General features: G+C 66.4%; 53 protein-coding genes and 2 pseudogenes (2 of these 55 running past the window's edge). 20 read left to right on the top strand and 35 right to left on the bottom strand.

From position 1 onward, the window contains the following. The 22 genes from ABID97_RS24325 to ABID97_RS24220 form a co-directional block, all read right to left on the bottom strand. Nucleotides 1–125, bottom strand: partial view of a pilus assembly protein TadG-related protein gene (locus tag ABID97_RS24325; RefSeq protein WP_354401356.1) — the beginning only. 1951 nt of this gene lie to the left of the window's left edge; 125 of the gene's 2076 nt are visible here — the first part of the coding sequence; it begins with the start codon at nucleotides 123–125; its stop codon lies off the left edge, out of view. Nucleotides 126–142: 17 nt separating this feature from the next. Continuing rightward, on the bottom strand, nucleotides 143–637 hold the full coding sequence (locus ABID97_RS24320; RefSeq protein ID WP_354401355.1) for a TadE/TadG family type IV pilus assembly protein: 495 nt from the start codon (nucleotides 635–637) through the stop codon (nucleotides 143–145). Further along, nucleotides 634–1119, bottom strand: coding sequence for a TadE/TadG family type IV pilus assembly protein (locus ABID97_RS24315; RefSeq protein WP_354401354.1), 486 nt, complete (start codon nucleotides 1117–1119; stop codon nucleotides 634–636). Before ABID97_RS24315 ends, ABID97_RS24320 begins: the two co-directional genes overlap by 4 nt. 34 nt (nucleotides 1120–1153) lie before the next feature. Beyond that, nucleotides 1154–1528, bottom strand: a complete 375-nt coding sequence (locus ABID97_RS24310; RefSeq protein ID WP_354401353.1) for a DUF3613 domain-containing protein — start codon at nucleotides 1526–1528, stop codon at nucleotides 1154–1156. Then, complete coding sequence (locus tag ABID97_RS24305; protein ID WP_354401352.1) at nucleotides 1525–2412, bottom strand: tetratricopeptide repeat protein; 888 nt, start codon at nucleotides 2410–2412, stop codon at nucleotides 1525–1527. Before ABID97_RS24305 ends, ABID97_RS24310 begins: the two co-directional genes overlap by 4 nt. Before the next feature lie 41 nt (nucleotides 2413–2453). After that, on the bottom strand, nucleotides 2454–3419 hold the full coding sequence (locus tag ABID97_RS24300; RefSeq protein ID WP_354401351.1) for a type II secretion system F family protein: 966 nt from the start codon (nucleotides 3417–3419) through the stop codon (nucleotides 2454–2456). Beyond that, complete coding sequence (locus ABID97_RS24295) at nucleotides 3416–4408, bottom strand: type II secretion system F family protein (protein WP_354401350.1); 993 nt, start codon at nucleotides 4406–4408, stop codon at nucleotides 3416–3418. The genes ABID97_RS24300 and ABID97_RS24295 overlap by 4 nt, the downstream gene beginning before the upstream one ends. Further along, complete coding sequence (locus tag ABID97_RS24290; RefSeq protein WP_354401349.1) at nucleotides 4401–5717, bottom strand: TadA family conjugal transfer-associated ATPase; 1317 nt, start codon at nucleotides 5715–5717, stop codon at nucleotides 4401–4403. Before ABID97_RS24290 ends, ABID97_RS24295 begins: the two co-directional genes overlap by 8 nt. 9 nt (nucleotides 5718–5726) lie before the next feature. Continuing rightward, nucleotides 5727–7010, bottom strand: coding sequence for a CpaE/TadZ family protein (locus ABID97_RS24285; RefSeq protein WP_354401347.1), 1284 nt, complete (start codon nucleotides 7008–7010; stop codon nucleotides 5727–5729). 35 nt (nucleotides 7011–7045) lie between these two features. Beyond that, nucleotides 7046–8416, bottom strand: coding sequence for a type II and III secretion system protein family protein (locus tag ABID97_RS24280; RefSeq protein WP_354401346.1), 1371 nt, complete (start codon nucleotides 8414–8416; stop codon nucleotides 7046–7048). Between the two features lie 46 nt (nucleotides 8417–8462). After that, on the bottom strand, nucleotides 8463–9467 hold the full coding sequence (cpaB, locus tag ABID97_RS24275; RefSeq protein ID WP_354401344.1) for a Flp pilus assembly protein CpaB: 1005 nt from the start codon (nucleotides 9465–9467) through the stop codon (nucleotides 8463–8465). A 66-nt stretch (nucleotides 9468–9533) separates the two neighbouring features. Beyond that, nucleotides 9534–10049, bottom strand: a complete 516-nt coding sequence (locus tag ABID97_RS24270) for an A24 family peptidase (RefSeq protein WP_354401342.1) — start codon at nucleotides 10047–10049, stop codon at nucleotides 9534–9536. A gap of 1 nt (nucleotide 10050) precedes the next feature. Beyond that, the gene (locus ABID97_RS24265) at nucleotides 10051–10233 is read right to left on the bottom strand and encodes a Flp family type IVb pilin (RefSeq protein ID WP_354401341.1); all 183 of its coding nucleotides are present in this window, start codon (nucleotides 10231–10233) and stop codon (nucleotides 10051–10053) included. A gap of 429 nt (nucleotides 10234–10662) precedes the next feature. Further along, nucleotides 10663–12111, bottom strand: a complete 1449-nt coding sequence (locus ABID97_RS24260) for a L,D-transpeptidase family protein (RefSeq protein WP_503012794.1) — start codon at nucleotides 12109–12111, stop codon at nucleotides 10663–10665. Then, nucleotides 12078–13226, bottom strand: coding sequence for a L,D-transpeptidase Cds6 family protein (locus tag ABID97_RS24255; RefSeq protein WP_354401338.1), 1149 nt, complete (start codon nucleotides 13224–13226; stop codon nucleotides 12078–12080). Before ABID97_RS24255 ends, ABID97_RS24260 begins: the two co-directional genes overlap by 34 nt. 139 nt (nucleotides 13227–13365) lie before the next feature. Then, complete coding sequence (locus tag ABID97_RS24250) at nucleotides 13366–17853, bottom strand: rhamnan synthesis F family protein (protein WP_354401337.1); 4488 nt, start codon at nucleotides 17851–17853, stop codon at nucleotides 13366–13368. 110 nt (nucleotides 17854–17963) lie between these two features. Continuing rightward, nucleotides 17964–18665 carry a class I SAM-dependent methyltransferase gene (locus ABID97_RS24245; RefSeq protein ID WP_354401336.1) on the bottom strand — a complete coding sequence of 234 codons (702 nt, stop codon included), beginning with the start codon at nucleotides 18663–18665 and terminating at the stop codon, nucleotides 17964–17966. 13 nt (nucleotides 18666–18678) lie between these two features. After that, complete coding sequence (locus tag ABID97_RS24240) at nucleotides 18679–19695, bottom strand: hypothetical protein (protein ID WP_354401334.1); 1017 nt, start codon at nucleotides 19693–19695, stop codon at nucleotides 18679–18681. 1 nt (nucleotide 19696) lies between these two features. After that, entirely contained in the window at nucleotides 19697–20440 is a 744-nt protein-coding gene (locus ABID97_RS24235; RefSeq protein ID WP_354401333.1) for a WbqC family protein, read from the bottom strand. Then, a complete protein-coding gene (locus ABID97_RS24230) occupies nucleotides 20437–21627 on the bottom strand; it encodes a DegT/DnrJ/EryC1/StrS family aminotransferase (RefSeq protein WP_354401331.1) in 1191 nt (396 codons plus the stop codon). Before ABID97_RS24230 ends, ABID97_RS24235 begins: the two co-directional genes overlap by 4 nt. Further along, a complete protein-coding gene (locus ABID97_RS24225; RefSeq protein WP_354401329.1) occupies nucleotides 21617–22717 on the bottom strand; it encodes a methyltransferase in 1101 nt (366 codons plus the stop codon). Before ABID97_RS24225 ends, ABID97_RS24230 begins: the two co-directional genes overlap by 11 nt. Nucleotides 22718–22741: 24 nt before the next feature. Then, the gene (locus ABID97_RS24220; RefSeq protein ID WP_354401327.1) at nucleotides 22742–23668 is read right to left on the bottom strand and encodes an NAD-dependent epimerase/dehydratase family protein; all 927 of its coding nucleotides are present in this window, start codon (nucleotides 23666–23668) and stop codon (nucleotides 22742–22744) included. Nucleotides 23669–24402: 734 nt separating this feature from the next. Here ABID97_RS24220 and ABID97_RS24215 point away from each other — a divergent pair. Together ABID97_RS24215 and ABID97_RS24210 are read left to right on the top strand one after the other, a co-directional pair. Continuing rightward, a complete protein-coding gene (locus ABID97_RS24215; RefSeq protein WP_354401326.1) occupies nucleotides 24403–25152 on the top strand; it encodes a response regulator transcription factor in 750 nt (249 codons plus the stop codon). 86 nt (nucleotides 25153–25238) lie between these two features. Beyond that, nucleotides 25239–26250 (top strand): annotated as a pseudogene (locus ABID97_RS24210) (Bug family tripartite tricarboxylate transporter substrate binding protein). Nucleotides 26251–26266: 16 nt separating this feature from the next. Here the strand turns inward: ABID97_RS24210 and ABID97_RS24205 are convergent. Continuing rightward, nucleotides 26267–27052 carry an IclR family transcriptional regulator domain-containing protein gene (locus tag ABID97_RS24205; RefSeq protein WP_354401325.1) on the bottom strand — a complete coding sequence of 262 codons (786 nt, stop codon included), beginning with the start codon at nucleotides 27050–27052 and terminating at the stop codon, nucleotides 26267–26269. A gap of 146 nt (nucleotides 27053–27198) precedes the next feature. Here ABID97_RS24205 and ABID97_RS24200 point away from each other — a divergent pair, with 146 nt between their 5' ends. The 4 genes from ABID97_RS24200 (at nucleotide 27199) to ABID97_RS24185 (ending at nucleotide 30518) form a co-directional block, all read left to right on the top strand. Continuing rightward, the gene (locus tag ABID97_RS24200) at nucleotides 27199–27900 is read left to right on the top strand and encodes a 3-oxoacid CoA-transferase subunit A (protein WP_354401324.1); all 702 of its coding nucleotides are present in this window, start codon (nucleotides 27199–27201) and stop codon (nucleotides 27898–27900) included. A 2-nt stretch (nucleotides 27901–27902) separates the two neighbouring features. Further along, nucleotides 27903–28553: a 3-oxoacid CoA-transferase subunit B gene (locus ABID97_RS24195; protein ID WP_354401323.1), complete on the top strand. Its 651-nt coding sequence runs from the start codon at nucleotides 27903–27905 to the stop codon at nucleotides 28551–28553. 43 nt (nucleotides 28554–28596) lie between these two features. Beyond that, nucleotides 28597–29802: a 3-oxoadipyl-CoA thiolase gene (pcaF, locus tag ABID97_RS24190; RefSeq protein ID WP_354401322.1), complete on the top strand. Its 1206-nt coding sequence runs from the start codon at nucleotides 28597–28599 to the stop codon at nucleotides 29800–29802. A 131-nt stretch (nucleotides 29803–29933) separates the two neighbouring features. Further along, complete coding sequence (locus ABID97_RS24185; protein ID WP_354401321.1) at nucleotides 29934–30518, top strand: thioredoxin family protein; 585 nt, start codon at nucleotides 29934–29936, stop codon at nucleotides 30516–30518. A gap of 87 nt (nucleotides 30519–30605) precedes the next feature. On the opposite strand, the gene ABID97_RS24180 is transcribed toward ABID97_RS24185, so the two are convergent. Continuing rightward, the gene (locus ABID97_RS24180) at nucleotides 30606–31346 is read right to left on the bottom strand and encodes a response regulator (protein WP_354401320.1); all 741 of its coding nucleotides are present in this window, start codon (nucleotides 31344–31346) and stop codon (nucleotides 30606–30608) included. Nucleotides 31347–31544: 198 nt separating this feature from the next. On the opposite strand from ABID97_RS24180, the gene ABID97_RS24175 reads away from it, so the two are divergent. From ABID97_RS24175 to ABID97_RS24165, 3 genes are read left to right on the top strand one after another with little or no spacing between them, the layout of a single operon-like run. Then, nucleotides 31545–31964 (top strand): organic hydroperoxide resistance protein, encoded by a 420-nt coding sequence (locus ABID97_RS24175; RefSeq protein ID WP_354401319.1) that lies wholly within the window; start codon nucleotides 31545–31547, stop codon nucleotides 31962–31964. Nucleotides 31965–31994: 30 nt separating this feature from the next. Further along, nucleotides 31995–33371, top strand: a complete 1377-nt coding sequence (locus ABID97_RS24170; protein ID WP_354401318.1) for an ATP-binding protein — start codon at nucleotides 31995–31997, stop codon at nucleotides 33369–33371. 28 nt (nucleotides 33372–33399) lie between these two features. Continuing rightward, nucleotides 33400–35223, top strand: coding sequence for a cytochrome c biogenesis protein DipZ (locus tag ABID97_RS24165; RefSeq protein ID WP_354401317.1), 1824 nt, complete (start codon nucleotides 33400–33402; stop codon nucleotides 35221–35223). 40 nt (nucleotides 35224–35263) lie between these two features. Here the strand turns inward: ABID97_RS24165 and ABID97_RS24160 are convergent, their stop codons facing one another. From ABID97_RS24160 to rtcR, 4 genes are all read right to left on the bottom strand, one after another. Beyond that, complete coding sequence (locus tag ABID97_RS24160; RefSeq protein ID WP_354401316.1) at nucleotides 35264–35518, bottom strand: hypothetical protein; 255 nt, start codon at nucleotides 35516–35518, stop codon at nucleotides 35264–35266. 143 nt (nucleotides 35519–35661) lie between these two features. Next, nucleotides 35662–36609: a bifunctional Delta(1)-pyrroline-2-carboxylate/Delta(1)-piperideine-2-carboxylate reductase gene (lhpI, locus tag ABID97_RS24155; protein WP_354401315.1), complete on the bottom strand. Its 948-nt coding sequence runs from the start codon at nucleotides 36607–36609 to the stop codon at nucleotides 35662–35664. Continuing rightward, nucleotides 36606–37442, bottom strand: a complete 837-nt coding sequence (locus ABID97_RS24150) for an alpha/beta hydrolase (RefSeq protein WP_354401314.1) — start codon at nucleotides 37440–37442, stop codon at nucleotides 36606–36608. Before ABID97_RS24150 ends, lhpI begins: the two co-directional genes overlap by 4 nt. 61 nt (nucleotides 37443–37503) lie before the next feature. Then, on the bottom strand, nucleotides 37504–39117 hold the full coding sequence (gene rtcR / locus ABID97_RS24145; RefSeq protein ID WP_354401312.1) for an RNA repair transcriptional activator RtcR: 1614 nt from the start codon (nucleotides 39115–39117) through the stop codon (nucleotides 37504–37506). A gap of 219 nt (nucleotides 39118–39336) precedes the next feature. Between rtcR and ABID97_RS24140 the strand changes: the two genes are divergently transcribed. From ABID97_RS24140 to rtcA, 8 genes are all read left to right on the top strand, one after another. Continuing rightward, the gene (locus ABID97_RS24140) at nucleotides 39337–40890 is read left to right on the top strand and encodes a vWA domain-containing protein (protein WP_354401310.1); all 1554 of its coding nucleotides are present in this window, start codon (nucleotides 39337–39339) and stop codon (nucleotides 40888–40890) included. Between the two features lie 546 nt (nucleotides 40891–41436). Beyond that, nucleotides 41437–41982: a hypothetical protein gene (locus tag ABID97_RS24135; protein WP_354401309.1), complete on the top strand. Its 546-nt coding sequence runs from the start codon at nucleotides 41437–41439 to the stop codon at nucleotides 41980–41982. 133 nt (nucleotides 41983–42115) lie between these two features. After that, entirely contained in the window at nucleotides 42116–43336 is a 1221-nt protein-coding gene (locus ABID97_RS24130; RefSeq protein WP_354401307.1) for an RtcB family protein, read from the top strand. Between the two features lie 78 nt (nucleotides 43337–43414). After that, entirely contained in the window at nucleotides 43415–44068 is a 654-nt protein-coding gene (locus tag ABID97_RS24125; protein WP_354401305.1) for a zinc-ribbon domain containing protein, read from the top strand. Further along, on the top strand, nucleotides 44062–45030 hold the full coding sequence (locus ABID97_RS24120; protein WP_354401304.1) for a ribonuclease Z: 969 nt from the start codon (nucleotides 44062–44064) through the stop codon (nucleotides 45028–45030). The genes ABID97_RS24125 and ABID97_RS24120 overlap by 7 nt, the downstream gene beginning before the upstream one ends. Before the next feature lie 90 nt (nucleotides 45031–45120). Then, nucleotides 45121–45795, top strand: coding sequence for a hypothetical protein (locus ABID97_RS24115; protein WP_354401303.1), 675 nt, complete (start codon nucleotides 45121–45123; stop codon nucleotides 45793–45795). 58 nt (nucleotides 45796–45853) lie between these two features. Next, a complete protein-coding gene (locus ABID97_RS24110) occupies nucleotides 45854–46708 on the top strand; it encodes a nucleotidyltransferase domain-containing protein (RefSeq protein WP_354401301.1) in 855 nt (284 codons plus the stop codon). Then, complete coding sequence (gene rtcA, locus ABID97_RS24105; RefSeq protein WP_354401299.1) at nucleotides 46705–47745, top strand: RNA 3'-terminal phosphate cyclase; 1041 nt, start codon at nucleotides 46705–46707, stop codon at nucleotides 47743–47745. The genes ABID97_RS24110 and rtcA overlap by 4 nt, the downstream gene beginning before the upstream one ends. Here the strand turns inward: rtcA and ABID97_RS24100 are convergent. After that, on the bottom strand, nucleotides 47688–49394 hold the full coding sequence (locus ABID97_RS24100) for an adenylate/guanylate cyclase domain-containing protein (RefSeq protein ID WP_354401298.1): 1707 nt from the start codon (nucleotides 49392–49394) through the stop codon (nucleotides 47688–47690). The two genes, rtcA and ABID97_RS24100, sit on opposite strands and share 58 nt — an antisense overlap. Before the next feature lie 171 nt (nucleotides 49395–49565). On the opposite strand from ABID97_RS24100, the gene ABID97_RS24095 reads away from it, so the two are divergent. Further along, nucleotides 49566–50177 (top strand): Crp/Fnr family transcriptional regulator, encoded by a 612-nt coding sequence (locus ABID97_RS24095; protein ID WP_354401297.1) that lies wholly within the window; start codon nucleotides 49566–49568, stop codon nucleotides 50175–50177. A 6-nt stretch (nucleotides 50178–50183) separates the two neighbouring features. Here the strand turns inward: ABID97_RS24095 and ABID97_RS24090 are convergent, their stop codons facing one another. After that, on the bottom strand, nucleotides 50184–50660 hold the full coding sequence (locus ABID97_RS24090; RefSeq protein WP_354401295.1) for a DoxX family protein: 477 nt from the start codon (nucleotides 50658–50660) through the stop codon (nucleotides 50184–50186). Between the two features lie 222 nt (nucleotides 50661–50882). Here ABID97_RS24090 and ABID97_RS24085 point away from each other — a divergent pair, with 222 nt between their 5' ends. Continuing rightward, nucleotides 50883–51641: a sulfite exporter TauE/SafE family protein gene (locus ABID97_RS24085; protein ID WP_354401294.1), complete on the top strand. Its 759-nt coding sequence runs from the start codon at nucleotides 50883–50885 to the stop codon at nucleotides 51639–51641. A 12-nt stretch (nucleotides 51642–51653) separates the two neighbouring features. On the opposite strand, the gene ABID97_RS24080 is transcribed toward ABID97_RS24085, so the two are convergent. The 5 genes and pseudogenes from ABID97_RS24080 to ABID97_RS24060 form a co-directional block, all read right to left on the bottom strand. Continuing rightward, entirely contained in the window at nucleotides 51654–52013 is a 360-nt protein-coding gene (locus tag ABID97_RS24080) for a DUF1428 domain-containing protein (RefSeq protein WP_354401293.1), read from the bottom strand. A 64-nt stretch (nucleotides 52014–52077) separates the two neighbouring features. After that, on the bottom strand, nucleotides 52078–53565 hold the full coding sequence (locus tag ABID97_RS24075; protein WP_354401292.1) for a DHA2 family efflux MFS transporter permease subunit: 1488 nt from the start codon (nucleotides 53563–53565) through the stop codon (nucleotides 52078–52080). Between the two features lie 35 nt (nucleotides 53566–53600). Next, nucleotides 53601–54020, bottom strand: a complete 420-nt coding sequence (locus ABID97_RS24070) for a VOC family protein (RefSeq protein ID WP_354401291.1) — start codon at nucleotides 54018–54020, stop codon at nucleotides 53601–53603. An 18-nt stretch (nucleotides 54021–54038) separates the two neighbouring features. Then, on the bottom strand, nucleotides 54039–54566 hold the full coding sequence (locus tag ABID97_RS24065) for an SRPBCC family protein (RefSeq protein ID WP_354401850.1): 528 nt from the start codon (nucleotides 54564–54566) through the stop codon (nucleotides 54039–54041). 46 nt (nucleotides 54567–54612) lie between these two features. Further along, nucleotides 54613–55052, bottom strand: a pseudogene (locus ABID97_RS24060) (VOC family protein). A gap of 127 nt (nucleotides 55053–55179) precedes the next feature. On the opposite strand from ABID97_RS24060, the gene ABID97_RS24055 reads away from it, so the two are divergent. Next, nucleotides 55180–55742, top strand: partial view of a TetR/AcrR family transcriptional regulator gene (locus tag ABID97_RS24055; protein ID WP_354401290.1) — the 5' portion only. 100 nt of this gene lie beyond the right edge of the window; the window shows 563 of its 663 coding nt (coding positions 1–563); it begins with the start codon at nucleotides 55180–55182; the stop codon falls past the right edge of the window.

The following is a 55742-nucleotide window of genomic DNA, read 5'->3' as shown; positions in this document are numbered from 1 at the left end:
CGCTTGAGGAAGAAGAGGTAGCCCAGCTCGGTGCCGACGAGAACGATGACCAGCAGGCTCAGCGCGATGATCGCGTTGATGACCACCGACCCGACTTGCCGCCGTCCTGGAGTTCTTCGATTCAAGGAATGCATCGTTCGCGCTAGAAAGACGACCGGGTCGCCGTGGCCTTGCCGAGCAGGCGGTCGGGCATCCAGCTTGCGGTGAGAGGAAGCGGAGGCAGGAGCGGATTGGCGCGGTACGGGTAGCTCACTTTCACCGCGATCTCCGTGGATGAAAGATTCACTTCGGGCGGAAGGCCCGCCATCTTCGAGCGAATCCAGGTCTCCTTGGCCGACAGAGCACTGCCTTCGGAAACAGGGGTGATCAGCGAGAGTGCGAGCGACCGGTAGATGGCCGTGCGCGCATTCGCCTGCACGTCCGCCACCGGCGTGTCGCTGCGAAAAGTCTGGGCCGCCCGCGCGCCGTCTTCCGCTGCGCGGGAGATGGCCTGCTGCACGTAGAGAACGCCGCAGAACGTGATGAGGCCGTAGATGCCCAGGAACAGGACGCCGAAGATGAGCGCGAACTCGATGGCGGCGACGCCGCGCTGCCGGCGCGGCCTCGCGGATTCGAAGCGCGGGCGGGCGCGCCTCACAGCGACCTTCCGTCGAGCAGCATGCCGGCCTTGCCCGTCACCCGGTCCGGCAGCGCGAAGCTGGGGAATGCGGGAAACAGCGCCCCGATGCCGGTGACGGCCACGGTCACGACCACCTGGCAGCGGTTGCTCCATTCGGGCCCGCAAGCGGGGGCAGCCTGCGCGCAGTCGTCCTGCGCGGCCAGGCAGATCTTCGCATCGACAGCCAGCTTCGCTTTCAGGGCGCCGGGCAACCAGTCGCTGCGCAATACCGCAACGCTCGATGCTTCGCTTTTCCTCGCGTTCAGACTGGTCTGGTAGCGCAGCCCGGCGCGAGCCCCGTCTTCCGCGGCGTTCTGCAGGCTCAAGCGCATCGTCAACAGGAAGCCATAGCAGATCATGGCGTAGATCAGCCCAAAGCTGATCAGGAACACGAACGCAAACTCGATCGCATACACGCCGCGCTGTGCGCGCCGGTGTCTTGCGAGGCAGCTTGCTTGCATGGGCATTCTCTTGCGCGGCGGAATTCTTGGTGGCTCAGCGCGCGCCGGCTGCGCTGTTGGACTTCGTCACCGTCGAGCCCAGGCGCTCGGGAATCGGGTGATCGAAACTCTTGATGTAGCGCTCGTAGCTCCGGCTGGCCACGCTTCCAGCGATGGGCCGGGGCGTGGGAGACGCGATCTCTCCGCTGCGCTGCCAGGCGAACAGGCTTTGCGTGGCATCGCCCACCCGCAGCGTCGGTGGGTCGAACGCTTCGGGCTCTGCGACCTCGGCCTCTTGCGTCGGCGGTTCGGCCGTTGCGGCCTTCGCATCCGTTTGCGCGACGGCCACGGATGCCATGAGGAAAAGCGCGGCGGCCAAGGCAACGCGCAAAGGCAGCGTTGCGTTTCGTTCGGCAGGTCGATGGTTCATGGCGTGCCTCGTGAGGTCGAATTCGGTGAGAGCGGGGCATCGGCGCTCGATGCGGATGGATTCATCTGGATCGCGGTCCTCATGCCGCCCGCGCCGGTCCAGCGGGACGGCTTGAGCGCCAGGGGCGCAGCGATGGATTCATTGCGGGGTGCTGCCGCAGCCGTGCCGTAGGGGGCCGTGGAACCGCCCGACGCGCGCATCTGCTGCGCCGCTTCACGCACTGCCTGGCGTGTGGCCTCGGACATGCGGTTCGCATTCATCAGCGCGGTCGCCTGGTCCCGCTGATTCGTCACTTCCAGGTAGAGCGCGAGGTTGGCTTGCGCCTGCGTGCTGTCAGGGCGCAACTGGAGCGCCTGCATCAGCGGAAGCCGGGCTTCCTCGATCTGGCCGGCGCGCAATTGCGCATAGCCGAGATCGCTCAGGAGCAGCGCGTCCGTCGGTGTACGGCGCTGTGCCTGGGCGAGCAGTTGCACTGCTTCGGCGTAGTTGCCGCGCGTGCCTGCCAGGAGGCCGAGGCCGCGGTAGCCTGCGCTCTCCAATGGCGTGCCCATGAGGCGTTTGTAGGCCGCCTCGGCGGGCGCAGCCTGTCCGGTCTGGCGCAGCGCTTCGGCACGCACGCGCGTGGATTCTGGCGAGACGCCCCAGCGTTGCTCGAGCGCGTCGATGTGGGCGAGCGATGCAAACCAGAGGTCTTCCTTCTGCATCTGCTCGACCAGCCTCAGGTAGGTCGGCTGCGTGTCCACGTTGGCTCCCGCCTTCGTGTCCGCGGCGGCTTCGGCGGCCATGCGCTGCTGCGCGTCGGCGCTGGCGGCGTATTGGTCCTTGGGGCCCGCGCATCCCGCAGCAAGAAGGACTGCGGCGGCTGCCGCAGCAAACGCCTGCATGCGAAGGGCTGGGCGCAACGCTGCGCGAGGAGCGGATGGTTTCATTTGGCGGCAGCTCCCAGTGAGCGGAAGATCGCAAGAAAGGCCGGACCGGCCGTGACGATGACCAGCGCCGGAAGCAGCGTGGTCACCATGACGGCGGTCATCTTCACGGTGATCTTTCCGATGCGTTCCTTCATTTCGGAACGCCGATGCTCGCGCAGGCGGTCGCTGAAGACGCGCAGCGGCTCCTGCACGGCGCCCCCGTGCTTGTCGACCTGCACCAGCAGGGACACGAGGCCGCGGAGATTTTCGTTCTTGTGCAGGGTGGCGAGGCGCTGCAGCGAATGCTCTCGGCTGCGGCCGCGGCTGTACAGGTTGTTGGCCAGCACCAACTCGTAGCCGAGCACCCGCAGCACATGCGAGAAGTCGCTGGCCATGATCTGCAGGGCCTGGTCCAGGCTCAGGCCGACGCCTTGCAGGAGCCGCAGCAAGTCGATGAACAGCGGAAGCTCCTGGTTCGCCCGTTCGCGGCGCGCGGCGGCAAAGCGGCCGAGCACCCATTTCGGCGCCATGAAGCCGATGACCCATGCTGCGGCCAGCACGATGGTGACGGTGCGTTGCCGATGGCCCGCGCTCCACAGCACGTAGGCCAGGAACGGAAGCAGGAACGCAAGGGAGATACGGGTCACCAGAAAGACGAGCTGGGCCCTTTTCGAGGACAGTCCGCACTGGTCGATGAGATTGCGGTCTTCGTCGGCCACGAAGGCCCGGCCGATGCGCGAGTCGAGCCAGTGGAACGGCAATTCGATCTCGGGCTTCGCCGGGGCCCCCAGCTCTTCGATCGAGGCGGTGTTGCCTGTGGATACCTGCGGCGCCGCCGCTCCCTGCTGGATCGCACGGCCGATGACGTTGCCGCTGCGCGTGCGCCGCAGCTCGGCAGCGATCAGCGCACCGGCGCCGGCCATCAGGCCCAGGGCCAACAACGCGATGCTGGCAACCGCCAGGTGATCGGGGGTCACGCTCATGTCAGCTTCGCCAATCGGTAGAGGAGGGCCGCACCGAACAGCTGGAAGCCTCCGGCGGAGAGCACCATGATGCGGCCCGTGCCGTCGTTCCACATGCCGAGGAAATAGCCCGGATTGGTCAGGATGAAGAAGACGCCCACGCTCACGGGCAGCAAGCCGAGGATCCAGGCAGACAGCCGGGTTTCCGAAGACATGGCGAGCAGTTCATGCTCCGCCTGCTCGCGGTCGCGCATGAAATTGCCGACGCGCTCCAGCAGCAGATCGGAGCGTCCGCCGTAGCGCACCCCCAGGCCCAGGATGGAGGCCAGCAGGAACATCTCCTCGATGCGGACATTGCTGGCCGTCTGGTGCAGCGCACGGTCCAGGTCCATGCCCGCGCGCACCAGCGACGCCGAGCGTTCCAGCTGCGCTCGCAGTGGTGCCTCGGTGGTGGCAATCGCCAGCTGGAAGGCCGCCTGCGTGGAGTTGCCGATGGTGATCAGCCGCACCATCGCATCGATGTAGGCGGGCAGCTGGCTGATCATCTTGCGGCGAAACTTCTGCAGGCGCAGCCAGATCGCGAACACCGCGAGCAGCACCAGCAGGCCGAACGCACCCATCCCCGCGATCCAGCCCCCGAAGAGACCCGCGAGCGCGGCCAGCACGACGATGCCGCCGAGGCCCAGCGCCACCATGCGTGCATCGACCACGCCCACCAGCCAGCCAGGCAAGGCCTTCTCGAAGAGGCTGGCGGGTGCGGCCGGCGCGGCGCTCGATCCGGTGTCGAGCCACGGGTCCGTCGTCACGCCCGTCATGAGGGGGTCGCCACCGAGGTCCCTGAGGGGAATCGGCAGCGGCGCCGCAGCGGCGGTGCTGGCAAGAATCTGCTGGTCCAGGTGCCGGCCGGTCGCCTGCCTGGCCTGGCGGCTCCTGGCCCATTGCCACAGCAGCAGCCCCGCGGCTGCGAGCAGCAGCGCGATGCAGGCCACCGTCAGCAGGGCATCACGCACGGTTGTCTCCTTGCTGCGCGCGCGTGAGCGACTGGCGAAAGCGCGTGATCTTCGGCGAATGCGGTGCGATGCCGAGCGAGACCCAGCGGTCGCGTTCCTCGCCATCCGGCGACACCACGGGTTCGTAGCGGTAGAGCTCCTGCATCGCGACCACGTTGTCGTTGACGCCGGTGACTTCGCTCAGCGAGAGGATGCGGCGCTGGCCACCCGAGAGGCGCCCGATCTGCACGATGAAGTCGATGGCATTGGCGATCTGCCGGCGCAGGCTCACCTCGCTGCCCTGGTAGCCCGCGAAGCCCGCGAGCATCTCGAGCCGGTAGAGGCATTCGCGCGGCGAGCTGGCGTGGATGGTGCCCATCGAACCTTCGTGGCCGGTGTTCATGGCCTGCATCATCTCGATGACTTCGGCGCCGCGCACCTCCCCCACGATGATGCGGTCCGGCCGCATGCGCAGGCTGTTGCGCAGCAGGTCGCGGATCGACACCACGCCCGTGCCGTCGAATCCGCCGGGCCGGCTTTCCAGCCGCACGACGTGGCTGGTGCCGAGCGACAGTTCCGCCGTGTCCTCGATGGTGATGACACGCTCGCGTGCGGGAATGAAGGTGGCGAGCGCATTCAGGAGCGATGTCTTGCCCGAGCTGGTTCCGCCGCTCACGAGGATGTTGCAGCGCGCGCGCACTGCAATCTCCAGCAGTTGCGCCATGCCCGCATCGAAGGTGCCGAGCTTCACCAGGTCGGCCGGCGTGAGCGGTTCCTTGCGGAACTTGCGGATCGAGACCGAGAGCCCATCGATTGCCAGCGGCTCGATGATCACGTTGATGCGGCCGCCGTCCGGCAGGCGCGCATCGACCATCGGATTGGATTCGTCGAGCCGGCGGCCGAGCGGTGCGAGGATGCGCCGCACGATGCGCATCACGTGTTCGGCATCGGCAAAGCGCACCGTCTCGCGTTCCAGCATTCCGTGGCGGGACACGTAGACGTTCTGGTAGCCGTTGATCAGGATGTCCTCGACCGCCGGATCGTTGAGCAGGTCTTCCAGCGGTCCGAAGCCGGCGAGCTCCTTGGTCAGCGCGTCGGCGATGAGCTGCATCTCGCGGTCGTTGATCGGAACGCGGCGCAGGCGCACGAAGCTGTCGACTTCCAGTTCGACGAACTGCTGGATGGACGCGCGCGACCAGCGGCCGAACTCCGCACCGAGTTCCTCGATGCGGCTCAGCAGATGGTCGTGCGTCCAGCTCTTGATGTCCTGGAACTGCTGGGAATTGATGAACGCCTGGTCGTCGTCGGCGAATTCGAGATCGTTGGACATAAAGGCGGTTCAACTTTCGCTAGAGCTTTTCCAGAGGCCGGCGATTTGCGACATGCGCGCCGACCAGCGGGATTCCTTGGCGGGCGCCTGCGCCGCGCCGCATGCGTACTCCTGGTGCAGGCCGCGCGCGAGTGCGGCGACGGCCTGCGTGTAGGCATCGGTGCGGGCGGTGCGTACCAGCATCTCGCCGCGGCTCGCAGCCGCCAGCAGCTGGGTTCCCCGCGCGGGCACGACATGGTGCAGGGGCAGTTCGAGGCGGTCGGCGATGTCCTTGGCCGGCAGGCCGACATGGCTGTCGAACTTGTTGACCACGAGCGACAGGCGGTCGGTCTCGATGCCCCGCGTGCGCAGTTCCTTCAGCATGTTCGCCGTCGAGACGATGGCGCCGATGCTCTGGTCGCACACCACCCAGTTGCGCTGCGCCGCCTTCACGGTCTGGGCGACGAAGTCCATCGTGGAGAAGCCGCCGAGGTCCGCGATCTGGAAATCGAAGAAGTCGCCGAGCCGCTTGATCAGCGCGACCGAATCCGCATGGGAGATCTCGCGGACCTGCGCGAGGCTGGCGGGCAGCGGCAGCACGGCGACGCCGCTCGCGTGGTGGGCCAGTGCGGTGTGCAGCAGTGTCTGGTCGAGACGGCGCAGGTTGCGCACGCCATCGACAAAGCTGAAGGCGCTTTGGGTGTCGAGGTACAGAAGCCCGTCGCGCGCCGGCAGCCCGAGATCGAGCAGCGCGACGCCGCGGCGCGCGTTGCGGCCGTGCGGCGGCGCGGCCGTCTGCGACAGCTGGTCGTGGAGCATCAGCGACAGGCTGGCGGCAAGGGTGGTCACGCCGATGCCGGCGCGCGCGCCGAGCAGGGAGAGCGTGCATCCGCGGGCGCGGTTCTGCATGCCGCTGTGGCGTTCGAGCAGCTTGCGCAGCGTGTTGACCGCATCGGCCGCCGGCGCGCTCATGTCGATGAAATCGTCCACGCCCGCGCGCAAGGCGGCGAGCATGGAAGCGGGCTCGGCCGACACGCCCGTCGCCAGCACCGGCAGGGTCGGCCATTCGCGCTTGAGGCGCTGGTGGAGTTCGCCTGCCGCCGCGGCATGGCCGCCGGAAAAATCGAGAAACACCGCCGCGGGATCGAGCATGGCGATGCGCTCGTCGATCGATTCGGGCTCGCCGGGGAGGATCACCAGCGTGCCCGACGGGCTGAGCGCATCGGTCAGCCAGGTGATGTGGCGGCTGTCCGGCGATGCGAAGAGATAGGTCTCCGCACCGGTTTCAGGGAGGTTGTCGCGGGGAGCGTTCATGGCTTCGGTCACCTGCGTTTCGTGATCGGTAGGCGTCAACGCGAGAAGCCCGGCACCGTCGTGCCCGATGCCGGCCCCAGCAGATGCGACCGCCATACGGCGCCGTCGCGTTGCTCGGCACCGCCGGGAAGGTAGGGGCCCAGATCGGTGCCCCGCGCAATCGGCTTCACCAGGTGCGGCGTGACGAGAATCACCAATTCTTTCTCGCTCATCTGGTATTTGGTTTGCTTGAAGAAGGTGCCGAGCACCGGGATGTCGCCCAGCAATGGCACCTTGTCCGCGTTCGATGTGGTGGTGCGGCTCACGAGCCCGCCGATGATGAAACTCTCGCCATCGCCGAGCTCCACCGTCGTGTCCGCCCGCCGCGTGCTGATGGCGGGCACCGCGACGCCGCCGATGCTCAGCGAGTTGGTGTAGTCCAGGTCGCTGGCTTCGGGCGCCACCTTGAGCACGATGCGGTCATTCGACAGCACGGTGGGCGTGACGGTGAGGCCGATGCCGAAGGGCTTGTATTCGATGCTCGTGGTGCCCAGCCCCTGGGGTGCGGGCACCGGCAGTTCACCGCCTGCGAGAAAACTTGCGCTCTGGCCCGACAGCGCCACCAGCGTCGGTTCCGCCAGCACGCGGGCCATGCCGTTGCCTTCGAGGAAGCCGACGTTCAGGGCAATGCCGGCCTTGCCGAAATTGAACAGGAGGCTGAAGGCCTGGGCAAGGGGGTTGTTCTGTTCGGTCCCGGTCGTACCACGGTCGCCGAACGACGCGGTGCGCAGCGATGAGGGCGAGAAGACCCCGAAGCTGAAGCCGTTGGAATTGGCGCGCGTGCTGAAGATGTTGAGGCCGGCCTGCTTGAGCACGCTGCGGTTGAACTCGACGATCTTGACTTCGACCTGCACGGTGCTGCTTCGCACGTTGACGACGGAGCGGTCGACCAGCGCCGATTTTTCCCCGCCGGCCGACATGGCGTTGTCGCGTGCTTCCTGGTGAGCTTCCATGCTGCCCAGCGAACCGCCGAGCGTGGAGGCGCGGCGCCGGACTTCGAGTGCATAGACCGTGGCGTTCTGTTGGCCTCGTTCCCAGACCATGAGCGTGGTGCGGCCCGCGGCCTTGCCGGTGACGATCAGGCGAGCGGCCGGCGAGTTCGGCGACTGGCGCGTGAGTGCGACACCGGCCACCGTCTCGTCGGCGATGGCCATGCGCTCGATGCCCTTGCCGATCAGCAGTTCCTTTTGGGTGCCCGCGTCGATCCGCATTGCAAGCGGGGGCCGCGCAGGCGCTGCCTCTGCGCTGGCCGCCGCCGAGAGCAGGGGCCAGGCGCTCGCCGCAGCCGCCACCCACAGCAGCGCGATGGCGCGATGCACCGGGCGACGTGCCGGGCCGGTGGTCTTCGCGCGAAGGGCGAGCGTCATGGTGTTCGTTTCCTGGGTGGCGTAGATGGGCATGCCACTGGGCTTTTCAGTAATTGATGGTTTCGCTGCGATCGCCACGGATGACCTCGACCTGGAGTCCGGCGCGCGGAGCGTTGCCGGTGCGCGCGGCCGGCGCCTGCGCCTGCGCCGCCGCGATCGCCGCCCCGCGCGGTGCAATGGCGAGAGGCTTGCCGCCGGTCACGAAATCCGCCGTGGTGACGCCGGCCTGCGCACGGTCCAGTCCTTCGAGCGGCAGGCGCCGCGCCTCACCGGACTTGGGTGCTGGCGGCTGCAAGGCAGGGGGCAACTGGGCAAAGAGTTTGGGATCCGGCTCAGACATGTCGGTGGGATTGCGCAGCGCCAGCAGCAACTGGCCGCTGTTCTCGGCAAGGGTCAGCCGGTTGATCTCGTCCACCGGGACCGCGAGCACCGCGGTTTTGGCGGGTTCGGTGCGCTGGGGCTGCTGCGCGGCGCCGTTCTTGTCGATCTTCGAAGGCTGGCCGTCGACCGAGGCGCTGCCATAGGCAAGCACGCGCTTGCGGGACAGGAGCAGGCGGGCCTGGCTGCGATCGATCTCCTTGCCGTCGGACTTGAGCATGACGAAGACGTCGACAAAGTCGCCGGGCCGGACCTTGTGGCCCACGCCCATGGTCTCGTCGGCCTTGACGGCGACCGCACGTTCGCCTTCGTTGATGCGAAGCGCCAGGCCGGAAACGAGTTGGCCTTCGGCCAGCGGCGTGCCTTCGAAGAGGTCGATCACCGGCACGCGGCCCGCAAGCGGTGCCGTGTCCTGGAAGGCGCCCACGGGGTTGATGGTGAGGCGCTCGATCCGAAGGGCGTCGGGCGGGATCGGCAGGCCCGCGGGCAGCGGCTTGGCCGCCACGACGACCGGGTAGGTCTGTGCCTGGGACGCCCTGCCCGGCGCAGCCGCAGCAGGGGGCGCGACCGCCACGGGCGGCGGGGGCTGCCGGCTGAGCATCCATGCGTAGCCGCCGAGCGCGAGGGCCAGGAGCACGAGGACGGCGGCGACGATTTTGGTGAGATTGATCATGGGCGGCGGGACGGGGGAGGGAGCAATACGGCAGCTATCGATGAACAGCCGGTGGTGGCAGAGCGATCAGCCGCTCTGTCGACCCCAAACCATCCACACCGCGGCCGCCAGCGCGAGATAAGCCGCGTAGGGAATGAAGCGAACCCGTTGCGGCGGCGGATTGCCAGCCGCCCGGGACGAGGGTCCGAAAAGCACGAGCGAGAGCCGCGGGGCAACGGGCCAGCGCTGCAGGACCAGCCACAGCGCCGCATGCAGGCTCGCGAGCACGCTGGCCAGGAGCCAGACCGGGAGCAGGGCGGAACTGCCGATCCACAGTCCGAGCGCTCCGGCGAATTTCACGTCGCCGGCGCCCATGAGGCCCAGCGCGTAGAAGAGAAGGAGGAAGCCGAAGGCCAATGCTGCGCCGAGCAGGGCCGCCGCCCAGTCCTGTTCGACCGGTGCGGCCCCGAAGGAGAGTGCAGACAGAGCAGCCACGGCACCTGCAAGCACCAGCCAATTGGGAACGCGGCGCTGCTGGAAGTCATAGACGGCAATTGCGAGCAACCACATCAAAAAGATTGATGCCATTGCCTGCATTTGCATCTTAGGCGGCGCCTGCGATGGCGGTTTTCAGACTGGTCCAAATGGTCGCAAGACTTTCACCAATACCGCCGGTGCCAGTAATGGCCGTAATCATGACGACCGATATCAACCCCGCGATGATTCCATATTCAATTGCGGTAGCGCCTTCTTCGTCGCGCAGAAAACGAGTCATTGAGCGAAGCATGTTTTTGCCCTTCAAAAGTTGTTAACAAAGGTGACGAGAAGTGGATGTTATACGTCGTAACTTCCTGTATCAACCAGAGAAACCCCTCGGAGGAAGGTCGTATTGTGGCAAGCCAAATGGCCTATGCACACCCGCGGCCGATCCCTCGAAAAGCTCCCAAGAGTTCATCTTCGGAGGACGCTGCTAACAGTCCGGAAACGATTTTTCCCCTCTGGGGCGCGAGGTACCCATCCCATGAACGGGGGACCTTGTTACGGCGGGGAACCGGCGCTCGTCAGAGCGGCGCTACGGGTACAAACACGTGGCGTGTTACGTGCCGTGGAGGCATGTAGGTCGAAATGTAACAGCCTAGATACGAGCGCCTAGTGCGCAAAAAATCACGGAAATTTGCAAGTGACCCCCCTGACAGGAGGGCCGAAAGCCGGGCTGTCAGCCCAGGATTTCTTCGTGGAAGAGCTTCCACTCGCTGCCTTGGCGCAGCCAGTACTGGCGACGCGTGCGCCCGCTCCTCTCGCCCTCGAATACTTCGCCGAACGTGGCCACCATGGTGTCGTCGCCATCGCGCCAGTGCAGATAGGACATGTCCTTGAACTGGACACGCTTGCCCCGGGCGTATTCCAATTCATCGCGCAGCACCGCAAATCCTTCAATGGATTTTCTGGTGTTGTTGCGCTGGAAATCCGGCAAATAGAATTTCTTCAATTGCGCTTCATTGCCGCTGGCCCTGGCGTCCTTCCAGGCGGCAACGGCCTGGGTGAACGACTGGGCTTCCTTCTCGGCTTGCGGTTGCGAGATCCATTGCAGGCTGCGCGCCGTGACCACCGGGGTGCCGCCGATCTGCACCTTGCGCAAGAGCTGCTTGAGATCGGGGTTGGCCATGACCACGCAGCCATCGCTCGCGAGCGGGGCACGGGCAAACTGCTGCGGCGGCGTGCCGTGCAGCCAGATGCCGCCGCCGGTCTTGCCGCGCCGCACGTCGTACGGGTTGGGATAGTTGATGGGGAGCGCGCCGGCGCCGTAGAAGTCGCGCAGCGATTTCGGATCGAGGTTGCTGGTGATGTAGTACACGCCCAGCGGCGTGCGCGCGTCGCCCTCGGTGACCTTGCCGATGCCCGACTTGCCGACGGACACGTAGTAGTCGGCCACCAGCTGCAGCCCCTTGTCGGAGTTTTCGAGCAGGTAGAGCCTGGAGCGCGAGGCATCCACCGCAATGGCATAGCGGCTGCGCGTGGACAGCGCGAGAAACTGCGAAGGCACGCTGCCGGCCGGTGGCCTGTCGCGCAGTGCCTGCAGCCGCCGCTGCGACTCTTCCCGCAGGTCGGCCATGGCCGGATCGCTGCGCAGGCGCGCGATGCCCGAGGCGTCGGAGAAGCCGTGCGCCGGCGGCACCTGGGTTGCCAGCAGGTCGGCGTAGACCAGCTGTGCCAGCTGGAAGTTGGGGTAGTCGCGCACCAGGTCGCGGGCTTTGGCCAGTGCGGGCCGCGCGTGGCCCCGGCCGAACAGTTCGTAGACCGCGATCAGCCGGGCCTCGGCCCCGTTGGCTTGCTGGAGCGCGGCGGACGGTGCGGCCGCCTTGCGTGGCACGGACCTGGCGGCGCTCGCGACTTGGGTGGCCGCGGGCTTCTTCGCGCGGGGCTTCGCGTCCCTCGCGGTGGTTGGAAGGTGCGCCGCGCGGCTGCTGGCGGCCTTGGCCTTGGGTGGGGCGGCGGGCCTGGTCGACGCATGGGCCGCACCGGTAGCCGAGAGCAGCAGCGCCGATGCCGCGGCGAGCGCGGCAAGCATGTTCCCGCCTCGCCGAAGCGGCCGGTTCTCCAGAAGCCGGCCGCGCCGGACGATGTCTGCCACTACCCGCCGACGCTTTCCTTGCGAATCTGCCAATGGCTGCCGGCGCGCTGCAACTCCAGCGTCTTGCGGCTGGAAATGTTGAGGTTGTCGGCGCGATAGATCTGGCGGAACTTGGCGGTGGCGGTCTGTCCGTTGACGTGGATCGCGAGGTTCTCGATGTTCACGCTGATGCTCGACTTGCCGACGATGCGGGCGCGCCGCTCTTCTTCCCAGCTTTTGCGGCTCTGTCCGGCGCCGGGGTTGAACTCGGGGCCGTAGGCAGAGAGATAGCGGTCCATGTCCTGCGCCGCCCACGCGGCTGCCCATCCGCGCACGGCCGATTCAACCTCGGCGTTCGTGGCGGGCGCTGCCGCGACGGCGGGTGCAGACGCTGCCGGCGCCGCTTCAGGTGCCTTTGCGACAACAGCGGGCGGCGCTGCCGGTGGCACGGGCACGGGGGCGGCCACAGGCGCCTTTGCAACAGGTGCAGGTGCGGGTGCAGGTGCCTGTGCAGGCGGCGTCGAAGGCGCTGCCGCGGGCACGCTGGCCTTTGCGGCAGGCACCGGGCGCGTTGCCTCGGGCGCGGCGGCCACGGCCATCGCCGCAGACCTGGCGCCAGCCGCCGGTGCAGGCGTGAACAGGGTGCGGATCACCGCCAGCTTGGGTTGCACCGCCGTGTTGTTCTGGTCGAGCTGCAGCGCCTTGCTGTAGGCCTGGCTGGCCAGGCGCGCATACACGTCGCCCAGGTTCTCTTGCGCGGTGGCATAGCTCGGGTTGGTGCGGATCGCGCTTTCGAGCGCACTGCGTGCCTTGTCGAACTGGTTCTGGCTCGCGTAGATCACCGCGAGGTTGTTGTACGGCTCGGGCAGTTCGGGCGCGTCCTGGGTGAGCTGCGTGAACGCCGCGATCGCCTCGGCGCGCTTGCCGGTGTCGAGCTGGATCACACCCTTCAGGAAGCGCATCTGCGGATCTTTCGGCTTGTCCTTCAGGAAGGCATCGGCGCGCGACATCGCCTCGTCCAGCTTGCCCGCCTGCATGAGCCGGTCGACCTCGTCGTGCTCCATCGCCGCCAGCGCGGGCAGTGCGATGCCGCAAGCGGCGGCAAGGAGCAGCGCGCGCATGGCGGGCGAAAGACTGAAACGAGCGCGCGGCAGGGAGCTCTTGGGCATTGCGGACGAGGCCTCGTGTGGAAGGGGGTGCGGCATGGATTGTAAATGCGCACGTAACCATTGGACACGATCCAAAACTTTTGTCAGCCCACGCCGTGCCCCAGAGAGCACAGCGGGCTAATTGCCCGGCCGCCGCCCGCTATCGCGTGATTCCATCCACGTGCGTCAATACGACGCGGGTCGATCGGGCTTTGGCCACCGAGGGGAGCAGGCGCTCGATTGCGTGCAGCATGGAGCCGTCATAGGGCAGTGGCTCGGGCGGGTAGTCCTGCCAATCGAGGTTCAAGTTCACCAGCGGGCGAATCGCGTCGGCCCTGGCCCAGAACATCGATCCGACCGGAAACACCGGGTGCAGGGGAAGTTCGCCCAGTCCCAGCCGGGCCGCCAGCATTTCGGCGTGCTGCCTGTTGGCGCCCCAGTCGACGATATGCGGATCATCCGGAAAGACAAGCCCGATGGAGGGATCCGCCGCCATCCGGCCCATGATGATGTCGATCATCGGTGCCTTGCCGCCCAGCAGGTTTTCCATCAGGAATCGATGCCACGTACTTCCGGTGGAGGCATCGGCAATGTCCACGGATTTCTTGGTATGGACATGGCCGACGATGTCGTAGTCCTTGACCAGTTCGCCGCCGAAGGCCGTGAGCAGCGGCCCCAGGTCGCGTCCCACGTTCGGGACCACGCGCAGACGGACCACGTTGCCGGTGTAGCCGAGCGCGTACGTGCGCACGGACTCCATGACGCCCTCATTGGGAACGCTGATGAACAGGTCCGGCCGCAACCGGTTCTTTTCCAGGCGTTGCAGGATTTCCGGCAGCAACTCGGGGTAGTAGACATGCAGGTGCAGCGCTGCGCGCAGGTCGCCCAAGGCGGCGGTACCCGGGTCTTCGGAGCGGATGAGCTCGAACTTCCAGGGGCCATCGGGCTGTCCGGCCTGCAGGTAGGCAGCGAAGGGATCGAGGTCGTGCGTGCCGGGCTCTTGCCTCTCCCGGTAGATGCCCGGATGAAATCCAGGCAGAGGCTTGCGCTTGTCGATGCCCGTGGCCCACGACCGTACATAGTCATGGCGAACGATGTCGTCGAGCGTCTTGTTGTTGTCCTGCGGGGACCGCAGGAAGAACTCCGGGTCGAGCAGCTCGGACTTGGCGATGATGCGGGAGGACTCGTGTTCACGGGCCAGCTGCTGCCCGGCGCTGGACGCCAGTTCCTCGAGCTTGCCGATGTAGGCCACCATGTTGAATTGCTCGTCGGCAACCCGCTTCATGCGCGCGCCCAGATCGCGTGTCGCTTCCGGCGATCGCGCGAGTTTCAGTACCAGTTCGGCCATGGCTGCCGTGTCGTGGTACGGCGCGACACAGGGTTCGGCCAGATCGTTCTGCTCGAGGATGTCGGCAATGCCCGAGGCGCCGGAAAAGCACACCAGGGGCAATCCGCAGGACATCGCGTCGATCGCGACATTGGGCAGCGGGTCCAGCCGGGAACTCAACAACATCGTGTCGGCCAGCGCATAGGCATGGTCGATCAATGGCGTTTCCGGCATGAAGGCGAACTGCTGCCCCAGGCCCGCCCTGCGCACTTGCTCGGCAAGGTAGGAGGAATAGCCGATGTCCTTTTCGGGGTCGTAGCCATTGCCGATCCATACGAAGCGGCAGGCTTCTCCGCCCGGCGACCGAATCACACGGGCGGCGCATTCCATGAACAGGTCCACGCCCTTTCGGTACTGGACGGAACCGGCGCCAATGACAACGAAGCTGTTCCTGCCTTCCGGCGAGTCGGGGCGGAGGAAGGATTTCACCCGTGCGGTTTCTGCCGCGCGCTTGCCCGGGTCGATTTCGATGTCCGGTGGCACGCAGCGCCCCTGGGGAAGAATGTGCGCATTGGAATGCGCCAGCGCCGGAAGCTCCGACAGCGCATTTTCGTAGGTGATACGGGTGGAGAACACGGTTTCTCCGGCCCAGTGCATCGCGAAGGGAAAGGCATCGCGCGGCCGCGTGTAGGCCGCAAATTCGTGAATGAGGTTGACCGTCGGGATCGAAGATCTCGCCAAGCCGCGAAGAACCACGCGCGATTCAATGCTGTTGACGATCGCAAACTCGAAGTCGACGCGGCTGCAAAGTTGCGCCACGGCGAAATCGGCTTCCTCAGGCGCTCCCCGGACCAGCTCCGGTCCTGCCACCAGGCTTGCGGCGTCGCAAAAATCGGGAATCAGATCGCCCCCGCCCAGCAGCATGACGACGACGTTGAAGCGCTTCTGCAGCTCTGCCGCAATGTTCAGGCTCAGGATCGGCGCACCCGTGCGCGACGCCTCATGGCTCACGACCAGCACCGATCGCCGTTCGGGATCCGCTGCATGCGCACCCGGCCTGATCGTGAGTTCGGGCCGCTTGCCGATGCGCCCCTCGGCGCGTCCGTGCAAGATGAAATGCTGGTAGGCAGGGATGCCGGCACCGAGAATGTCCGGATACCGGTGAAGGTAGTACGCTTCGTCGAAGTCAGGGTCGGCCACGAGCATGGGCTCGTCTTCGGGTGCAACTGACGCTTCTGCTTCTGCTGCGCAATCTGGCGCGTCGGTCTCAGGGGCTTGCCCGGGTGCGATCTCGATGCGCTCAGGCCGCGTCCCCAGCCGACCTTCGGCAGCCCCGCAAGTCACGAAGTGCAGATAGGGGTCTACGCCCGCCTCGGCAACGTCCGGATTGCTTTCAAGATAGAAGGCTGGGTCGAACTCCTCCTGCGGAGGCAGCACCGGAGCGGCGGGCGAGGGGGTCGGTTCTGGCGACGCCGATATCACGGCAGGGATCTCAGCCATGGCGGGCATCGCGGGCGCGGCGGAATGCGCCTCGGGTTGCGCGTGCTGGCGCCTGACGCGCTGCACCATCTTGCCAACGAGGCGCAATGGGCGCGTAACCTTCCAGGAACGCGAGGTGACCAGCGCATTGACTTCAACACCGCGCTGCGCGAGCTCCCGCTGCAGGGACGCTGAATCTTCGCCTTGCTGCGCCGCCTGGCGATGCGAGGCATCGAGCTGGAGGGACAGCGCGTCGATCTGGCGATTCTTCTCGGCCATTCGTGCGTCGAGGCCATCGATCCAGCGCGCTTTCTCGGCAAGCTGGGCGTCGAGGCCGTTGATCCAGCGCGCTTTTTCGGCGAGCTGGGCTTCGAGGCTACCGATCCAGAGAGTCTTCTCGGCGACCTGGGCCGCAAGGCTGCCGATGCGCTGCTCTTTCTCGGCCATCTGGGTCTCGAGGCTGCCGATGGCTTGGTCCTTCTCGGCCACCTGCGCGACGAGGCTGCCGATCTTGCGATCCTGCGCGACGGCTTGGGCGTCGAACGCGGCGATGGCTTTGCCGGCTTCGGCAAACCTCGCATCGATTTCCTCCAGCGCTTCGGTGAGTTCCTTGATCTGATCGTTTCGGCTGGCGAGGTCGCCATCCCGCTCCTGAAGCTGCTGGGCCAGGGAAGCGACGGTACTGCCGCTCGCCGTGAGCTTCGCGTCCAGATCGAGGATCAGCCCGTCGCGTTCGGCCACGCCGCGATCGAAATTGGCGATCTTCTCGGATGACGACAACGCGTCAATCTGCAATTGGTGATTGCTGGCCTCTTGCTTCCGCAATGCTTCGCGCAACGTCGCCGCTTCTTCCAACGAGAAAACGTCGTGGTCTCCGGTGAACCGAATCAGATCCGTGGCGTCGAAACCGTAGACAGCACGAATGTTTTCCGCCCTGACTGGATCCGTCACCGCTTCGTGCAACAGTTCGAGCGCAAATAGTTTGACGAAAGGACGCGTCGCGACCTCGAGCATGATGAGGCCAAGAACAAACCCGAGGTCCGCCCCATCGATGCGGTGGTGCTTTCTGGCTTCCGGAAAGATCGCGTAGAGATCGTCGAAGCTGGAGATCTCGCGGTAGTCGTCCAGCAGGTGGAAGATCTCGTAGGCATTCCTGATGCGCGCTTCCCTGTAATTTCCGCTGACCTGCAGCTCGGTGCTTCGCACCCGAAAGAGGGTGAGCTTTTCGGGGATGACATGGATCTCGTGCTTCATCGCGAACCGGACCCACATCTCGAAATCGTCGATCTGCCGCAGCCATAGCCGATACAGGCCGCATTCGGCGAATGCGCTCTTGCGAATCAGGGCGCTGGGGTGGCAAAGCGCATTGCCGTGATTGAAGAAATACCGGAGCCATTCATGACGACTACGGTTGGGCTGATCGAAGATGGTGGCGTAAAAGTGCTTCTCGTCGGCGAGCGGCGTTCCCTCTTCGGTGATGGCCCGGGCATTCGTAAATACCGCGCAAACCTCTGGAGCTTGGTCCAGGACGGCAATCTGCTTTTGCAGCTTGTCGAGCTCCCAGACGTCATCGGAGTGATGGATTGCAATGAGTTCGCCTTGGGCGACGTTCGAAATGATGTCGTTGGTGCGCCAGACCACCTCACCCGGCATACTGCTGCGAAACGACTTGATCCTCGGATCGGCATACTGATTGATGAGCCACCAGGAGTCGTCAGTGGAGCCGTCGTCGAGGATGAGAAGTTCGAAATCCGAAAAGGTTTGACCAAGGACGCTGTCGATGGCTTTGCCGATGTACTTTGCATGATTGAACGACGTCAACAGGACCGTAATTTTCGGCATTTGGAATGTTCGTGCGAATGGAGTTCAGGTCTTGAACGGGACGGCCATATGCGGGCGGCCGATGTAGGAGCGCAGCGGCGGCACTTGCTCAAAGGCAGTTGCGCGAGACCTCACCTTTCGATGAAGCAGTCGTATCGGTAGAACGCACTTGCCAGTGCAGGGTCTTGGTCGACGATCCGTACGCGAAGTCCGGCTTTCTCGACGAGGCCCTTCATTTCGGCGCGTGACCACCAGTTGCCGATGTGCGGCTTGCCCGCTGCCTGGCGCTCGCGGTAGTAGCTCATCTTGCGGTCGTCGTCGTAATACACGGCGAGTTTGTCGGCATCAGGCACGCCCGCGATGAAGATCGAGCCAACGCTGGACGCTGCCTTCAAAGTAGTCAGCACGCGAAACAAGGACTGCGAATCGAGGCATGACACCGAATCGCGCATGTAGACCTTGTCGGTACCCGCGTAGAACGACGGCTCGAGTTCCGCAACATCCCCGACGCGGTAAGTCAGATTGGGGACCGTGTTCAGCCGCTTTGCGTTCTCGATCAGCTTGTCTGAGAAGTCGACGCCAATCGCCGTGTGGACATCCGGCGCAAGTGCGTGGGTGATCAGCCCATTGCCGCAGCAGAGGTCGACGATGCGGTCCGTGCGTGCGAGTTGAAGCACATCCCGTACAGAATCGATGGTGAGTTGCAGTTGGTCCGCATTCATCTCCGAGCCGTTGATGGTGCGGTCGACCTGCTTGAGCGGAGAGTCGGCGAACCGTTCCGCATTGCCGTCGTAGTGATCTTTCCAGTAGTCGGTCATTTTCAGTTCGATCAAGTAGTCTGTTCAGTCAGAGGCGCTGCAGTTCGGACGTCACAAGGCCGATGAGCCGGTCGATGTGCTCCTCGGTGTGGCGCTGATCGCAGGGGAGGGCGAGACATCGGTCCAGCAGGGCGGACTCGATGCCCGCGGTGTCAATCCGGTGGCGCGCATCCTCCCAGTAGGTGGGCACGTAGATGCCCTGGACCGCGAGTCGCCTCCGGATGGGGGCCACGTCGTGTTTCAGGACCAACGGATAGCACAGTGGAACGGAATGCGCGTCAAGTGGCCACTCTCGCTCGTTCCAGGCTTGTAGCGCCCGTGAAAGTTGTCGGAAGTTGTCGCGTCGGCGCGAGCGGACCGATGCGAAATCGATGCTGGACAGCAGGCGCTGCGTAAGCCTCGACATGCGCAATGGCCGTGTGTCCTCCAGAGTGCGGCTGGCTTGCACGAAGTGCTTGTAGCCGGCCCGCGCGCCCTGCGCAGCGCGAATAAGCAGATGGTCCATGCGCTCGATGGAGTTCTCGTCCTCATGGGCCGGTGCCTCGACATGCAGATGACCCGCGCGCAGGAGTCCGCCGTCGGGGAGGCCGACAAATTTGCGCGGCGAATGGATCGTGACACAGCGCTCGTCCGTGCCGCTGAAGAGCGCCTGCGTGTTGTCGATGAGCAGTTGTTCCGCAGGAAAAAGAGCCATCAGGCGCGCTACCGGCTTGTCACAGATCCCGAAGTAATTTACGTAGAGAAGCCACGTGTCCGCCGGCAGATCGACCCTGAGATCCGGAAGGAGCTCGGCGTTCAGGTGATAGAAGTCGATCGCCCGGCCGGCATCTGCGACCGCCTGCACAACCGAATCGCACACGTAGGCCGGCAGGAGCACCCGCGTAAGCGCGCTAGCTTCGATGGCAGCGCGCAGTGCCGCGCGCGCCGACTGGTATTTTATGAAGGGTGCCGGGTACGGGTCTCCAAAGTCGGGCAGCGCGAGCTCGAAATACCCGCCGATCTCGCCTGCGGCACCGTCTTCCTCGTTCTCTGTAGTGCCTGTCACCTCAGAAAACTCCTTCGCGCTGATGTGCCGCGATGAATCTTTTCGGCAGCAGCTTGGCCGTCCCAGCGATGCCGTTGAACATCATCACGTCGATGATCGAAAGCGCTGGCTCGAAAGACTCGCCGCCCTGCGCATAGACTTCCGTTGGCGGGTGGAGCGCGCTCAGGCCGATCCCGTGGCTCGCCAGCTTGTCGGTAGTCTGCAGCGCGATGCCGTTCAGTGGATTGATGATCTCGGTCGCGCCGAGCTGGAGCGCGTGCGCCAGTGCCCAATCGCCCGCCTCAGCCACGTCGGTGTAGTCGAACCCGTGCTCCGACGAAACAATGATTTCACTACGGATCGACAGGGCTTCGCACACCAGTCGAACCACGCGGGCGTTGAGCGCGCCAATGCTGCGCTCCGGGCCTGGCCGAACGCAGGCCTCGACCAGTTCAATCGTCTCTGCGAAATGAGGCGCCACGGCCTTGTAGTGCGCGAGCTTGTTGAGAAGCCTGTGTTGCCAGTCATTGTCCGGCGCAATCAGAACCTCGCAGATCATTGTCTTCGTCGAATGTTTGGCGACCGGAACCTGTATGTACTGCCAGCCGCCGCCCTGCTTCAGAACGCGGTTGCGGTTGACCCAACCCTGCTTGATGTACTGGGCCTCGTCGAAGAGCACGAAGCAATCGACCGCGTCGATGAGCTGCCAGTAGCCAAGGTAAGGGAAGAAGTAGGGCTGCATGCCCGCCATCCGCTTCATCGTCATTGTCGCCGGCCTGCGGATGCGATCAGGTCCACCACGCGGTCGACCTGGTCGTCGCGCAAGGCAGGGTGGATCGGGAGGCAGATCACCTGCGAGGCTGCTTCCGTCGCCCTCGGCAGGTTCTCTTCGCACGAGGAAGCCAGGTGGCTGTACATCGGGAAGCTGCTGATCAGGGGATGGAAGTAGCGCCGCACGAGCACGCCCTGCTCGCGCAGTGCGTGGTACAGGCCGTCGCGGCTCAACGCATAGCCAGGTCGGACCAGGATCGGAAAGTAGGCATGGTTGGCATTCGACTCGCCGGAAAATCCGACGCAGTGGATGCCATGGACCGCGGACAGCCTCTCGCGGTACCGCCTGTCGATGTCGCGCCGGCGCTGGATGGCCTTGTCGACGTCCTTGAGCTGCAGCAGGCCGAGTGCGGCATTGAACTCGCTCATCTTGCCGTTGATGCCCGGGGTCACCACTGTGACGTCGTCGACGAAGCCGAAGTTCTTGAGCTGGTCGACATAGGTCTTGGTACGCGCATCCGGCGAGACGATGGCGCCGCCCTCGAAGGTGTTGAAGACTTTCGTGGCGTGGAAGCTCAGCACCGACAGGTCGCCATGCTTCAGCAGGTTGCCCGTGGGCAGCCGGACGCCGAAGGCGTGCGCCGCGTCGTAGATGACTTTCAGGCCATGCTTGCGGGCGATGCGTTCGATGGCCTCCACGTCGCAGGGGTGGCCATAGCAGTGGATCGCCATGATGGCGGACGTCGACGGCGTGATCGCGGCTTCGATGCGTTCGGGATCGATGTTCAGCGTATGCGGATCGATGTCGACGAACTTGGGCGTGATGCGGTTCCACAGCAGGGCATGGGCCGTTGCGACAAAGGAGTAGGGGCTGGTGATGACTTCGCCCTGGATGTCCATCGCCTGCAGGGCCGTCACCAGCCCGATCGTGCAGTTCGTGAAAAGGGAGATGTGCTCGACGCCCAGGTACTCGGACAAGGCTGTTTCGAAGCGCTGGTGGAACGGGCCGCCATTGGTCAGCACCTTGCTGTCCCAGATTTCCCGCAGCGAGGGCAGCAGGTCCTCCAGTGGCGGCAGTACGGGCTGCGCCACAAGAATGGTCTCGTGCGCGGCGCTGTCGGCAGCGCCGGGGTCGGCGGCGTGCTGAAGCAGCGCGCTCAGGTCGAGAGTTTCAGTTTCCATGGCAATGCAGGAGTGCCCAGCGGCCTTTGCGCCGCTGGTCGTTGCTGGACACGACGAAAGGGGTGACCTTCGAGAGAGCAAGTCCGCTGCGCGCGAGCAGCGCCTTGTATTCCTCTTCGCTGCGCTCCAACCCTCCCGTGAGCAGCAGCATCGAGTAGTCGTTGGCCACGGTGGAAGGCGAATCGATGACCTCCACGGGCATGATTTCCTCGATCAGGAGCAGTTCGCTGTTGCCGCGCATGGCTTCTGCGCAGTGGCGAAGAAGAGCTTCCGCCTGGCCGTCATTCCAGTCGTGGATGATGTTGGACATGATGTACACGTCGGCGCCCACGGGATAGCCGCCGGCGAACAGGTCGCCCTCGACCACGTCGAGCCGGCCGGCCAACGCAGAGCCGGCAATGCGGCGACGCGCCTCCGCAATGACGGATGGCAGGTCGAAGATCGTGCCCGAGGTCTCTTTGGCGTGGGACAGGATGGCCGACAACAGTGCGCCGTTGCCGCCGCCGAGATCGACAATGTGGCGCACGCCTGAAAAATCGTAGGCGCCCAATACCCCGGCCACCCGTGCCTCGATACCCCGCTGCATGAGGCCATTGAATGCCCCGCTCAGCGAGGGGCTCTGCGCCAGGTGATCGAAGAAGGGCACGCCGAAGACATGCTCGAAAGCAGTCTCGCCGGTGCGAAGTGAATGGATGGCGGCACTGGCCACCGGGTAGTTGATGGCGCCGATGTAGAGGATGCGCTCGCGCATGGATTGGGGATGGTCGGCGCGCAGGAGTTGCCCTGCGCCAGAGAGCTCGAAGCGCTCGGGTCCGGTCTGCACCAGCAGGTCGAGCACGACCATCATGCGCAGGAACCTGGCGAGCGAACGCACATCGAGCTGCAGTGCCGAGCCGAGTTCCTCGGCCGTGCATTGCCGGTCACCCATGCAATCCGCAATGCCCGCCTGTACGGCGGTGTGCAGCACCTGGGTCATCGCGAAGCCGCCGGCCATCCGGGTCACGGCTTCGATGGGCGATTCGTTCGTCGGGCGCGCTTGCGGCCGTGGCGGGGAGCTCGCGGGCAGGGTCTTGTCGTCGTCGATGATCATTGAAGGGAATGCCTTGGTGCCCGCTCAGAGAAGCGCCGGCTCGCGAGCCCGCTCCATCAGCTGGCAAAAGCGCGCGCAGCCCTCTTCCAGTGTGTAGAAAGGGTTCCACCCGAGTTCTTCGCGGGCGCGCTCGATGTCGAGAAAGGTCTGGCTCACATCGAACTTGCGATGGGGCATATACCGGACTTCGGTTTCCAGGCCTGTCTGCTGCTGAAGGACGCGAAGCACGTCGTTGAGGCTGTGGCCGATGCCGCTGCCGATGTTGAAGGTTCCCGACTTCTCGCGGCGTCCCGCAAGAAGCAGCGCCCTGGCGACGTCGGCGACATAGATGTAGTCTCGCACGACCGAGCCGTCGCCCCAGATCTCGATCGGTTTGCGGTTCATCAGCTTGTCGAGAAAGGTCGCTATCACGCCCTGGGCGCCGATGCGCCGCTGGTGCATTCCATAGGGATTGGAGATCCGCAGCACATTGGCCTTGAGGCCGTTGAGTTCGGAATGGAGGTGCAGGTAGTTCTCGACGGCCACCTTGACCACGCCATAGGAGCTGATCGGCTGGAGCGCATGCCATTCGGGAACCGGCAGTACGCAAGGATTGCCGTAGACCGTTCCGCCGGAGGACGCATAGACGATGCGGTCGACCCCCGCGGCAGACATTGCCTTGAGCAGGCGCAAGGTTCCGGACAGATTGCTGGTGACGTCGCCGATCGGATCAGCGTTCGAGCCGCTTGGAACCGTGGTGCTGATGAGGTGGTAGACCAGATCGACGTTCTTCAGCGCGGCCTCCAGGCCTTGGCCATCGATGAAGTTTCCTTCGAATTCCTCGACATCGCCTTCGAACACGGGCTGGTCCGCTGCAGAGGCAAGCGGACGGTCGAAGGTTCGCACCGACGCGCCGTCGCGCAGAAGCAGATCGACGAGGTTGCGCCCGAGAAACCCGCGCCCGCCGAGCACCAGGACTTTAGTTCCGGTCAAAGAATTCATGGACGCAGCAATCCTCGTCGTGAGAGTGCGCTGATGTGGCCGGCCGCACTTGAAACACCGTTGTTATGACTCCGCTCACCAATCCCGATGGTGAATGAAGTAGCCATTTTGCGTACCTTCTGTTTAATGCAACGTTCCAGCTCCATGAACCAGCCAGAGGCTCGTTGCATGGGGGAAGTAAGTCGGATTCATTAAGTTACGCAGTGCAACGGATGCTAAGGAGGCAAAGCGGCTGTGAACATCACCGTTTTCCGTAGTTAACAATTTCATCGGTAGCGCGCCGGTGACTGGGGCGAGAGCCAGCAAAGGTAAAAAATCAAATAACCACAGTGACTTAGGTGCGAATCATGATGCAAGCGCTCCACGGCTTGGCGACGTTTTGTCCGGAGACCAGCCCCGTTACTTGCTACGTAACAGTGCGTGCAAGAGACACGTAACAGCGCATCGCAAGGCGGGCTGTTCAGGGGCAAGGACAAGTTTGCCCCCAAGACTCACCTCTGAGAAATCTGTATTGAAATCAAGGGCTTACGCCCGCTGAGCATTGAATTGCGGTTGCCGGGATGCATCTCGGCACCATTCCTGCGATGTTGAGGATGAAAAAGTTACAGATCTGAACGACGCCGAAAGGAAGCCCGCATGGCCCTACCGATCCTCCTCGCCAGCCAGTGCTCCGCCGGCGTTCGGCTTGCGGCGCGAGGTGCGCAATGAGTGCCCTGCTCTCCGATCCACCGATTTGTCTGCAACGCCAGGGGGCTGTTCGCCCCGATGCAGCCGGAAACAGTGAAATTCTCATCGTCGAAGCGGACCCGAATGTGTCCGACCGGATGCGGCGCATCGTCGCCACGGTGGCGCCAGGCGCCCGCGTGACCGCCACGTCCACGCGGGGGCAGGCCTGTGAAATGCTCGGCCGCCGCCCATTCACCTTGATGCTCGTCGGCCTGGGTGAACTGTCCAACGATGGCATCTCGCTGATCAGTCATGTCCAGAACTCCTATCCGCACCTCGAGACCGTCGCCATGTCGGAAACCGACGATGACCATCTCGTGAGTTCCGCCATTGCCGCAGGCGCCATCGGCTACCTGTTGACCGAGGCCGACGACGCGGAACTCGCGTTCCTGCTGCGGTCCATCGAACGCGGCGGGGCGCCGATGGACTCGCGTATCGCGCGCCGCATGCTTGGGCTGATCGCCGCGTCGGCGCGTTCGAAACCGGGCCATGTCCAGCCCGGGCCTGCTGCCGCAAAGCCCGGGGCCGGCGCGCCGCTGCTGTCCCCGCGCGAACTCAAGGTGCTGCGTCTCATCGCCCAAGGCTGGAGCAACCGGCAGATTGCCGATGGGGTGTACCTTTCCATCAACACGATCGAATTCCACGCCAAGAGCATCTACCGAAAGCTGGCAGTCAAGTCGCGCACGCAGGCGGTTCACCTGGCGACGCAGCAGGGACTGATCGGCTGATCGACACTTTTATGACTTGCGCACTGCAGCATGACGATGTAACATAGTGTAAGTACGTAAGCATCGTCTTTGCATCGGGAGTCATCTTGAAGATCACCAAACGCCGCCTGCTGGAAGGCGGCGCGGCAGCCATTGCCTCATCGCTTTTCACGCCCGCTGCCTGGGCCCAGCGCAGTGGCGCTGCGGGCGCGGAGGCCGCATGGCCGACCAAGCCGGTGCGCATCCTGGTGGGCTTTCCCGCCGGCGCCTCGCCCGATCTCGCCGCGCGCGCCGTTGCGGAGCCACTGTCGAAGATCCTGCGCCAGCCTGTCACGGTGGAGAACAAGCCCGGCGCCAGCGGCAACCTCGTGGCCGAGCAGGTGGCCAAGGCCACCGACGACCACACCATCGGTGCGCTGATTAACGGCAACCTCACCATTGCGAAGCTGCTCAATCCCAAGCTCAGCTTCGATCCGGAAAAAGACTTCGAGCCGGTCGGCTTGATCGGCACCGCGCCGCTGGTGCTGGTGGTCTCGGGCAACGCCACCGGAAAAACCGCGGCCGACCTGCTGCTGTGGACCCGCAATCTCAGCAGCAGTGGCAAGTACGGCACGCCGGGCGTGGGCACGGTCGGGCACCTGGGCATGGAGCTTATCAAGAGCCGCGCCGCCATCACGGCCCAGCACCAGCCCTACACGGGCAATCCGCAGGTCATTGCGGGGCTGCTCGCGGGCGAAGTCCAGCTGGCGCTGCTGCCGCCGGGGCTCGCCTTGCCGCATGTGAAGTCCGGCAAGCTCAAGGCCATCGGCGTGACGTCGCCGGAGCGAAGCCCGCTCGCGGGCGAGCTGCCCACCATCCGCGATGCCGACGTGCGCGGCGCCGACCTGGAGATCTGGACTGCGCTCGCGGCCCCCGCGGGCATGAAGCCCGCTGCCATTGCCAGGCTCAATGCCGCGCTCGTCGAGGCGATGGGCTCGCCCGCGGTGAGCCAGGCGCTGCTGAAAGACCGGTTGGCAGGCGCAGCCGGGCACGCCCGACGCGCTGGCCAAGCGCATGCGCGCGGACACGGCGCGGCTGGGCGGCGTGATCCTCATGAAGGGCATCCACTCGACGAGCTAGCACTCTGGCTTTTTTGTTAAAGCAGTTGTGAGACCTTCTTCGCGGCCTCCACCAGCGCGGGCAGGATCGTCTCCTGCATTGCCTTCGCATTGGTGCGGTTGGCCTGCCCGCTGATGTTCAGCGCGGCCACCATGCGGCCCTGCCGGTTCACGATGGGTGCGGCGACCGAGATCAGGCCTTCCTCCAGTTCCTGGTTCACCAGGCACCATTGCTGCCGGCGTGCCTGTGCCACCTTGGCCATCAGCGCGTCGACATCGGTCACGGTGTGCTTGGTGAGCGCTTCGCGTTCGGAGGCCTCCAGGCGTGCGCGCACCTCGCCGTCGTCCAGGTCGGCCAGCAGCAGGCGCCCGAGCGAGGTGCAGTACGCCGGCAGCCGCGAGCCCACGCCCAGGCTGATGCGCATGATCTTCTGCGTCGGCACGCGCATCACGTAGACGATATCGGTCGCGTCCAGCACGGCGGCCGAACAGGATTCCTGCACCTCCTGCACCAGCGCTTCCATCACCGGCTCGGCACGGTTCCAGATCGGCATCGAAGAGAGATAGGCAAAGCCCAGGTCCAGGATGCGGGGCGTGAGCGTGAAGAGCTTGCCGTCGGTCACCACGTAGCCCAGCGTCTGCAGCGTGAGCAGGATGCGCCGCGCGCCGGCCCGCGTGAGGCCGCTGGCGGCCGCCACTTCGCTCAGTGTCTGGCGCGGCGCGCTCGCGCTGAAAGAGCGGATCACCTGCAGGCCGCGCGCAAACGACTGCACGTAGCTGTCGCCCGGGGCCGGTGAAGCGGGTTGTCCTGGAAGGGTTGCCATGTCGAGCTTTCGTCTTTAGAATTCATTATACGAACAAATGTTCTCTAGACGAACATTTCGGCGGTTCGCAGAATCAGGCGCATCGCCCGTATCGGCGGTTCGTTCGCAAGGCTCGGTTTCTTTTCCCACTTCCGGAGACAGGCTTCATGATCAACAAGATCGCGCGCTCGGTCGCCGATGCCCTTGCGGGCATCCAGGACGGCGCCACGGTTCTCATCGGCGGCTTCGGCACCGCCGGCATCCCCGGCGAACTCATCGACGGCCTCGTCGAGCAGGGCGCCAAGGACCTCACCGTGGTCAACAACAACGCCGGCAACGGCGATACCGGCCTTGCCGCGCTGCTCAAGGCCGGGCGCGTGCGCAAGATCATCTGCAGCTTTCCGCGCCAGGCCGACAGCCAGGTGTTCGATGGCCTCTACCGCAGCGGCAAGATCGAACTCGAACTCGTGCCCCAGGGCAACCTGGCCGAGCGCATCCGCGCCGCGGGAGCGGGCATCGGCGCCTTCTTCTGCCCCACGGGCTACGGCACCCAGCTCGCGGGCGACCGCGAAACCCGCGAGATCGACGGCAAGCAGTACGTGCTCGAGTACCCCATCCACGGCGACGTGGCGCTCATCAAGGCCGAGCGCGGCGACCGCTGGGGCAACCTGGTCTACCGCAAGGCGGCGCGCAACTTCGGCCCGGTGATGGCCATGGCCTCCAGGAAGACCATTGCCACCGTGCACGACATCGCCGAACTCGGCACCCTCGACCCCGAGAGCGTCGTGACGCCGGGCATCTTCGTGCACCAGGTGGTGCGCATCGAACGCGTGGCCACGCAAGCCGGCGGTTTCAAGAAGGCGGCATGATCATGAGCAGCACCAATTACACGCGCCGCACCAAGGACCAGCTCGCCGCCCGCGTGGCGCAGGACATCTTCGACGGCGCGGTCGTCAACCTCGGCATCGGGCAGCCCACGCTGGTGGCCAACCACCTGCCGAAGGGCCGCGAGGTCATCCTGCAGAGCGAGAATGGCATCCTCGGCATGGGCCCCGCGCCCGAGGCCGGCGAAGAAGACTACGACCTCATCAACGCCGGCAAGCAGCCCGTCACGCTGCTGCCTGGCGGCTCGTTCTTTCACCATGCCGACAGCTTCGCGATGATGCGCGGCGGCCACCTCGACATCTGCGTGCTCGGCGCGTTCCAGGTGTCGGCCACGGGCGACCTTGCCAATTGGCACACCGGCGAGAAAGACGCGATCCCGGCCGTCGGCGGCGCCATGGACCTGGCCATCGGTGCCAAGCAGACGTGGGTCATGATGGACCTGCTCACCAAGCAGGGCACGAGCAAACTGGTGAAGGAATGCACCTATCCGCTCACCGGCATCGGCTGCGTCAAGCGCGTGTACTCCGACCTTGCCACGCTCGAATGCACGCCCGAAGGCCTGAAGCTCGTCGACCTGGTCCAAGGGCTCAGCCGCGAGGAGCTCGAAAAGCTCGTGGGCCTGCCGATCGCCGCTTGAAAGCGCAACGCCCGAGTTCGATTCACTTCCAACGAGACACACCATGACCCCACAAGCCTTCATCTGCGACGCCGTGCGCACCCCCTTCGGCCGCTACGGCGGCTCGCTCAGCAGCGTGCGCACCGACGACCTCGGCGCCGTGCCGCTGCGCGCACTCATGGAACGCAACAAGAACGTCGACTGGCAGGCCGTGGGCGACGTGCTCTACGGCTGCGCCAACCAGGCCGGCGAAGACAACCGCAACGTCGCGCGCATGTCGGCGCTGCTCGCGGGCCTGCCGCTCGAACTGGGCGGCGCCACCATCAACCGCCTGTGCGGCTCCGGCCTCGATGCCGTGGGCACCGCCGCGCGTGCCATCCGCGCCGGCGAGGCCGGCCTCATGATCGCCGGCGGCGTCGAAAGCATGAGCCGTGCGCCCTTCGTCATGCCCAAGGCCGAGAGCGCCTTCAGCCGCAACAACGCGGTTTACGACACCACCATCGGCTGGCGCTTCGTCAACAAGCTCATGAAGGCGCAGTACGGCGTCGACTCCATGCCCGAGACGGCGGAGAACGTGGCGACCGACTACAAGATCGGTCGCGAAGCGCAGGACCTGATGGCGCTCAACTCGCAACTGCGCGCCGTGGCCTCGCAGAAGTCCGGCTTCTTCGACGCCGAGATCGTGCCCGTGAGCGTGCCGCAGAAAAAGGGCGACGCGCTCGTCGTCGACAAGGACGAGCATCCGCGCGAGACAAGCATGGAATCGCTCGCCAGGCTGAAGGGCGTGGTGCGCCCCGACGGCACCGTGACCGCAGGCAATGCGAGCGGCGTGAACGACGGCGCCTGCGCGCTGCTGCTGGCCGACGAAGCCAGCGCCGCCAAGCATGGCCTGACGCCGCGCGCCCGCGTGGTCGGCATGGCCACCGCCGGCGTCGCGCCGCGCGTCATGGGCATCGGCCCCGCACCCGCCACGCAAAAGGTGCTGGCCCTGACCGGTCTCACCATCGACCAGATCGACGTGATCGAGCTCAACGAAGCCTTCGCAGCCCAAGGCCTGGCCGTGCTGCGCCTGCTGGGCCTCCAGGACGATGATGCGCGCGTCAACATCAACGGCGGCGCCATCGCGCTCGGCCATCCGCTCGGCGCCAGCGGCGCGCGCCTGGCCACCACCGCGGTGAACCAGCTGCACAAGGGCGGCGGCCGCTATGCGCTGTGCACCATGTGCATCGGCGTGGGGCAGGGCATTGCGGTGATCCTCGAGCGGGTCTGACCCGCAACGTAGTGTGTCGATTTCCAGCCTCGATACAGAGGCATACGCAATGGGCGCCGGGGAGCGATGGGCGGAAAACAATCCGCCCGTCATCCACCGCGCCTGTTGCGCATCGCACCGAGGAAATCGCCATGAAGCTCTCCCTCATCGCCATTGGCGCGGCCATTGCCGCGTCGGTGGCCGCCCTCACGTTCGCCGCGCCGCCATTGGGCGGTGACACGCCCGCAGGCGCGGCGCGCGCTGCGCCGGAGTTCCAGGCCATCGACACCTGGCTCAATTCGCAGCCCCTCAAGCTCGAAGCACTTCGCGGCCAGGTGGTGCTGGTCGATTTCTGGACCTACACCTGCATCAACTGCCTCAACCACCTGCCGCACGTGAAGGAGTGGCACGAGAAGTACAAGGACAAGGGACTGACCGTGGTGGGCGTGCACACGCCGGAGTTCGCGTTCGAGAAATCGACGAAGAACGTGAAGGACGCGATCCAGCGCCTGCAGATCAGGCACGCGGTGGCGCAAGACAACAGCTATGGAACCTGGAAGGCCTTCAACAACCAGTACTGGCCCGCGGTGTACCTGATCGACAAGCAGGGGCGCATCGCCTACTCGCACTTCGGCGAAGGCAGCTACGCCACCACCGAGAAGAAGATCCAGGCGCTGCTTGCTGAACCTGCAACGGCAGGCGTAAGCCCTGCCGCGCCGGGCGGGAGCGTCCGATGAAGAAGCTCTGGTTCGCGCTGCTGTTCTTTGCCGGCGGTATGGCCCACGAGATCCGCAACCCCACCAGCTGCCAGTGCGTGGCGTCGGTCAGCCAAGCGCCTCGACGGCCGAAGCGAGCACGTAGCCTTCGCTGCGCACGGTCTTGATGTAGCGGGGCTCGCGCGCATCGTCGCGCAGCCGCTGCCGCAGCCGGCTCACGAGCAGGTCGATCGAGCGCTCGAAGAGCTCGGCTTCGCGGCCCTGGGTGAGGCTCAGCAGCTGGTCGCGGCTCAGCACCTTTTGCGGGTGGTCCAGGAACACGCGCAGCAGCCGGTACTCGGCGCCGCTCAGCGCCACCATCACGCCGCTCTCGTCGATCAGGTGGCGCGCCACCGTGTCGACCTGCCATTCGCCGAATCCGAGCTTGTGCGCGGGTTCGACGGCGCCCATGTTCGGCGGCAGCATGCGCGTGCGGCGCATCACGGCGCGAATGCGCGCGAGCAGCTCGCGCGCCGAAAAGGGTTTGGCCAGGTAGTCGTCGGCGCCCATTTCCAGGCCCAGGATGCGGTCGGCTTCCTCGCTGCGCGCGGTCAGCATGAGGATCGGCGTCGCCTTGTACTTGCCGGTGCGCAGGTCGCGGCAGAGCGTGAGCCCGTCTTCGCCGGGCAGCATCAGGTCCAGGATGATCAGGTCGAACGGGCCCGACGCCTCGAGCGCGGCGCGCATGTGCCGGCCGGTGGGCACCGCCACCACGCGCAAGCCGTTCTTCACCAGGTAGGTCGTGAGCAGCTCGCGAATCTCCCGGTCGTCGTCGACGATGAGGATGTGGTCCGAAGTCTTTGGCGTCATGGCGTTGGGCAGGAAGGTGTGGCGCGGGAGGCGCCCGCAGCCGGAATGTAGCGCTCCTCGCCCGGCAAGGATGCAGCCGGTGAAACGTAGTGTGTGGATTTCTCTCGCGGATACACAGGCATACGCAATGTGCGCCGGCGGGGCAGGGGCGGCTCAACAATCCGTCCGTTCCCAACTTATCACCCTCAAGGATCCACCATGTCCCGCATCGAAAAAGTCCTCTACACCGGCAAGACCCACACCTCTTCGGGAGGCCGCGACGGCGCAGCGCGCAGCTCCGACGGCCGGCTCGACATCAAGCTCTCGTCACCCGGCAGCGCGGGCAGCGGCACCAATCCCGAGCAGCTGTTTGCCGCCGGCTGGTCGGCCTGCTTCATCGGCGCCATGGGCAAGGCGGCCGGCCAGATGAAGGTCACGCTGCCGCCCGACCTGGCCGTGGACGCCGAAGTCGACCTCGGCATGGCGGGCGCCGAGTATTTCCTGCAGGCGCGCCTGAACGTGAGCCTGCCGGGCCTGGACCGCGAAGTGGCCAAGGCACTGACGGACGCGGCGCACCAGACCTGCCCATACTCCAAGGCGACGCGCGGCAACATCGACGTTGCCATCCACCTGGTGTGAGCCAGCGGTTTTCATAGACAAGAGGTGCCCATGTCCACTCCCGCGATTGCTCCCGTGAACCCCTCCGGTGCCGGCGGCATGGGCGTGGGCGCCCGAGGCTGGCGGCGGCTGCTTCCCGGTTCGCTCTTCCTGCGGGTCACGCTGATCATCGTGGTGGGCCTTGCGGTGGCGCAGCTGCTCACCTTTGCCGCCATTCGCTACGAACGCAACCTGGCGCTGCGCGAGCTGATGATGACCGGCATCGAGCGCGACATCGCAAGTTCTGTCGCCATCCTCGACCGCCTGCCCGCGGCCGAACGCGCCGGCTGGCTCGACCGGCTGGAGCGGCGCAACTACCGCTTCGTGCTGGGCGGCAGCGCCGAGGGCGGCGAGCCCGGTTCGGAGGCTTCGCGCCAGTTTGCCAAGGCCATCACGGAGGCGATGCGCCCGTTCGAGATCGTCAAGGTCGGCGAGGTGGCGTGGCCGCCCGAGGGCCTGCAGATCCAGGTGCGGCTCGGCGACGGCTCTTCCGTGGTGGTCCATGCCATGCGCGTGGGCATGCCGGTCTCGGGCTGGGTGATGTGGGTCCTTGCGATCCAGCTGCTGATGCTGGCGGTGTGCGCCTGGGTCGCGGTGCGGCTGGTGACGCGGCCGCTTGCGCAGTTGTCTGCCGCGGCCGACGACCTGGGTCCCGACCTGACGGCGCGGAGCCTTGCCGAAGAGGGGCCGACCGAAGTGGCACACGCGGCGCGTGCCTTCAATGCCATGCAGCAGCGCATCGCGGGCTACATGGCCGAGCGCGTCGAGATTCTTGCTGCCATCTCGCACGACCTGCAGACGCCGATCACGCGCATGCGCCTGCGCACCGAGATGATGGACAACGCGCACGACCGCGAGAAATTCCGCCAGGACCTGGACGCCATGCACTCGCTGGTGCGCGAAGGCGTGACCTATGCGCGCACGCTGCACGGCGCCACCGAGCCACCCCTGCGCATCGACGCGGACGCGCTGCTCGAAAGCCTGGTGGCCGACTACGAGGACGTGGGCCAGCCGGTGCGCCTCGAAGGCAAGGCCGGCGCGCCCATCGTGAGCCGCCCCAACGCGCTGCGCCGGATCCTGATGAACCTGATCGACAACGCGCTGAAGTTCGGCAGCGACGTGCGCCTGTGCGTCCATGCCGAAGGCGGCCGCCTGGTGTTGCGCGTGCTCGACGACGGCCCCGGCATCCCGCCCGATGAACTCGACGCGGTGCTCAAGCCCTTCTACCGCGTCGAGAGCTCGCGCAACCGCAGCACCGGCGGCACCGGGCTGGGCCTGGCCATTGCGCACCAGCTGGCGATGGCCATGGGCGCCGAGCTCACGCTGCACAACCGCGCCGAAGGCGGGCTGGAGGCGCGGCTCGCGCTGGCCGGCGCGCCGGCGCACTGAACCCACTCCCTACGGACGATCCGACATCATGCTCATCCTCCTTGTCGCCTACCTGGGCGGGGTGCTCACCATCCTGAGCCCCTGCATCCTGCCGGTGCTGCCCTTCGTGTTCGCGCGCGCCGACCGCCCGTTCCGCTCGCACGGCCTGCCCATGCTGCTGGGCATGGCGCTGGCCTTTGCCGCGGTCGCCACGCTGGCGGCGGTGGGCGGCGGCTGGATCGTCACGCTCAACGAATATGGGCGCCATGCCGCGCTGGCCATGCTTGCGCTGTTCGGCGTGACGCTGATGTTCCCGGCCGTGGCCGACCGCCTGAGCCGGCCCCTGGTGGCGCTCGGCCTTCGCCTGTCGTCCGGGACGGGGCCGCACGGCACTGCGGGTGCGGCGCCTGCCTCGGTGTTTTCGCCGTTGCTGCTGGGCGTGGGCACGGGCCTGCTCTGGGCGCCCTGCGCGGGGCCGATCCTCGGCCTGATCCTGACCGGCGCGGCCCTCAATGGCGCCAGCGTCGGCACGTCGCTGCTGCTGCTTGCCTATGCCGCCGGCGCATGCACGTCGCTGGCGGCCGCGCTGCTCTTCGGCGGCCGGCTGCTCACCGCCATGAAGCGATCGCTGCATACCGGCGAATGGCTGCGGCGCGCAGCGGGCGCCGCCGTGCTGGTGGGCGTGGGCGCCATCGCGCTGGGGCTGGATACCGGCCTGCTTGCGCGCCTGTCGGTCGGCACCACCTCGGCGCTGGAGCAGGCGCTGGTGGAAAAAATCAACAGGGATATGCCGAAGCCATCGCCCGAACCTCAGGCCGAGCCGGTTTCGCTGCGCGAAGGCGCGGGCCTGGTGCGCGTCTCGGAAAAGGAGGACCGCCCGACGCCCTCGGCGCCGAGCGCGCTCAGGATCGAAGGCAATTTTCCTTCCCTGGCCGGGGCCACCGAGTGGATCAACAGCGCGCCGCTGACACCCGCGGCATTGCGCGGCAAGGTGGTGCTGGTCGACTTCTGGACCTATTCGTGCATCAACTGCCTGCGCACGCTGCCGTACGTTCGCGCATGGGCCGAGAAGTACAAGGACGCCGGCCTGGTGGTCATCGGCGTGCACACGCCGGAGTTCGCTTTCGAGAAGCGCCCGGCCAACGTGCGCAAGGCCACCAAGGATCTCGACATCGGCTTCCCGGTGGCGATGGACAACGACTACGCGATCTGGCGCGGCTTCGACAACCGGGCCTGGCCCGCGTTCTACTTCATCGATGCAGAGGGCCGCATCCGCCATCACCAGTTCGGCGAGAACCGGTACGACAAGGCCGAACGCGTCATCCAGCAGCTGCTGGCCGAAGCGGGGCAGACCCGCATCGCCGCCGGCCTGGTGGCGCCGCTGGGGCAGGGTACGCAGGCCGCGCCCGGCAGCGAACCCGCGCTGTCCGGTGAAACCTACCTGGGCCACGAACGGGCCAACGGCTTCGCCTCGCCCGGTGGCATCGCGCGGGACCATGCCAAGGTCTACCAGCCAGCGTCTTCATCCCTGCGTGCCAACCAGTGGGCGCTGGCCGGCGACTGGACCGTGGAAGCCGAGCGCGCCGTGCTGAACGGTGCCGGTGGGCGCATCACCTACCGCTTCCAGGCGCGCGACCTGCATCTGGTGCTCGGGCCGGCGGCCAACGGCAAGCCGGTTCGCTTCAGGGTGCGCATCGATGGAAAGCCGCCGCTTGCGGACCACGGCTCGGACACCGATGCAGAAGGGGAGGGCGTGATCGACGGCCAGAAGCTCTACCAGCTGGTGCGCCAGTCGGCCGGGGCGAAGGAGCGCCTGTTCGAAATCGAATTTCTGGATGCCGGCGCGCAGGCCTATGCGTTCACTTTCGGCTGATGCGCGCTGACGAGCGACGTGCGGGGAAAGGTGCGAAGCGTCAGGTGGCCGCCCAGGCGTTCAGCGACAGGCGGCGCAGCATGTCGGTCTGGCGGGACTCCTCGGCATCGCGCAGGCTCTTGGCCGCCCGGGCGGCCACGTAGGCCACGTACATCGTCTCGATGGCTTTGCCCCACTCCTGCATCTTCTGCGAGACGGCGCTGGCGGCGGATGCGGAGCTGTCTTCGGCCGGGCGGGCAGGCACCTCGAAACCAGCTTTGCTGAGGATGGTGGCTTTCTGAAGGATGGTGAGCATGCGGCTGGCCTCTGGATCTCTGGGTATGGGCATCAGGTTAGCTTCAGCGCAAAAGCCGTGCCATCAGCCGCATGACGTATGCGCGTGTCAGCCAAATGCCATCTCCGCGCCTGGGTTTGCGCCCCTTTTCTAGGCCTTAAGCCTTAGGCGGAGGGCGATCCGCCGTGCTGCCAGACCAGCGTGGCTGCCGTCAGGTCCTCGAGCGCACTGCCCACCGCCTTGAACACGGTGCGCTCTTCGCGCCCCGTGCGGCCCGGCCGCTCGCCCCGGCAGAGTGCGGCCAGCGTGCCCTGCACCGCATCGGCGCGCAGCGTGCCGGCTGCGATGGCGTCGAGCAGATCGCCGGCCTTCTGGAGCGCCTCGGCCGTGTCGACGAAGGTGCGCGCGCCTTCGAAGCAGCGTGCATCGGCCTCGCGCATGGCGGGCGTGAAGCTGCCGATCAGGTCCAGGTGCGAGCCCGCCGGGAGCCATTCGCCGCGCACCAGCGGGGCGGTGGCCAGCGTGGCGCAGCTCACGATGTCGGCCTGGCGCACGGCCACTTCGAGGTCCGGCACCGCCTCTGCGTCGAGCCCTTCGGCGCGCCATTGCGCCGCCAATGCTTCGGCGCCCTGGGGCCGGTGGTTCCACACGCGCACCTGGTCGATCGGGCGCACGCTGGCATGCGCGGCGGGCAGCAGCCGTGCGATGCGTCCGGTTCCCAGCACCAGCAGCCGGCGCGCATCCGGCCGCGCCAGGAACGAGGCGCCGAGCGCCGACGCCGCGGCCGTTCGGCGCGCGGTGAGCTCGTTGCCGTCCATCAACGCAAGCGGCACGCCGGTGCGCGCGTCGTACAGCACGTAGGTGGCATGCAGGCCCGGCAGCCCGAGCGCGCCGTTGCCCGGAAAGACGTTGATGGTCTTGATGCCCAGGAACCCCGCGTCGCTCCACGCCGGCATGATGAGCACGGTGCCCTTGTCCGCACCGGCCGTGTCGATGCAGTGCACATGGCGCGGCGGCACATGCGCCTCGGCCGCGAAGGCGGCGCGCAGTGCGGGCACGAGCCGTGCAAAGGCCAGCGGCTCGCGCGTGGCGGTTTCGTCAAAGTGCTTCATGGTTGCCGTGGACGCAGCGAAGCGTCGAAGAAGTCGACCAGCGCGCGCTGGTAGGTGGTGCCGAAGCGCTCGGTCATCGGCTCCAGGTGGCCGGCGCCCGCCACCTCGACGAGGCGCTTGGGCTCGCGCGCGGCGTCCAGCAGGCGCCGGGAATGCGAATGCGGGATCACGGGGTCCGCCGTGCCATGGATGAGCAGCAGCGGGATGGGCGAAATGGCGCCGATGTACCTGGATGCGGCGTACGCGTCACTCACCAGCAGGCCGGCGCCCGGGAGCTTCTCGCTGGCAATCGCCGAGTACGAATAGAAGGTCGCCTCGATGGCCGCTGCCTTCACGCCCGCGCGGTTGCCCGAGCCGACCACCGCAATGGCGTTGGTGCCGCCCAGGCTTTGGCCATAGACGAAGAGGCGCTCGGGGTCGACGTCGGCGCGCGTGCGCACGTGGTCGAGCGCGGCGTTCGAATCCTCGAACACGCCCTTGGGCCCGGGCTTGCCTTCGGACTGGCCATAGCCGCGGTAGTCGAACACGAACACGTTGAAGTCCTGCTTCGGCAACCAGGCCACGAAGCGCCAGTGCGCCGACATGTTCTGCGCGTTGCCGTGGAAATGCACCACCGTGCCCTTCGCTTCCTTCGGGCTCTGCCGGTTCACGGCGGGAATGAACCAGCCGCTCAGGCGCGTGCCGTCGGCGCTCTGGAACTGCACCGCTTCGTAGCGCAGCCCCAGCGCCTCGGGCGTCTCGTAGCGCACCCGGTCGGGGTAATAGAACATCGACTGGACGCAGCCGGTGAGAAACAGCGGCAGGGCGAGCAGCGCCGGCTTCCAGTTCATCATCGCGTGCTTTCCAGGAATCGAGCGGATGCGGAGGGGGCCATTCGCGCGGAGGATAGCTCAGTCAGCCCGCCGCGATGCTGCTCCATTCGAGCCCGTGTTTCGCGAGGTACTTGCGCAGCCGGTCCGCATCGTTCAGCACGCTGCGCTGCGCGCGCGAGGCCTGGAAGAGGCGGCGCCCCGCATCCGACAGGCTGCGCGACTCGCGGCACACGCGCACCACGGCCTCGAGCTGCAGCCGGTCGAAGAGGTCGAGCGACGCCGCGCGTTCGTCGCCCAGCAGGGCGTCGAGTGCGGCATCGGAAGCGTCCGCGCCGTGCGTGGCCGGGCTCTCGCGGTTCCACAGCCAGCGCAGCCGCGCGATCTCCGCCTCCACCAGCGCGACGGGAATGCGCCCGCCATCGGCCAGCGTGGCCAGCCGCGTCACGCTCGCCGACAGGTCGCGGAAGTTGCCGCACCACAGCGCCTCGGCGCTCTGCGCAAAGCGCAGGTAGGCCGCGCGCGCCTCGGCGTTGAAGCGCACGACGCGATGGCTTTCGCTCGCGTGGATGGCCAGCAGGTGGTCGATGTTGGGTTCGATGTCCTCGGGCCGCTGCGCCAGGCCGGGCAGGTCGTAGGTCCACAGGTTGATGCGCGCGAACAGGTCTTCGCGGAAACGCCCGCCCGCCACGTCGCTGCGCAGGTCGCGGTTGGTGCCCGCAATGAGCTGGAAGTCGCTTTCCACTTCCTTGTCGGCGCCGACCGGGAAGAAGCGCTTTTCCTCGATCGCCTTGAGCAGCATCGCCTGCTCGTCCAGCCCGAGTTCGCCGATCTCGTCGAGAAACAGCGCGCCCTGGTGCGCCGTGCGCAACAGGCCCGCGCGCTCGCCGGCCGCGCCGGTGAACGCGCCCTTCTTGTGGCCGAAGAGCGTGGACGCCGCACCGTCGCCGCGCAAGGTGGCGCAGTTCACCTCGACGAAGGCGCCGGTCACCTGGTGGCGCGCCTGCTTGAGCTCGAACATGCGCCGCGCGAGGAACGACTTGCCCGCGCCGGTCGGACCCACCAGCAGGATCGGCGCGCGCGAGCGCACGGCCACGCGCTCGATCTCGTCGATGAGCGCGTTGAAGCGCGCGTTGCGCGTGGCGATGCCGCTCTTCAGGAAGGCGACCGCGTCGCGCTGCTCGGCATCGAAGCGCCGCGCGATCGCGTCGTAGCGCGACAGGTCCAGGTCGATCAGCGCGATCTCGCCCGGGTGGCCCGCGCGTTGCCGCTTGGGGGGCGAGGTCTGCGCCAGCACGCCCGGAATCACGCGCGATTCGGCCAGCAGGAACATGCAGATCTGCGCCACGTGCGTGCCGGTGGTGATGTGTGCCCAGTACTGCTCGCGCTCGGTGTCGAAAGGGTAGCCGCGCGCCCAGTCGTAGAGGCGGGTGTAGACCTCGCCGAAATCCCACGGATCCTCCAGGTCGATGGGAACGAGGTTGACCTGGGTTTCGGGCGACACGGTGGCGATGTCGGCCTTGACCACTTCGGCAAGCGCCTTGTGCTTCAGCGTGTGGAGCAGCTCCATGCGTGAGACGACCATGTCGTCGTGCTGCGCGAGCGACACGGTGGGGCGCCACTTCTCCCAGCGGCCGGTGCCCTGTCCGGCATCGAGCTGCGTGCCGAGGAAGCCGATGACGACGGTGGGTTTCTTCATACTTTATGGATAAAAAGCTATCCAAAATTATAAAACCTCCCCCTTCATCGCACGCCTGTGATTGTGGGCCACCCGCGGTGCAACTGAGAAAAATCTATTCAAATCAATGACTTGCAAAAATTAGCGGTGGATGGCCGCTGGCTGGCACACCCGTTGCAATAAGGAGTGCATACCCAAACACGAATACGCAAAAAGAGAACCCCGAGAGGAGAAGTCAGCATGGCAAACCTTCAGCTTTTCAAGACTCGCCGCGGCGCGCAGCTGCCGGCCGTCGACGCGCTCAACGAAGCGGGCGGCGTGGCCTATTCGCTCTCGCCCAAGCATCGGCTGGCGCAACTCGCCGCCACCGGCTGCCTGAACAGCACCTTCTACGTCCAGGCGCAGGACCAGCTCGAGACCGTGCTGGCCCTGGCTCGCGAAGTCGATCCGCTGTTCGTCGCCAAGACGGCCGTTTACGCCCGCCGCGCCGGCCACATGAAGGACATGCCGGCGCTGCTGGCCGCCACGCTGGCGGTGCGCGACGTGGCGCTGCTCGCCAAGGTGTTCCCCCGCGTGGTGGACAACGGCAAGATGCTGCGCAACTTCGTGCAGATGCTGCGCAGCGGCGTGGCGGGACGCAAGTCGCTCGGTACGCGGCCCAAGAAGCTGGTTCAGCGATGGCTGCTCGAGGCTTCGGAAACGCAGCTGCTGAACGCCGCCGTGGGCAACACGCCTTCGCTGGCCGACGTGGTGAAGATGGTTCACCCCAAGCCCGCCGAAGCATGGCGCGCCGCGTGGTTCGCATGGCTGATCGATCGTCCGTACGTCCTGGAGGCGCTGCCTCCGCTGACGCAGGCCTTCGAGCGCTTCAAGCGCGACCGCTCGCTCGAGTTGCCGGATGTGCCTTTCCAGATGCTGACCGCGCTGGAACTGGACGCACGGGCCTGGTCGCAGATCGCGCAGCGTGGATCGTGGCAGATGGTGCGCCAGAACCTGAACACCTTTGCGCGCCACGGTGTGTTCGAGCTGCCGGGCCTCGCGGAAGCCGTGGCCGCCAAGCTGCGTGACCCGCAAGCCGTGGCCAAGGCGCGCGTGCTGCCGTACCAGCTGATGGCGGCCTTCACAGCGGCCGGCGCCGAGGTGCCGCACGCGGTGAAGGAAGCGCTGCAGGACGCAATGGAACTCGCGCTGGCCAACGTGCCGGTGTTCGAGGGCCGCGTGGTCGTGTGCCCCGACGTGTCGGGCTCGATGAGCTCGCCGGTCACGGGCCACCGCGGTTCGGCGACGTCGGCGGTGCGCTGCATCGACGTGGCCGCGCTGGTGGCTGCCGCCGTGCTGCGCCGCAATGCGGATGCGCGTGTGCTGCCCTTCGAGACGAAGGTGGTGCCGTTGACGCTGAATCCACGCGATTCGGTGATGACCAATGCGGCCAGGCTGGCGGCGGTCGGTGGTGGCGGAACCTCGTGCAGCGCGCCCCTGGCGTTGCTGAACAAGGAAAAGGCGCAGGCCGATCTGGTGGCGCTGGTGTCGGACAACGAGTCGTGGGCCGACCCCGCACGTGGCCGCGGAACCGCGACCATGCAGGAGTGGGCGGCGTTCAAGCAGCGCAATCCGAAGGCGCGGCTGGTGTGCATCGACATCCAGCCCTGTGCGACCACCCAGGCGCAGGAGCGGGACGATGTGCTGAACATCGGCGGCTTCAGCGACGAAGTGTTCAGGCTGCTGGCGGTGTATGCCGCGGGTGCCCTGGGCGCCGAGCACTGGGTGGGTGTGATCGAAGAGACTTCGATCTGAGAGTAGTGAGAGGGTGCCGTGGGCCTTGGCCCATGGCACCCGATCCGATGAATATGAACGTCGTCGTTCGGCGAATGCAGGTGCGAGTACATCGAAAAAAATGTTATTTCTCGCATCGATTGTTGGTCGCCGGACGGGGATGAATGCAGTTTTTTTGTGCAGCGAATGCGGGCGGAACTACAGCCTCCGACGCTCGGGGTCGCGGGTTCGAATCCCGCCGGTCGCAAGGCCGTAGCTCAGCGGTAGAGCACGACTGTTTCGCCGACTCTTGTCGCTGCTTTTTGTTTTGAGGTGAATGCAGGCGGGTTTACAGGTAGAGCGTCATGGTCTTGGCCATGAAGGTCCCGGGTCCGAGTCCCGGTCTGTTTCGGCAGGTAGCTCAGTTCACAACCCGCCGGTCCTCGTCACCTCTTTTTTTATCGGGCGCGCTGGCAAAGAAGGGAGCGCCACTGCCAAAAATGTTGTATTGCCGGCAGTCCGGGTAGCACCGGATGCGGCGGGAAAGCCGGTTGGCGAGTACGGTTGAGGAAGCAGGTGCTGGCTCCGATGACGGGTCTGCCACTGGCGCGCGTTTCCAATCGCCGCTGGGCCAATGGCGTCAAACACCATGGTCGCCGTATTGATGCGGGTTCGAATCCCGCCGTGTCCACCAATCATCGAAGTTGTAGCGAAAAGACAGAAACGAAGATCATGTCGAAAGAAGATCGCACCCAGGAACGGATCGGCTACGTGCTGAGCGGCACCGGCTGGGCCACCTTGAGCATTCGCGCCGACGCCGGACTTATTGCGGTTGCGGTGTCGTACCTGCACGATTCGCTGGGCGATCTCGCCCGCATGGGTCTCGACCTGGCAAAAGGTGCGAAGTCCGCCGCGGCCGTCTTCATGGACGAGCCCGGAGAGGTCCACGTGGTGGTGACGGGCGACGACGACGAGATGGCGTTCGAGTTGCGCCGCTACCGCGATTGGGCGAGTTGGGGAATCACTGCCATGGATGACTTTGAGGCTGGACCATGGGGGTATCGACCGCATAGACCTGATCCGCAACATCCACTCGATCCTGGAGCGCATCTATGTGGATATGGGGCTGGATAAGTACCGGGAACTCTGGGTAGAGCATGAATTCCCGCTTCGGACGTACGAAGGGCTCATTGCGGTATTGAAGAAGCGGTTGCGGGGCTCCCAGAAATAGAAATTGAACAGACAGAGAGAGAGAGAGAGAAAGAATATGACGAACTACAAACTGCACGAAGTCGCCAACGGCGTCCCCGTCAAGATGTGGACGAACGGTGTGCCCGTGGAAGACGAAGCGCAGAAGCAGCTCGAGAACGCCGCGCGCCTGCCCATCGTGTTCAGGCACATCGCGGCCATGCCCGACGTGCACTACGGCATCGGCGCCACCGTGGGTTCGGTGATCCCGACCTTCAAGGCCATCATCCCGGCCGCGGTGGGCGTGGACATCGGTTGCGGGATGATGGCGTGCAAGACCACTCTCAATGCGCGCGACCTGCCCGACAACCTGGGCCCGCTGCGCTCGGCGATCGAGAAGGCCGTGCCGCACGGAAGCAACCCCAGGCGCATGGGCCGCGACAAGGGCTCGTGGGAAACGCCGCCCGATGAAACCGATGCGGCCTGGGCCACGCTGGTGGACGAGTTCGAGCTGCTCTGCGAGGACTACCCGCGCATCAAGAACACCAACAACCACAAGCACCTGGGAACGCTGGGAACCGGCAACCACTTCATCGAGGTCTGCCTCGACGAGGCGGGTGCGGTGTGGTTCATGCTGCACTCGGGCTCGCGCGGCGTGGGCAATGCCATCGGCACGCACTTCATCGAACTCGCGAAGAAGGATGCCGAGCTGCACCAGCGCAACCTGCCCGACCAGGACCTGGCGTACTTCGAGGAAGGCGCCAAGTACTTCGGCGACTACGTGCGCGCGGTGGGCTGGGCCCAGAAGTTCGCACGGGCCAACCGCGAAGTGATGATGCAGCGCGTGGTCGCGGCCGCGCGCAAGGTCATCGCCAAGCCCTTCGAGGCGCATGTGGAAGCGGTGAATTGCCACCACAACTACGTGAGCCGCGAGACCCACTTCGGCGAAGACGTGCTCGTCACGCGCAAGGGCGCGGTGAGCGCCAAGGCGGGCGAACTCGGGATCATTCCCGGCAGCATGGGTGCCAAGAGCTACATCGTGCGCGGAAAGGGCAACCCCGAGAGCTTCATGAGCTGCAGCCACGGCGCGGGTCGCGTCATGAGCCGCACCAAGGCGAAGAAGCTCTTCACCATTGCCGACCAGATCGCCGCTACCGAAGGCGTGGAATGCCGCAAGGACGCCGACGTGATCGACGAGATCCCGATGGCCTACAAGGACATCGACGCGGTGATGGAAGCGCAGAAGGACCTGGTGGAGGTGGTGTACACGCTCAAGCAGGTGGTGTGCGTGAAGGGGTAAACAACGCAGCGGCTGAACGGCTCGGAGCACAGCCGCCAGCCAAGTAGCAACAGGTGCTCGCATTGCGAGCCTTCGATCATGAAAAGCAACAAGCAACGACGCGCCGAGATCAAGGCCCGTCGCCTCGAACGCGCGGCCAACCTGAAGGCGAAGCTGCGCACCCAGGACGCCCGGCAATTGTCGGCAGGCGGGCTCGTGCCCGGCATGGCCATGGCCGACAAGTCGCGGCTCGCGCACTACAACACCAGCTTCGGCGAGGTGCCCGATTTCTATCTGGATCAGGCCTACACCTGCCGCGATTGCGGCGCACAAGAGGTGTGGACGGCCAAGCAGCAGAAGTGGTGGCATGAGGTTGCGCAAGGCTCGGTCTACAGCCAGGCGGTGCGATGCCGTGCGTGCCGGCAGGCGCGCCGGGCCCTGCGCGATGACGCGCTTCGCAATGAAGGCGCGAATCTGCTGGGCGACGAGGTGGCGCGGTTGCGCGCGCTGGCAACCCAGAGGCCCACGAACGATGCACTGGTGCAGGTGGAGGCCGCCTTGCAGAGCAAGTGGCGCAGCCTGCGCGTGGTCGCCATCGAAGTCATGGGCCAGTGGGGTGGCCCCGCGCAGATCGAGCGGCTGCAGGCATTCGCCGCCGACCGCACAGGCAGCTACGGAAGCTGGGAATACGAAGCGTCGAGGGCCGCGGCCAAGGTCCTGGCGCGCAAGGCGGAGGCCGATCCGGCATGTTGAAACTCATCTTCCTGGGCACGTCTTCGGGCACGCCCACGCGCCAGCGCAACGTCTCCGGCCTGGCGGTGCAGACCGTGCTGGGCGCCGACTGGTTCCTCGTCGACTGCGGCGAGGGCACGCAGCACCGGCTGCAGCAAACGCCGCTGTCGCTGCACGACATGGCTGCCGTCTGCATCACGCATGTGCACGGCGACCATTGCTACGGCCTGCCGGGTCTGCTCGCGAGCGCCGGCATGGGCAAGCGCACCAAACCCCTGAAGCTGATCGCGCCGCTGCCGGTATGGCAGTGGTTCGAAGCCACGCGCCGCCTGACTGACCTGCACCTGCCGTACGAGGTCGAGCATGTGGATGTCGAAGCCCAGGCGCGGGTGCACCAAGCACCGGGGCTTCGCATCGAGCGCCATGCGCTGCGGCACCGCGTGCCCAGCCACGCGTTTCGCGTGCAGGTCGAAACCCGGCGCATGCGTCTGAAGGTCGAGGCCCTGCGCACGGCCGGCCTGCCGCCGGGTCCCGCATGGCGCGCGTTGCAGAACGGCGAGGACGTGCCTTTCAACGGCGCCGTGCTGCGCAGCGCGGATTTTGCAGAGGCGCAGGTCGAGACGGCAGCCGCCGTGCTGGGCGGCGACAACGCCGAGCCCGCGTTGCTGCGCGCCGCCTGCCAGGGCGCGCAACTGCTGGTGCACGAGGCCACCTACACGCAGGAGGCGCTCGACAAGGTCGGCCCCGGCCCCATGCACAGTTCGGCGCGGCTGCTGGCCGAGTTTGCGCAGTCCGCCGGAGTGCCCAACCTGGTTCTCACGCACCTGAGCCCGCGCCACCAGAACGAGGATGGTATGGCGGCGTTGTTGGGCGAAGCCAGGGCGCACTACAAAGGCAACGCGTTCCTGGCCAACGACCTGGATGTTTTCGAACTCGACGGGGCCGGCAAGGTCACCGTCACCCGCGGCCGATCGGATGAATGAAAACTCCGACGGCAGGAAGAAGAATTTCATGAGCAACCAAGAATTCATGCGCTCGGCGCACCCCATCGGGCACTTATCGGAGGAGGCGGCATGAGCGTGCGTCCGCATTGGGTGGAGTCGCTGTCATCGGCCGATGAGGCCGAAGCGGTCGCGCTGCGCAAGACGCTGCAGCGCGTCGGTTCGGGCTTCGAGTTTGCCGTCCATCGTGTCGCCGCCGATGTCGATAGCGTCGGCGAAGCGCACCATCGCGCGGTGCTGCGCCTCTTGTGTGACGAGATTACGGCGGCCGCCGAACACTATCGCCAGGAAGTGATCGCGCGCGATCCATCGGTTGCGGCGGCATTCGGCAGCCCACTTAAGTTCGACGTCGGCGCCGCACGCGCCACGCCGCTCGATGCGGCCGCAGTGATTGCCGCGGAAAGTTTCGCGCCGCTGCACCGCATCGCGCACACGCGCGATCCCGCAACGGTCTCGTGGTTCGAATGGTTCTGCGCGGCCTTCGGCGATCCGCCGTACAGGCTGCAGGTCGCAGACGAAACCGAGCGCGCGCAGCTGTTCCCGCGCTTTTGCCGATGCACGGGCTTGCTGCCGGGCGAGGGCATCGTCGCGCTCGATTGGGTCGGCGATCCGGAGCGCGAGCCCGAACGCAGCATGTGGAGCGACTATTTCGACGAGGGCAAGGAGTGGTGGGGCATCTGGTGCCTTACCGTTTGGAACCCCCGCCGCCGAACGCTGGCCGCCATGATCGCGAGCCAGACCGATTGACCCGTCGCCGCGGCGGGCAGTGAAAAACATCGACAGACAAGAACGAGATTTCGACACCATGAAGCAAGAAGAACAAAAGGAATTCCTCCGCTCCGCCCACCCGATCGACCCCACCGTGCGCGAGGAGATCATGGTCAACCTGCGCGGCATAGAAGCAACGCACGACGTCACCGTGCTTTTCGCCTGCGAGTCCGGCAGCCGCGGCTGGGGCTTTGCCTCGCCCGACAGCGACTACGACGTGCGCTTCATCTACGTCAACCGCCTGCCGTGGTATCTCACGGTGACAGCGCGGCGCGACGTGATCGAGGTGCCGATCAGCGGCGACCTCGACATCAATGGCTGGGACCTTCGCAAGGCGCTGGGGTTGATGCGCGAATCGAACCCCACGCTGCTCGAATGGCTGCGCTCGCCCATCGTGTACCGCGACGACGCGGTGGCGATGCCGCGTTTTCGCGCGCTCTCGGAAGCGGTGTTTTCCAACGCTCGCGGCTGGCATCACTACACCTCGATGGCGAAGAAGAACTTCCGCGAGCATCTTCAGGCCGACGAGGTGCGCTACAAGAAATACCTCTACGTGCTTCGCCCGCTGCTGGCTGCGCGCTGGATCCGCACGCAGGCCGGCGTGCCACCGATGCGCTTTGCTGACCTGGCTCAGAGGACGCTCGACCCCGCGCGCGATGCCACGCTCGTCGGCGAGATCAACGCGCTGCTCGAGGTGAAGATGCGCGCCGGAGAAGCCGCGACCAGCCCCCGCTGGCCCGGCATCCATGCGTTCATCGAGTCCGAACTGGCGGCCAATGCGGTCGAACCGGTGACGCCGTTGCCGCAGGCCGAGGCGTCGGGACTCGACGCGTTTCTTTGCGAGACGGTGCTGCGGTTCGAGGCCGCCACCCAGGAAGGAGGCCGCACATGATCGAACTCGACGGCTCCCAAGGCGAGGGCGGCGGCCAGATCCTGCGTACCAGCCTCGCCCTTTCCGTGGCAACGGGCCAGCCGGTCGCCATCGAGAAGATTCGCGCGGGGCGTGCCAAGCCGGGGCTCATGCGCCAGCATCTCGCGTGCGTCCATGCCGCGGCGGAAATCAGCGGTGCGCAGGTCGAAGGCGCCGAGCTCGGCTCGCAGTCGCTGCGTTTCGTGCCCGGGCCGGTGCGCGCGGGCGAGTACCGTTTCACGATCGCGAGCGCGGGCAGCTGCATGCTCGTGCTGCAAACGGTGCTGCCGCCGCTGCTGCTGGCCAGCGCGCCGAGCCAGGTGCACCTGCGCGGCGGTACGCACAACCCGATGGCGCCGCCTTTCCATTTTCTGGAGCGTGCCTTCGCGCCGCTGGTGCGCCGCATGGGCGCCGACCTGCAACTGGTGCTGCGCCGCTGCGGTTTCTACCCGGCCGGCGGCGGCGAGGTGGAGGCGACCATCGTGCCCGCGGTGAACGGCCTGCGGCCTTTCGACCTCGTTGCGCGCGGCGCACTGCTGTCGGCCCGCGCAGAGTGCCTGGCTCCGGGGCTGGCGCGACACGTCGCAGCGCGCGAACTCGAAGCGCTGGGCAAGGCCATGGGCTGGTCCGGCGAGCAGTTGCGCGTGGGCACGGCGCGGCAGAACGAGGGGCCTGGCAACGCCCTGCTCGCCACGCTGGCCTACGAGCATGTGACCGAGGTGTTCACGGCCTTCGGTGAGAAGACGCTGAGCGCCGAGCAGGTGGCGCATGCGCTGGTGAAAGAGCTGCGCGACTTCCAGAAAAGCCAGGGCGCGGTGGGACCGCACCTGGCCGACCAGCTGGCATTGCTGCTGGGCCTGGCGGCATGGCAGAGCGGCAGCGCAGGCACGTTCACTTGCAGCGAAGTGACCGGGCACACGCGCACCAACTGCGAGGTGATCGAGCGCTTCCTCCCCGTGCGCTACGAGATCTCCGGCGCGCCGGACGCGGCCACCATCACGGTGCGGCCTGCCGGCTGAACGGCGCCCGGCGAGCAGATCACGGCCAAGGGTTCGGAGCGGCCCCGCACCCGCAGCAGGTCGACCTGTTCCGCCGTGTGGGCAAGGCCGGCCTGCTGCGCCGCGAACAAGGAAACCACCAGGCGCGACGCGGCGGCCTTGGCGTGGTCCTGCAGCCGGCTTGCGGTGTTGACCACTTCGCCGATGGCCGTGAAAGTGGTGGTGTCGAGATAACCCACTTCGCCCACCGCCGCTCGGCCGGCATGTAGGCCCATGCCGAAGTCCAGCCGCTGGCCGAACTGGGCTTCGAAGCCTTCGCTCCACGCGTCCATGCGCTGGCCGATGAGTTCGGTGGCGCGCAGTGCCTGGCGGCAGGCGGTGGGCAGGTCGGTCTCGAGGCCGAAGATCGCCATCACGCTGTCGCCGATGAACTGGTTCGGCACACCGCCGCTTTCGCGCACGGCCGCACCCACGGTGGCGAAGTAGCGGTCCAGCACATAGGCCAGGTCGAACGGCCATTGCCGCTCCGACAGTCCCGACCAGCGCCGAAGGTCCACGAAGAGCACGGCCACGTCGCGCTCGCGCCCGAAGCTGCTGACCGGCGCGGGGCGCCCCCCGTTGGGCGGCGGCGCGAACAGCGGCGTCACCTCGATGTCGCCCTGCGGGCGCAGCTGGCAGGCCAGCCGCACGTCGCCCGGCGCGCGCACGCGCTCGAGCGTTCGCTGCTCGTCGCGGCCGGGCGCGCCGGTGTGCTCTGCGGGGCCGATCACGCGCACGCGGCAGGTCGAGCAGCGCGCCCGCCCGCCACACACAGACAGGTGCGCAATGCCGTGTGAGCGGCTCGCTTCCAGCACGCTCCAGCCGCGCGGCACGTGCACCGTGCGCTCGGGGTAGCGCAGCGCGATGGAAGGTTGGCGGGACCAGCGCGCGACCCAGTTCCGTCCTCCCCGGGCGGCCAGCAAGGCAAGCAGCGCCAGGCCGTAGAACCACTTGACATAGCCCTCGGCGGCATTGAGTGCCTTGCCCTGCGCGGGCGTCGGGAGTTGCGCGGGCGGAACGCCGGTCCACTGGAACTCGCGCCCCATCGAGACGAAGCCCATGGCCGCCGTGAGCGGCAGCACCACCGCCATGGCCAGCAGCAGATGGGAGAAGCGGCGGTAGCCCGGGCGCGCGCGCAGGGCGAAGTGCACACCCAGGCAGCCGTGGCTCCAGGCCGCGAGCATCAAGGCGAACTGCGCACCGGCGCCGGGCAGGCTCCAGAGCCCCGAGACGACGCGGACATAGGAACCCTCGATGCCATAGGCGAGGTAGGCGCCGCGCATGGCCGTCAGGTGCGTGGCCAGCAGCAGCGGCAGCGCAAAGCCCAGCAGCACGCGCAGGCCCTCCAGCGGCGGCATGCGCAGCGTACGGCGCTCCCACAGCGCGCTGACCGCGAGTGCCAGGTGCACGCCCGCCGCGCCGTACAGCAGCAGCGTGCCCGACAGGCTGTGCCAGAACTTCTGCACCCCGCGCAGCACGGTTTCGGCCGCCGCGAACGACACGATGCCCAGCGTATGGTTCAGCAGGTGTGCCGCGACATAGGCCATCAGCACCAGCCCGCTGACCCAGCGGAGATTGCGCCGTGTCGGCGGTCTCGAGAGAAAGGCAAGGCGAGGGGAGGGGCTGTCCATGAACGGGTTCGAAGCGGCACCCGAGCATAATGCGCGCGCCCTCATCGACCCCCGCATGCCCTCATCCCTCGCCATTCCCCGCTCCAGCCTGGCGCTGCGCGCATCGCGCTGCTCGAAGGGCTGTCCGGCGACCGCCTGGACCTGCTCGCGCAGCAATGCCTGTGGCACAGCGTGGAGGCCGGCAAGCCGCTGCTGATGCGCGCCGAGCAGCAGGGCGACGTGTTCCTGCTGGTCTCGGGACGGGTGCGGGTGACCACCTATTCGGCCAACGGGCGGCAGGTCACCTTCAGGGATTCGGAGGCCGGCGAACACTTCGGCGACATTGCCGCCATCGACGGCGGGCCGCGCTCGGCCGACGTCGTCACGCTCGAACCCAGCGTGCTCGCCAGCCTGGACCGGGCCGCCTTCTTGGCGCTGTTGCGCGACGAGCCCGTGGTGGCCGAGCGTGTGATGCAGCGGCTGGCCTCGCTGGTGCGGCAGCTGTCCGAACGCGTGATCGACCTGAGCACGCTCGGCGTCCAGAACCGACTGCATGCCGAGCTGCTGCGCCTTGCGCGCGCGGCCGGCGTCCAGGACAACCAGGCGCGGCTGGAGCCGGCGCCCAGGCACGCGGCCCTGGCGAGCCAGATCAGCACCAACCGCGAACAGGTGACGCGTGAACTGAACGTGCTGGTGCGCAGCGGCGTGCTGCTGAAGGACGGTCGCGCACTGCTGGTGGCCGACGCCGCCCGCCTCGAATCGATGGTTTCGCAGGTGCGGGGCGAGGCGGGCGAGGTGGGCTGAGGCGGATCAGTTCCAGCGGCCGCGAATGCCGCCCAGGCTGAAGCGCCCTGCGCCCAGCAGCACCACGGCGAGGGCGCCGAACAGGTACAGGCCCTGCAGTTCGAGCGCCCAGCCGCCCTGCTTGGTCAGGGCGAACAGATCGGCCATGTGCACCAGGCCGAAGGCGGCGAGCATGTTGATGACGACCACGCCGGCGGCGGCGCGGGTCCAGAAGCCGGCGATCATGAGCAGCGGCGCGACGATCTCGCCCACATACACGAGGTAGGCGAGCCCTCCCGGCAGGCCGGCCTTGACCAGCATGGCGCTCACGAAGCCGACGCCGGCCGAGATCTTGAAGATGCCGTGCAGCAGCACGAGCACGCCCACGGCCACGCGCAGCAGCAGCTTGCCGGAATCGTCCAGCGTGGCGGGGGAGACGGAGGAAGCCTGCGCAGGGGCGTTGGGCGCACGCGCGGAATGGGCGGCGACGGCCTGGTTGTTCATGGCGAATCCTTGAAAGATGGAAGGGCCGCCACGGGTTGCGGCGGTTGCGGTTCCAGTGTGCGGAGCCGGGCGCCGAGGGTATGTGCGTTTACGCACAATTTTCGAAAGCGCAGTTCGCGCCGCGGCCGAGGCCCTGCAGGAGCCGCCCCATCCTGCTACGCTCCAGTGGCCCGCTCTCGGATCCAGCGGGCTTTTTTCTGCCTGCGCCGCCTCCCCTTCCCCATGGACTTTCCTCTCATCACCGACCCGCATTTCTATGCGGTGGCCGTCCCCGCCGTGCTGCTGCTGGGCATCAGCAAGAGCGGTTTCGGCGCGGGCTTCGGTTCGCTCGCGGTGCCGCTCATGGCGCTGGCGGTCACGGTGCCGCAGGCGGCGGCCATCCTGATGCCGCTGCTGCTGTTGATGGACCTGCTCGGCCTGGCGGCTTTCAGGAACGACTTCGACCGCGCGCTGCTCAAGTTCCTGATTCCGTTCGGTCTCTTGGGCACGGTGATCGGCACGCTGCTGTTTCGCACGCTCCCGGCCCACACCGTGGCGGGCGTGGTCGGTGTCTTCACCTTGCTGTTCCTGGCCCAGCGGCTGGTGTTTCCGCCCAAGCCCGACGACCCGCTGCCTTCGCGCGCCGTCGGGGCCGCGCTCACGACGGTGTCGGGCTTCACGAGCTTCATCGCCCATGCCGGCGGGCCGCCGGTCAATGCCTACGTGATCCCGTTGCGGCTCAAGCCGGTGGTGTTCACCGCCACCATGGCGTACTTCTTCTTCGTAGTGAACCTGAGCAAATGGGTTCCGTACGCCTGGCTCGGCCTCATCGACCTGCGAACCCTCGCGACGTCGGCGGTGCTGATGCCGCTGGCGCCGCTCGGCGTGTGGGTCGGCATCCGCATTGCCCGGCGCATCGATGCGACGTGGTTCTATCGCTTCGTGTACCTGGGCATGCTGCTCACGGGCCTGAAGCTCGTCTACGACGGCTTCCTGGCCTGAACGGCGCGGGCTTCAGAACTCGACGATGGATTTGAATCCGCCGAAGATCATCCGCTTCGCATCGAAGGGCATGGTCTTCGGGTCCATCGCGGCAATGCGCGGGTCGGCCATGACCTTGGCATTGACCTCGTCGCGGTGCTTGCGCGACTTGTAGACGATCCACGAGAACGCCACCGTTTCGTCCGCCTTCTGCTTCACGGCCTGCGGAAACGAGGTGAGCTTGCCCGGCTTCACGTCGTCGCCAATGCACTCCACGTATTCGAGCGCGCCGTATTCCATCCAGATCTTGCCGGCCTTGCGCGCCAGCTTGCGGTAGGCCTCGACGTTGTCGGAGGGAACGGGAACAAGAAAGCCATCGACATAACGAGCCATGGAAAGTCTCCTTGAAAGAATCGGAAGGAAGAAAAAGAACAGCGGCTGCCGGCCAGGCAGGCCTTCAGGACGCCGCCGCACGGTGTTCCGTGTTGGGGGATGCGGCGTCCCCGTTGCTGCCTTCGCCGGTCCGGCTGGACCCCGGCGATGCGGTGCGAAGCAGCAGGCCCCCGAGCAATCCCGCCACCGCCGCAAACACGGCGCCGATGAGAAACGCGAGGTTGTAGCCGCCGGTGAGCGCGAGCGGAAGCTGCGCGCCGGCGGCCGACATGGCATGGGTGCGTGCCGCGGCCGCGCTCGCCAGAACCGCGAGGCCCAGCGCGCCGCCCATCATGAAGGCCGTGTTCACCACGCCCGAGGCCAGGCCCGATTCGGTGGGGCTCACCTCGCTCATGGCCGCCAGCAGCAGCGGGTTCAGTGCCATGCCGGCGCCCAGGCCGAGCAGCAGCATGCCGGGCATCACGTCGAGTGCGAAGCTGCCGTTCACCGGTGCGCGCGCGAACAGCGCGAGGCCGATGGCGGCAAGCCCGAGTCCCACGGCCAGCGGCCCGCGGATGCCGAAGCGCATCACCAGCCTGGCCGACACGCCCAGCGAGAACACCGCCATGATCAGGTTGGCCGGCAGGAAAGCGAGGCCGATCTGCATCGGCGTGTAGCCCAGCACCAGCTGCATGTAGAGCGCCGAGATGAAGAACCACGCGAACATGGCCGCGGCCCACAGCACCCCCACCACGTTGGAGACCGACACGCTGCGCAGCCGGAACAGGCCGAGCGGCATCAGCGGATGCTGCACCCTGGCCTCGATGGCGATGAAGACCACCATCAGGACCACCGCGGCGCCCAGCAGGCCGAGCGTCTGCGTCGACTGCCAGCCGGCCTCGTTGCCGTTGACGATGGCGTAGACCGCGAGCATCAGCGACAGCGTGACCGCCACCGCGCCCGCCACGTCGAGCTTCTCGCCATGGGCATGGCCGCGCGCCGAGGGCAGCAGCGCCACGCACAACGCATACACCGCCACGCCGATCGGCAGGTTGACAAGGAAGATCCAGTGCCAGCTCAGCGTGCTCGTGAGCAAGCCGCCCAGCAGCACGCCGATGCTGCCGCCGCCCGCGCAGACGAAACCATAGACACCCATGGCCTTGGCCCGGTCGGCCGGCTCGGTGAAGATGTTCATGATGAGCGAGAGCGCCACCGCCGACACCACCGCGCCCCCCAGGCCCTGCACCGCGCGCGCCGCGATCAGCACGCCTTGCGAGCTGGCGATGCCGCAGGCCAGCGAAGCGAGCGTGAACAGCACGAGCCCGGCGAGGAAGATCCTGCGGTGCCCGTACAGGTCGCCCAGCCGCCCGCCGAGCAGCAGGAAGCCGCCGAAGGTCAGCATGTAGGCGTTCACCACCCAGACCAGCGAGGTTTCGGTGAACCCCAGGTCGGTCCGGATCGAGGGCAGCGCGACGTTCACGATCGTGGTGTCGAGCACGATCATCAGCACGCCCAGGCACAGCACCATCAATGCGAGCCAGCGCTTGCGGTTGTTGTCGAGTGTGTCGGTCATGAAGAATGATTCCTGCAAATTGCGAGTGAGTGGATTCAGACCAGCGGCTTGCCGCCGTTGATGAGCCACGGCGTGCCGAAGCGGTCGGTCACCATGCCGAAGCCCTCGACCCAGAAGGTCTTCTCGAACGGCATGGAGACGGTGCCACCCTCTGCGAACGCGTCGAACACGCGGCGCGCTTCGGCGACGCTCTCCAGGGTCAGCGCAACGCCGAATCCCTTCATGCCTTCGTAGGTCTGGCCGGGCATGGTGTCGGAAGCCATGAGCATGCCGTCGCCGTAGGAGAGGGACGCATGCATGATGCGCTTCTTGACGTCGGCCGGCATCTGCTCGGTGTCAGGCGCTTCGCCGATGGTCATCATCATCTGCATGGTGCCCCCGAGCGTCTTCTCGTAGAAGCGCATGGCTTCGGCTGCGTTGCCGTCGAACGTGAGGTAAGCGTGGATGGGAGACATGGTGTTTCCTTTCGGTGGTTACTTTTCGGAGGCCGTCTTGAGGTTGGCAAGGCCGGTTTCGAAGTCCTTGCCGATCATCTGGTCCATGTTGAAGAAGATGCCCATGAGCTTGGCGATGTAGGGGCTCGGGCCGTGCATGGCCCAGGTGACCTGTGTCTCGCTGCTCTGCGGCTGCAGCGTGAACTCGGCCATGTTGCGTGTCTCGAAGGGCTTGGTGAAATCGAGCTTGATCGCGATCTTCGAAGAGGGCGTCGACTCGGCGATTTCCATCCGGCCCGCGCCCGCCTTGTCGTTGCCTTCCCACGCATAGGTCGCGCCGGGCCCGGCGGGTGCGCCGCCGAAGGTGCGCTTCATGCCCGGGTCGAGCTTCTCGTAGGGCGACCATTCGCCCCAGCGGTGAAAGTCATTGATCAGCGGAAAGATCTTCTCGGCCGGCGCGGCGATGCGCGCCGAGCGTTCGACGCGAAAGGTGTCGGGCCGGGTGGCAGCGTAGATGAGCACGATCGCGATCAGCGCGAAGATGGCGAGGACGGTTTTCTTGAGCATGAAGCAATTCCTGCGGCGGGACGGGACGGACCCTCGCGCCAGTTGATTACTGGCCGGCGCCCACCACCACAGCAGCCAGCCCACGCCGAAGCGGTCGGTGAGCATGCCGAAGCTGGAGCTGAAGAAAGTCGGCATCAGCGGCTGCATCACCTGGCCGCCTTCGGCCAGCGCATCGAACCACTGGCGCGCCTGCGCATCGGTGGAGGCGGTGAGGGCGAGCATGATGCCCTTGAACTCCGGCTGGCCGGAACACCGCCCGTCGGAAGCCATCAGCTCGGTTTCACCGATGCGCACCACCGCGTGCATCACCTTGTCGGCCGCGGGCGCGCCGCCGCCGCAGCTCGCGTCGGCATCGGACGAGGGCGGCATCTCCGGTGCATCGCTGTAGCGCATGAGCTGCACGACCTCGGCGCCGAGCGCCTTCTTGTAGAACGCGAGCGCTTCGTCGCAGCGACCTTCGAACGAAAGATAAGACTGGACCTTCATGGCATTTCCTTTGGACTGAGGATGAAAGGATGCGCAGGGACCTGCGCGCATACGGAATTACTAGTTTGTGTACACCGTCCACAAAGAATAGCAGACATAATGGACAGTGTCCACATGGAGATTCCCGATGAGCCCCCGCCTCGTTCCGCCCGACCCCGGTCCGCCGGCCGCCCGCAGCACCTACCGGCACGGAGACCTGCGTCGCGCGCTGCTCGATGCGGCCATCGAACTGGCGCGTGATGGCGGCCCCGACGCGGTGGCGCTGCGCGAGGTGACGCGGCGCGCGGGCGTGGTGCCCAACGCCGCCTACCGTCATTTCGCGAGCCGGCGCGAACTGCTGCTGGCGGTGCGCGCGGCCGCGTTGTCGGCCGCAGCCACCGCGATGGAAAAAGAGCTGGCCGTGCTGCCCTGCGACCAGCCGCCCGTCGACTTCGCGCGGGCGCGGGTGCGGGCCATCGGCACCGCCTACCTGCGCTTCGCGCAGGCCGAGCCAGGCTTGTTCAAGACGGCTTTTCTCGTGACGTCGGAAGACGCCGAGGGCGAGGTGGGGCCGGGCAAAGCGGGCAGCAGCGGCATGGACCCGTTCCAGCTGCTGGGCAGTGCGATCGACCGGCTCGTGGATGCGGGCGCGCTGGAGTCATCGCGCCGCCCTGATGCCGAATACCTGGCGTGGTCGGCCGTGCACGGGCT

Source organism: Variovorax sp. OAS795 (assembly GCF_040546685.1).
Lineage (GTDB): Bacteria > Pseudomonadota > Gammaproteobacteria > Burkholderiales > Burkholderiaceae_C > Variovorax.
Note: the sequence above shows the minus strand (reverse complement) of the source record. Positions and strands in the feature narration are given on the sequence as shown.

What these genes read in the sequence shown, in the direction of transcription:
- ABID97_RS24315 (WP_354401354.1), bottom strand. Translation starts at nt 1,119, where the DNA reads ATGCAAGCAAGCTGCCTCGCAAGACACCGGCGCGCACAGCGCGGCGTG.
- ABID97_RS24310 (WP_354401353.1), bottom strand. Translation starts at nt 1,528, where the DNA reads ATGAACCATCGACCTGCCGAACGAAACGCAACGCTGCCTTTGCGCGTT.
- ABID97_RS24305 (WP_354401352.1), bottom strand. Translation starts at nt 2,412, where the DNA reads ATGCAGGCGTTTGCTGCGGCAGCCGCCGCAGTCCTTCTTGCTGCGGGA.
- ABID97_RS24300 (WP_354401351.1), bottom strand. Translation starts at nt 3,419, where the DNA reads ATGAGCGTGACCCCCGATCACCTGGCGGTTGCCAGCATCGCGTTGTTG.
- ABID97_RS24290 (WP_354401349.1), bottom strand. Translation starts at nt 5,717, where the DNA reads ATGTCCAACGATCTCGAATTCGCCGACGACGACCAGGCGTTCATCAAT.
- ABID97_RS24285 (WP_354401347.1), bottom strand. Translation starts at nt 7,010, where the DNA reads ATGAACGCTCCCCGCGACAACCTCCCTGAAACCGGTGCGGAGACCTAT.
- ABID97_RS24280 (WP_354401346.1), bottom strand. Translation starts at nt 8,416, where the DNA reads ATGACGCTCGCCCTTCGCGCGAAGACCACCGGCCCGGCACGTCGCCCG.
- cpaB (WP_354401344.1), bottom strand. Translation starts at nt 9,467, where the DNA reads ATGATCAATCTCACCAAAATCGTCGCCGCCGTCCTCGTGCTCCTGGCC.
- ABID97_RS24270 (WP_354401342.1), bottom strand. Translation starts at nt 10,049, where the DNA reads ATGCAAATGCAGGCAATGGCATCAATCTTTTTGATGTGGTTGCTCGCA.
- ABID97_RS24265 (WP_354401341.1), bottom strand. Translation starts at nt 10,233, where the DNA reads ATGCTTCGCTCAATGACTCGTTTTCTGCGCGACGAAGAAGGCGCTACC.
- ABID97_RS24255 (WP_354401338.1), bottom strand. Translation starts at nt 13,226, where the DNA reads ATGCCCAAGAGCTCCCTGCCGCGCGCTCGTTTCAGTCTTTCGCCCGCC.
- ABID97_RS24250 (WP_354401337.1), bottom strand. Translation starts at nt 17,853, where the DNA reads ATGCCGAAAATTACGGTCCTGTTGACGTCGTTCAATCATGCAAAGTAC.
- ABID97_RS24235 (WP_354401333.1), bottom strand. Translation starts at nt 20,440, where the DNA reads ATGACGATGAAGCGGATGGCGGGCATGCAGCCCTACTTCTTCCCTTAC.
- ABID97_RS24230 (WP_354401331.1), bottom strand. Translation starts at nt 21,627, where the DNA reads ATGGAAACTGAAACTCTCGACCTGAGCGCGCTGCTTCAGCACGCCGCC.
- ABID97_RS24225 (WP_354401329.1), bottom strand. Translation starts at nt 22,717, where the DNA reads ATGATCATCGACGACGACAAGACCCTGCCCGCGAGCTCCCCGCCACGG.
- ABID97_RS24215 (WP_354401326.1), top strand. Translation starts at nt 24,403, where the DNA reads ATGAGTGCCCTGCTCTCCGATCCACCGATTTGTCTGCAACGCCAGGGG.
- ABID97_RS24205 (WP_354401325.1), bottom strand. Translation starts at nt 27,052, where the DNA reads ATGGCAACCCTTCCAGGACAACCCGCTTCACCGGCCCCGGGCGACAGC.
- ABID97_RS24200 (WP_354401324.1), top strand. Translation starts at nt 27,199, where the DNA reads ATGATCAACAAGATCGCGCGCTCGGTCGCCGATGCCCTTGCGGGCATC.
- ABID97_RS24195 (WP_354401323.1), top strand. Translation starts at nt 27,903, where the DNA reads ATGAGCAGCACCAATTACACGCGCCGCACCAAGGACCAGCTCGCCGCC.
- pcaF (WP_354401322.1), top strand. Translation starts at nt 28,597, where the DNA reads ATGACCCCACAAGCCTTCATCTGCGACGCCGTGCGCACCCCCTTCGGC.
- ABID97_RS24185 (WP_354401321.1), top strand. Translation starts at nt 29,934, where the DNA reads ATGAAGCTCTCCCTCATCGCCATTGGCGCGGCCATTGCCGCGTCGGTG.
- ABID97_RS24180 (WP_354401320.1), bottom strand. Translation starts at nt 31,346, where the DNA reads ATGACGCCAAAGACTTCGGACCACATCCTCATCGTCGACGACGACCGG.
- ABID97_RS24175 (WP_354401319.1), top strand. Translation starts at nt 31,545, where the DNA reads ATGTCCCGCATCGAAAAAGTCCTCTACACCGGCAAGACCCACACCTCT.
- ABID97_RS24170 (WP_354401318.1), top strand. Translation starts at nt 31,995, where the DNA reads ATGTCCACTCCCGCGATTGCTCCCGTGAACCCCTCCGGTGCCGGCGGC.
- ABID97_RS24165 (WP_354401317.1), top strand. Translation starts at nt 33,400, where the DNA reads ATGCTCATCCTCCTTGTCGCCTACCTGGGCGGGGTGCTCACCATCCTG.
- ABID97_RS24160 (WP_354401316.1), bottom strand. Translation starts at nt 35,518, where the DNA reads ATGCTCACCATCCTTCAGAAAGCCACCATCCTCAGCAAAGCTGGTTTC.
- lhpI (WP_354401315.1), bottom strand. Translation starts at nt 36,609, where the DNA reads ATGAAGCACTTTGACGAAACCGCCACGCGCGAGCCGCTGGCCTTTGCA.
- ABID97_RS24150 (WP_354401314.1), bottom strand. Translation starts at nt 37,442, where the DNA reads ATGATGAACTGGAAGCCGGCGCTGCTCGCCCTGCCGCTGTTTCTCACC.
- rtcR (WP_354401312.1), bottom strand. Translation starts at nt 39,117, where the DNA reads ATGAAGAAACCCACCGTCGTCATCGGCTTCCTCGGCACGCAGCTCGAT.
- ABID97_RS24140 (WP_354401310.1), top strand. Translation starts at nt 39,337, where the DNA reads ATGGCAAACCTTCAGCTTTTCAAGACTCGCCGCGGCGCGCAGCTGCCG.
- ABID97_RS24135 (WP_354401309.1), top strand. Translation starts at nt 41,437, where the DNA reads ATGACGGGTCTGCCACTGGCGCGCGTTTCCAATCGCCGCTGGGCCAAT.
- ABID97_RS24130 (WP_354401307.1), top strand. Translation starts at nt 42,116, where the DNA reads ATGACGAACTACAAACTGCACGAAGTCGCCAACGGCGTCCCCGTCAAG.
- ABID97_RS24125 (WP_354401305.1), top strand. Translation starts at nt 43,415, where the DNA reads ATGAAAAGCAACAAGCAACGACGCGCCGAGATCAAGGCCCGTCGCCTC.
- ABID97_RS24120 (WP_354401304.1), top strand. Translation starts at nt 44,062, where the DNA reads ATGTTGAAACTCATCTTCCTGGGCACGTCTTCGGGCACGCCCACGCGC.
- ABID97_RS24115 (WP_354401303.1), top strand. Translation starts at nt 45,121, where the DNA reads ATGAGCGTGCGTCCGCATTGGGTGGAGTCGCTGTCATCGGCCGATGAG.
- ABID97_RS24110 (WP_354401301.1), top strand. Translation starts at nt 45,854, where the DNA reads ATGAAGCAAGAAGAACAAAAGGAATTCCTCCGCTCCGCCCACCCGATC.
- rtcA (WP_354401299.1), top strand. Translation starts at nt 46,705, where the DNA reads ATGATCGAACTCGACGGCTCCCAAGGCGAGGGCGGCGGCCAGATCCTG.
- ABID97_RS24100 (WP_354401298.1), bottom strand. Translation starts at nt 49,394, where the DNA reads ATGGACAGCCCCTCCCCTCGCCTTGCCTTTCTCTCGAGACCGCCGACA.
- ABID97_RS24090 (WP_354401295.1), bottom strand. Translation starts at nt 50,660, where the DNA reads ATGAACAACCAGGCCGTCGCCGCCCATTCCGCGCGTGCGCCCAACGCC.
- ABID97_RS24085 (WP_354401294.1), top strand. Translation starts at nt 50,883, where the DNA reads ATGGACTTTCCTCTCATCACCGACCCGCATTTCTATGCGGTGGCCGTC.
- ABID97_RS24080 (WP_354401293.1), bottom strand. Translation starts at nt 52,013, where the DNA reads ATGGCTCGTTATGTCGATGGCTTTCTTGTTCCCGTTCCCTCCGACAAC.
- ABID97_RS24075 (WP_354401292.1), bottom strand. Translation starts at nt 53,565, where the DNA reads ATGACCGACACACTCGACAACAACCGCAAGCGCTGGCTCGCATTGATG.
- ABID97_RS24070 (WP_354401291.1), bottom strand. Translation starts at nt 54,020, where the DNA reads ATGTCTCCCATCCACGCTTACCTCACGTTCGACGGCAACGCAGCCGAA.
- ABID97_RS24065 (WP_354401850.1), bottom strand. Translation starts at nt 54,566, where the DNA reads ATGCTCAAGAAAACCGTCCTCGCCATCTTCGCGCTGATCGCGATCGTG.